General features: G+C 60.8%; 40 protein-coding genes, 1 pseudogene and 2 riboswitches (1 of these 43 running past the window's edge). Of the genes and pseudogenes, 18 read left to right on the forward strand and 23 right to left on the reverse strand.

The genetic code is table 11. The features are described 5' to 3' along the window. Positions 1–185: 185 nt before the first annotated feature. From KGB29_RS14890 to KGB29_RS14900, 3 genes are all read left to right on the forward strand, one after another. Positions 186–2,297 (forward strand): PAS domain-containing sensor histidine kinase, encoded by a 2,112-nt coding sequence (locus KGB29_RS14890; protein WP_150814448.1) that lies wholly within the window; start codon positions 186–188, stop codon positions 2,295–2,297. A gap of 224 nt (positions 2,298–2,521) precedes the next feature. After that, on the forward strand, positions 2,522–2,755 hold the full coding sequence (locus KGB29_RS14895) for a DUF465 domain-containing protein (protein ID WP_057714363.1): 234 nt from the start codon (positions 2,522–2,524) through the stop codon (positions 2,753–2,755). A gap of 107 nt (positions 2,756–2,862) precedes the next feature. Next, the gene (locus KGB29_RS14900; protein WP_191626126.1) at positions 2,863–3,024 is read left to right on the forward strand and encodes a hypothetical protein; all 162 of its coding nucleotides are present in this window, start codon (positions 2,863–2,865) and stop codon (positions 3,022–3,024) included. Positions 3,025–3,168: 144 nt separating this feature from the next. On the opposite strand, the gene KGB29_RS14905 is transcribed toward KGB29_RS14900, so the two are convergent. The 5 genes from KGB29_RS14905 to KGB29_RS14925 form a co-directional block, all read right to left on the reverse strand. Then, on the reverse strand, positions 3,169–4,248 hold the full coding sequence (locus KGB29_RS14905; protein WP_150814449.1) for an SMP-30/gluconolactonase/LRE family protein: 1,080 nt from the start codon (positions 4,246–4,248) through the stop codon (positions 3,169–3,171). Further along, entirely contained in the window at positions 4,245–5,390 is a 1,146-nt protein-coding gene (locus tag KGB29_RS14910) for a sterol desaturase/SRPBCC family protein (protein ID WP_150814450.1), read from the reverse strand. Before KGB29_RS14910 ends, KGB29_RS14905 begins: the two co-directional genes overlap by 4 nt. A 106-nt stretch (positions 5,391–5,496) precedes the next feature. Beyond that, complete coding sequence (locus tag KGB29_RS14915) at positions 5,497–6,360, reverse strand: LysR family transcriptional regulator (protein WP_057714369.1); 864 nt, start codon at positions 6,358–6,360, stop codon at positions 5,497–5,499. Between the two features lie 254 nt (positions 6,361–6,614). Next, a complete protein-coding gene (locus KGB29_RS14920) occupies positions 6,615–6,929 on the reverse strand; it encodes an SCP2 sterol-binding domain-containing protein (protein ID WP_007946492.1) in 315 nt (104 codons plus the stop codon). 64 nt (positions 6,930–6,993) lie between these two features. Further along, on the reverse strand, positions 6,994–7,704 hold the full coding sequence (locus tag KGB29_RS14925) for a histidine phosphatase family protein (protein ID WP_150814451.1): 711 nt from the start codon (positions 7,702–7,704) through the stop codon (positions 6,994–6,996). Positions 7,705–7,905: 201 nt separating this feature from the next. Between KGB29_RS14925 and sohB the strand changes: the two genes are divergently transcribed. After that, positions 7,906–8,928 (forward strand): protease SohB, encoded by a 1,023-nt coding sequence (gene sohB / locus KGB29_RS14930; protein WP_090455662.1) that lies wholly within the window; start codon positions 7,906–7,908, stop codon positions 8,926–8,928. A 186-nt stretch (positions 8,929–9,114) separates the two neighbouring features. Further along, positions 9,115–13,002: a dermonecrotic toxin domain-containing protein gene (locus KGB29_RS14935; RefSeq protein WP_150814452.1), complete on the forward strand. Its 3,888-nt coding sequence runs from the start codon at positions 9,115–9,117 to the stop codon at positions 13,000–13,002. A 51-nt stretch (positions 13,003–13,053) separates the two neighbouring features. Here the strand turns inward: KGB29_RS14935 and KGB29_RS14940 are convergent, their stop codons facing one another. Together KGB29_RS14940 and KGB29_RS14945 are read right to left on the reverse strand one after the other, a co-directional pair. Continuing rightward, a complete protein-coding gene (locus KGB29_RS14940) occupies positions 13,054–13,548 on the reverse strand; it encodes a DUF934 domain-containing protein (protein WP_150814453.1) in 495 nt (164 codons plus the stop codon). Beyond that, positions 13,532–15,190 (reverse strand): nitrite/sulfite reductase, encoded by a 1,659-nt coding sequence (locus tag KGB29_RS14945; RefSeq protein ID WP_057714379.1) that lies wholly within the window; start codon positions 15,188–15,190, stop codon positions 13,532–13,534. The genes KGB29_RS14940 and KGB29_RS14945 overlap by 17 nt, the downstream gene beginning before the upstream one ends. A 523-nt stretch (positions 15,191–15,713) precedes the next feature. Between KGB29_RS14945 and KGB29_RS14950 the strand changes: the two genes are divergently transcribed. Continuing rightward, entirely contained in the window at positions 15,714–16,799 is a 1,086-nt protein-coding gene (locus KGB29_RS14950; protein ID WP_150814454.1) for an ABC transporter substrate-binding protein, read from the forward strand. A 6-nt stretch (positions 16,800–16,805) separates the two neighbouring features. On the opposite strand, the gene KGB29_RS14955 is transcribed toward KGB29_RS14950, so the two are convergent. Next, entirely contained in the window at positions 16,806–17,024 is a 219-nt protein-coding gene (locus tag KGB29_RS14955) for a DUF2970 domain-containing protein (RefSeq protein WP_057714552.1), read from the reverse strand. A gap of 175 nt (positions 17,025–17,199) precedes the next feature. On the opposite strand from KGB29_RS14955, the gene KGB29_RS14960 reads away from it, so the two are divergent. Beyond that, on the forward strand, positions 17,200–23,778 hold the full coding sequence (locus KGB29_RS14960) for an NEL-type E3 ubiquitin ligase domain-containing protein (RefSeq protein WP_150814455.1): 6,579 nt from the start codon (positions 17,200–17,202) through the stop codon (positions 23,776–23,778). A gap of 117 nt (positions 23,779–23,895) precedes the next feature. Here KGB29_RS14960 and metH read toward each other — a convergent pair whose 3' ends face one another. After that, complete coding sequence (gene metH / locus KGB29_RS14965; RefSeq protein ID WP_150814456.1) at positions 23,896–27,606, reverse strand: methionine synthase; 3,711 nt, start codon at positions 27,604–27,606, stop codon at positions 23,896–23,898. Positions 27,607–27,762: 156 nt separating this feature from the next. Here metH and KGB29_RS14970 point away from each other — a divergent pair, with 156 nt between their 5' ends. Both KGB29_RS14970 and nfuA read left to right on the forward strand, forming a co-directional pair. Further along, the gene (locus KGB29_RS14970) at positions 27,763–30,072 is read left to right on the forward strand and encodes a fatty acid cis/trans isomerase (protein WP_150814457.1); all 2,310 of its coding nucleotides are present in this window, start codon (positions 27,763–27,765) and stop codon (positions 30,070–30,072) included. 237 nt (positions 30,073–30,309) lie between these two features. Then, a complete protein-coding gene (gene nfuA / locus KGB29_RS14975) occupies positions 30,310–30,894 on the forward strand; it encodes a Fe-S biogenesis protein NfuA (protein WP_008059275.1) in 585 nt (194 codons plus the stop codon). Positions 30,895–31,053: 159 nt separating this feature from the next. On the opposite strand, the gene cobM is transcribed toward nfuA, so the two are convergent. The 4 genes from cobM to KGB29_RS14995 form a co-directional block, all read right to left on the reverse strand. Then, complete coding sequence (cobM, locus tag KGB29_RS14980) at positions 31,054–31,800, reverse strand: precorrin-4 C(11)-methyltransferase (protein WP_150814460.1); 747 nt, start codon at positions 31,798–31,800, stop codon at positions 31,054–31,056. Positions 31,801–31,881: 81 nt separating this feature from the next. After that, positions 31,882–32,295, reverse strand: a complete 414-nt coding sequence (locus tag KGB29_RS14985; RefSeq protein WP_102671349.1) for a cobalamin biosynthesis protein — start codon at positions 32,293–32,295, stop codon at positions 31,882–31,884. Further along, positions 32,292–32,999: a CbtA family protein gene (locus tag KGB29_RS14990; RefSeq protein ID WP_150814461.1), complete on the reverse strand. Its 708-nt coding sequence runs from the start codon at positions 32,997–32,999 to the stop codon at positions 32,292–32,294. The genes KGB29_RS14985 and KGB29_RS14990 overlap by 4 nt, the downstream gene beginning before the upstream one ends. Before the next feature lie 11 nt (positions 33,000–33,010). After that, positions 33,011–33,202 carry a CbtB domain-containing protein gene (locus tag KGB29_RS14995; protein ID WP_057714565.1) on the reverse strand — a complete coding sequence of 64 codons (192 nt, stop codon included), beginning with the start codon at positions 33,200–33,202 and terminating at the stop codon, positions 33,011–33,013. A 121-nt stretch (positions 33,203–33,323) separates the two neighbouring features. Then, positions 33,324–33,550: riboswitch (cobalamin riboswitch) on the reverse strand. A gap of 205 nt (positions 33,551–33,755) precedes the next feature. Continuing rightward, positions 33,756–33,969, forward strand: a riboswitch (cobalamin riboswitch). A 102-nt stretch (positions 33,970–34,071) separates the two neighbouring features. Here KGB29_RS14995 and cobW point away from each other — a divergent pair. From cobW to KGB29_RS15015, 4 genes are all read left to right on the forward strand, one after another. Continuing rightward, on the forward strand, positions 34,072–35,142 hold the full coding sequence (gene cobW, locus KGB29_RS15000; protein ID WP_057714567.1) for a cobalamin biosynthesis protein CobW: 1,071 nt from the start codon (positions 34,072–34,074) through the stop codon (positions 35,140–35,142). A gap of 3 nt (positions 35,143–35,145) precedes the next feature. Further along, positions 35,146–38,988: a cobaltochelatase subunit CobN gene (cobN, locus tag KGB29_RS15005; protein WP_150814462.1), complete on the forward strand. Its 3,843-nt coding sequence runs from the start codon at positions 35,146–35,148 to the stop codon at positions 38,986–38,988. Positions 38,989–39,139: 151 nt separating this feature from the next. Beyond that, complete coding sequence (locus KGB29_RS15010) at positions 39,140–40,147, forward strand: ATP-binding protein (protein WP_150814463.1); 1,008 nt, start codon at positions 39,140–39,142, stop codon at positions 40,145–40,147. Between the two features lie 119 nt (positions 40,148–40,266). Continuing rightward, positions 40,267–40,812: a vWA domain-containing protein gene (locus KGB29_RS15015; RefSeq protein WP_174245520.1), complete on the forward strand. Its 546-nt coding sequence runs from the start codon at positions 40,267–40,269 to the stop codon at positions 40,810–40,812. Between the two features lie 362 nt (positions 40,813–41,174). Here the strand turns inward: KGB29_RS15015 and KGB29_RS15020 are convergent, their stop codons facing one another. Then, entirely contained in the window at positions 41,175–42,398 is a 1,224-nt protein-coding gene (locus KGB29_RS15020; RefSeq protein WP_150814465.1) for an NADH:flavin oxidoreductase/NADH oxidase family protein, read from the reverse strand. Positions 42,399–42,474: 76 nt separating this feature from the next. On the opposite strand from KGB29_RS15020, the gene KGB29_RS15025 reads away from it, so the two are divergent. Continuing rightward, positions 42,475–42,879 (forward strand): MerR family transcriptional regulator, encoded by a 405-nt coding sequence (locus KGB29_RS15025; protein ID WP_102671480.1) that lies wholly within the window; start codon positions 42,475–42,477, stop codon positions 42,877–42,879. A gap of 86 nt (positions 42,880–42,965) precedes the next feature. On the opposite strand, the gene KGB29_RS15030 is transcribed toward KGB29_RS15025, so the two are convergent. Further along, positions 42,966–43,694 carry a hypothetical protein gene (locus KGB29_RS15030; protein WP_150814466.1) on the reverse strand — a complete coding sequence of 243 codons (729 nt, stop codon included), beginning with the start codon at positions 43,692–43,694 and terminating at the stop codon, positions 42,966–42,968. 185 nt (positions 43,695–43,879) lie between these two features. Further along, a pseudogene (locus tag KGB29_RS28900) lies at positions 43,880–43,993 on the reverse strand (GGDEF domain-containing protein); the annotation flags it as partial. 291 nt (positions 43,994–44,284) lie between these two features. Between KGB29_RS28900 and KGB29_RS15035 the strand changes: the two are divergent. From KGB29_RS15035 to KGB29_RS15050, 4 genes are all read left to right on the forward strand, one after another. Further along, positions 44,285–44,674 carry a RidA family protein gene (locus tag KGB29_RS15035; RefSeq protein ID WP_057714589.1) on the forward strand — a complete coding sequence of 130 codons (390 nt, stop codon included), beginning with the start codon at positions 44,285–44,287 and terminating at the stop codon, positions 44,672–44,674. A gap of 171 nt (positions 44,675–44,845) precedes the next feature. Then, positions 44,846–45,610: an IclR family transcriptional regulator gene (locus tag KGB29_RS15040; protein ID WP_150814471.1), complete on the forward strand. Its 765-nt coding sequence runs from the start codon at positions 44,846–44,848 to the stop codon at positions 45,608–45,610. Positions 45,611–45,649: 39 nt separating this feature from the next. Continuing rightward, entirely contained in the window at positions 45,650–46,867 is a 1,218-nt protein-coding gene (locus tag KGB29_RS15045) for an amino acid deaminase (RefSeq protein WP_150814467.1), read from the forward strand. Positions 46,868–46,995: 128 nt separating this feature from the next. Continuing rightward, positions 46,996–47,931: a sugar kinase gene (locus KGB29_RS15050; protein WP_150814468.1), complete on the forward strand. Its 936-nt coding sequence runs from the start codon at positions 46,996–46,998 to the stop codon at positions 47,929–47,931. Between the two features lie 178 nt (positions 47,932–48,109). On the opposite strand, the gene KGB29_RS15055 is transcribed toward KGB29_RS15050, so the two are convergent. The 7 genes from KGB29_RS15055 to KGB29_RS15090 form a co-directional block, all read right to left on the reverse strand. Next, positions 48,110–48,385, reverse strand: a complete 276-nt coding sequence (locus KGB29_RS15055; RefSeq protein WP_007898282.1) for a peptidylprolyl isomerase — start codon at positions 48,383–48,385, stop codon at positions 48,110–48,112. 68 nt (positions 48,386–48,453) lie between these two features. Then, the gene (locus KGB29_RS15060; protein WP_150814469.1) at positions 48,454–50,991 is read right to left on the reverse strand and encodes a PAS domain-containing sensor histidine kinase; all 2,538 of its coding nucleotides are present in this window, start codon (positions 50,989–50,991) and stop codon (positions 48,454–48,456) included. Between the two features lie 193 nt (positions 50,992–51,184). Continuing rightward, positions 51,185–53,140 (reverse strand): acetoacetate--CoA ligase, encoded by a 1,956-nt coding sequence (locus KGB29_RS15070; RefSeq protein WP_150814470.1) that lies wholly within the window; start codon positions 53,138–53,140, stop codon positions 51,185–51,187. A 188-nt stretch (positions 53,141–53,328) separates the two neighbouring features. Further along, positions 53,329–54,102, reverse strand: coding sequence for a 3-hydroxybutyrate dehydrogenase (locus KGB29_RS15075; RefSeq protein WP_154859795.1), 774 nt, complete (start codon positions 54,100–54,102; stop codon positions 53,329–53,331). Between the two features lie 7 nt (positions 54,103–54,109). After that, positions 54,110–55,501 (reverse strand): GntP family permease, encoded by a 1,392-nt coding sequence (locus KGB29_RS15080; protein WP_150814068.1) that lies wholly within the window; start codon positions 55,499–55,501, stop codon positions 54,110–54,112. 286 nt (positions 55,502–55,787) lie between these two features. Beyond that, positions 55,788–57,203: a sigma-54 interaction domain-containing protein gene (locus tag KGB29_RS15085; RefSeq protein WP_150814069.1), complete on the reverse strand. Its 1,416-nt coding sequence runs from the start codon at positions 57,201–57,203 to the stop codon at positions 55,788–55,790. A gap of 138 nt (positions 57,204–57,341) precedes the next feature. Continuing rightward, on the reverse strand, positions 57,342–57,671 hold the end of the coding sequence (locus tag KGB29_RS15090) for an ABC transporter ATP-binding protein (RefSeq protein ID WP_150814070.1). Its footprint extends 1,248 nt past the window's final position; only the last 330 of its 1,578 coding nucleotides appear in the window; its start codon lies off the right edge, out of view; it ends in the stop codon at positions 57,342–57,344.

Genomic DNA, 57,671 nt, shown 5'->3' on the forward strand with positions numbered 1-57,671 from the left:
GGCTTGCTCGCGAAAGCGGTGTATCAGCAGACGAATATGTTGAATGACACACCGCCTTCGCGAGCAAGCCCGCTCCCACAAGGGATCTCCAGTGGCCCGCGAGAATCAGCTATACCTCTATGAAACGAATAGCGTGCAGGATGCTCGAAACAAACGGGTGCAACTTACCGGGATAGAGCCAGCCGATGCAGTTTCTAGAGGAAAGCCACGGGTGCTCCGGGTGGAACGGCGAAATGGCCGGGCGCATTCGTGCGTTCGACTGGAGCCGGACCGAACTTGGCCCGCTCGATTCATGGTCCAGGAGCCTGAGCAGCGCGGTGCAGTTGATGCTCGCGTCCCCACTGCCGATGGTGATGCTCTGGGGCCAGTCCGGGTACATGATCTATAACGACGCTTATTCCAAGTTTGCCGGTGGGCGTCATCCGTATCTGCTCGGCTCTGCCGTAGAACTGGGTTGGCCGGAAGTTGCCGAGTTCAATCGCCACGTGGTCGACACCTGCCTGGCGGGCGGCACCTTGTCCTATCGCAACAAAGAACTGGTGCTGCTGCGTGACGGGGTTCCGGAAGATGTCTGGATGGACCTCTACTACAGCCCGGTGGCCGACGATGACGGGTGCCCGGCCGGGGTCATGGCCATGGTGGTGGAAACCACCGATCGGGTGATCTCCGAACACCGGCGACAGGCGGCTGAAGACGCCTACCGCGCCGACAACGAACGGGTACGCCTGGCGCTGAACGCCGGCGCCTTGCTCGGTTCCTTTGTCTGGGACATCAAGGCCAACGTGATGTCGGGTGACGAGCGCTTCGCTCGCGCGTTCTCTTATCCACCCGGGCAAGACCTGCAAAACCTGTCTCAGGAAATCGCTGAAAGCCGGATCCATCCGGATGACCGCAGTTGGGTTCAGGAACGAGTCAGACTGTCGGTGGAGACGGGCGAGCCCTACAACGTCGAATACCGGATCCGGCGCCCGGATGGCAGCTACCTCTGGGTACTCGCCAGTGGTTGTTGCGAGTTCAATGAGCAGGGCGAGGCGTTTCGTTTCCCCGGCGTGCTGATCGACATCCACGAACGCAAGACCGCCGAAGAGTCCCTGCTCAAGTTCACCCGCAACCTGGAACAGCGGGTGGCCGATGAGGTCGAGGCGCGGCTGGCGGCGGAAGAACAACTGCGCCAGTCACAGAAGCTCGAAGCCATCGGCGGTCTCACCGGTGGTGTGGCCCATGACTTCAACAACCTGTTGCAAGTGATCGCCGGCAACCTGCACCTGCTCGCGCGTCATGAGCCGGGTAACGCCAATGTGCAGCGCCGGGTCTCGGCGTCGATTGCCGCTGTCGAGCGCGGTGCCAAGCTGTCTTCGCAATTGCTGGCATTCGCCCGCCGCCAACCGTTGTCACCCGCGGTCTTCACCTTGCGGCAGATTTTCGATGGCCTGGCGGAGCTGTTGCTGCGTGCCCTGGGTGAAACCCTTCAGGTTCACATGACGGCACCCGAAGACTCCTGGAATGTGTTTGTCGATCGCAACCAACTGGAAAACGCCATTCTCAATCTGGCGATCAATGCCCGTGACGCCCTTCAAGGCGAGGGCAGGATTGACCTGTGCGCGGAAAACATCGTCCTCGATCGCAAATTTTGCGCCGCAAAGGGCATTGCCCCCGGGGACTATGTACGGGTGTCCGTGACGGATACCGGCGTCGGCATGCCGCCGCAGGTGCTGGCCCAGGCGTTCGAACCGTTCTTCACCACCAAGGCCGACGGTCAGGGCACCGGCTTGGGCTTGAGTATGGTGTTTGGCTTCGTCAAGCAGAGTGGCGGTCATATCGAAATCGCCAGCGACGTGGGGCGGGGGACCCGGGTGCAGCTGTACTTCCCCCGCACCTTGCGCGCGGCACCCAGCGAAACGCCGGGCCCTGATGTGCCGCAACGGGGCGGGCACGAACGCATCCTGGTGGTCGAGGACAATGAGGCCGTGAGGGTATCGGCGGTGGAGTTGTTGCGCGAGGAGGGCTATCAGGTCCTCACGGCCACCAACGGTGACGTCGCCATGCAAATGTTGCTGGAAGGGCTGGCGGTGGACCTGATTTTTACCGACGTGGTCATGCCCGGCCTGATCAAGAGTTCGGACCTGGCGGCCTGGGCGAAAGTGCAGGAGCCACCGGTGGCTGTGTTGTTCACCTCGGGGCATACCCGCGACATTATCTCGCGCAATCACCAGCTCAGCCCCGACACCCACCTGCTGAGCAAACCCTACAACCCCGAGGCACTGACGCAGATGGTGCGCACGGTGCTTAACGGCTGACAAAAACAGGTGATTCTCCACGCAGGTTTTCAAAGGTGACCGAGTGATCGTCAACCGGTGGAGGCGCCAGCGCAGGCAAGGTTTTATCCCATTGGCGACCGGACGACGAACGGACACCGCTGGTCTGACAGGTGGTCGACAGAACAGGCTAACCGAGGCCATTCTGATAGTTGGTGAACGCAATTGATCGCGTTTCGCTGCCGATCAACAAACGGAGGTGTTCCATGCCGGTGCCCCATGACCTTTATCAGGATCTGAAACGCTCAAAGGAAGAAGTCCAGCAGAAACGCACCAAGGATCCGTTACTGGATTCACTGCTTAACAAGTATTCCCAGGCGGATGCCGAAGTGGTGAAAGCAGAGGAGGCCAAGTCCAACGATGACACCGTAAGGAAGCTCAAGGAGGCACGTCTGCTGGTCAAGGACAAGATCGTCAAGCAACTTGGCTCGTCGTCCTGACCCAGCGAGCTGCCACCGACGACCGGTGGCGGGAAAGTTGGAACGGCATCACAACCGGCACCTCGAATGTTCAGAGACCGCTGTTATGGCTCTCAACGAGGTGCCTCATGACCCAGCCCAAATACCCCAGTGAACAACAGGCTGGCTACGACCCGATCCCCACTCATCCCGAACCCCTGAGCCCCGAACACACCACGGTCAATCCCGAGGAAGAGCCGGGCATCGATGAGTGGCCGGATGATGAGGGTGTCGACATCGATCCAGAGTGAACACCGCCCTCTGTAGGAGCGAGCTTGCTCGCGATGGTCGTTAACGATGCCGCGTGTTTACTGACTAAACGCAGTGCTTTTGAGTCCATCGCGAGCAGGCTCGCTCCTACAGGGGGGCTTCGGTGAATTCAGGAAGGGGACTGTTCATTGCAATGCCTTGCTTAGCGGCAATCGCACCATGTTCCGGGCTTTCAGCGAACCGAAATACAACCAGTCCCCATACTCGCGCACGGTGGTGATGGGGGAGTAATTGTCGCTGCTGCCGTCCTGCAGGTTGGCGATCACTTTGCCATCAAGGTCCAGGCCCAGGGCAAATCCGTGTTTTTCCACGGGCTTGGGCAACACGGTCATGGCCCGCACGATCATCTTGCGCACGAACGGATGCGCCGCCGTGGCGTCGAGAAAGGGGTTTCGGGGGGCATACAGCGCCACCCAGAACCGGTCGTGGCCATTGAACGACAGGTTGTCCGGCAGCCCTGGCAGGTTGTCGATAAACAGGTCGTGGGTGCCGGCCTTCGGACCGCTGAGCCAATAACGAGTGATGCGGTAGGCGCCGGTTTCATTGACCAGTACATAGGCATCGTCCGGTCCCAGGGTCACGCCGTTGGCAAACTCCAGCTTATCCAGCACAACCGAGGTTTTGCCGGTCTGGAAATCGTACCGCAGCAGTCGACCGTCGCCGCCGTGTTCGATCACGGCCTCACCGTCGTGGCCATAGCCGAAGCGGCTCGAAGCATCGCTGAAATAAGCGTAGTGGCCGGGTTTGTCGATGACCACGTCGTCGGTAAAACCGAAGGGAACGCCGTCGGCCTCTGTGGTCAAGGCCACCAGGCGTCCCTGGGCGTCGAGGGACAACAAGCCTTTGACGGCATCGGCGATCACCAGCAGGCCATTGGGATGCCGGGCCAGGCCCAGTGGCCGGCCACCGGTATCGGTCAGGATTCTGGTGGTCTTGCCGTCCAGGCTCGTACGGATCAGGCGCCCGTCGTGCAGACCGGTGATGAGCGTGTCGTTTTCCAGTAACAAGGCTTCCGGCCCGTCGATATTGGCGGCGCCGACGCGTTCCACCTCCTTGAGCCGCTGATTGTCGGCGTAGATTCCGCTGGTGAGGGACGGCGCGGCTTGTGGTGTCCAGGCCACCGGCCGCACCTTGGTCGGCATCAGCAGCAGGAAGGCGCCGATGACGACGATGACCAGCAACAGACATTTGAAGGTTCTGCTCACACGCCGACTCCTGTCGCGGCCAGATACTTCTGTGCCATGTCGCGCAATGCCAGCATCGACGCCGCCGATTCCCGGTCGATGCGCCGCTTGAGCAACAAGCGGTTGGCAATGCGCATTGCCAGGCCGCTGAATTGATATTCCAGGGTGCGGACGAAACGTGTGTCTTCGCCTGTGGCATCGCATTCATAGGTCACCACCAGCGACAGGCCGTGGTCACCCCGGGCCTCGGCGCTCCAGCGCCGCCCGGGCAGGTACTCCGCCACCTCCCAGCGCAAGTGCCCGTCGCGCCCGCCGGCATGGATGTCTTCCTCGAAACGTGCGCCGGCATGCAGCGGGCCTTTTGGCCCGTCGATGCGCAGCGACGACGGATGCCATTGCGGCCAAAGGGTCACGGTGCTGGCGTAGGCAAGTACCTGGATCGGGTTTCCGGCAATGACAACCTGATGCTGCATGCGGGTCATGGGGGTTCTCGTCGGGTTGAGCGGCTCAGGTTCCGGCTCCCAATAGAGGGTGCCGAACAGGTAGTCCATCAGCGGGAAAACGATGTTGAAATTACGCGCCTGCATCAGTTCACGGCGGTGGTGCAGTTCGTGCAGCCGGCGCATCTGGCGGATCCACGGCAACCGTGTGAGCGGGTTGCGCGACGGCAGATGCTCGCAGGCATGAAACACTTCATAAGTCAGGTAGCCGAGGACAAGAAGGCCGCCGACCAATCCGGCGACGTTGGTATTGATGTGCTTGAGCAGCCACCAGAGGGGCAGGGCGACGGCGAGGGTGTGCAGCACGATCAGCCACGCCGGAAACAGAATCACCCGCCAGTCGCGGGCGTTGTCGTAGGTCATGTGGCCGGGGGTGAAAAAGCTGTGGTGGTCGCCTGCGTGACGGGCGAAAAACAGCCGGGCGAAGCTCTTTTTATGATGCCCCAGGTGGCGATGCACCATGTACACGCCGAGGTTGAACAACAGCAGCGTGACGGGCACCGCCAGCCATTCCGCTGGCCGCACCTGATGTACGTTGCTCCAGAAGACGCTGATCGCCAGTGCCCCGAACACCAGGACAAACGCGCCATGCAGCCAGGGGTTGTAGAGCGGATGAATGTCGGCGCGGTAACGGCCGCGGAATCCTTCGGTGGTCTGCCTCACTGCAATCACCTGTCGTTTTTGTTATCTCTTTCAGATTAGCCGATCCCGGTGATTTGACGGACCGAACCTTAAGGACACAACGGCCATGATCCGGTGCAAACCGGTCTCAGGTCAGCGGATCCCATCGCTGCGACCAGTCTTCGTCGGAGTCGATGACTTTGCGCAGCAGGTCGAAGGCGCGTTGCAGCGTCGGCGAGTCACGATCGCGCGAGTAGACCAGATAGGTCGGGTAGTTGAATTCCGGCGCCTTGGGCACCCGTTCCAGGGCGCCGCTTTGCAGATAACTCTGCACCACGCGGGTGCGGAAGTAGCCACTGCCGCCGTTTTCGAGAAGATACTGCAAGCCCAGCGGGCCCAGATTGAAACTCAGTGCAGCCTTGGCCTTCTCCGGCAGCGCGGCGTCGTGCTGGCGTCGGAAATCAGCGCCCCAATCGATGTACACATAAGGATCGGGCTTGTCGGCCAGGCGCACGAGAATCAGTTTTTCTTCGAGAATCTGTTCGACCTGCAGACGCGGCCAATATTCGGGCTGATACACCAGCGCGGCATCCAGAACGCCCAACTCCAGTTGGCGCAGCAGGTTTTCCCCGTCGCGGATTTCCATGCGCAGGGCATGGCTGGGGATGTTCTTGCGAATTTCGCCGGCCCAGCCGAGCATCAACGGGTTGCACAGACTCACCTCGCCACCGATGTGCAGCACATCGCGATAACCTTCGGGCAACGGCAAATCACGCCGCGCGGCTTCCCAGGTTTGCACCAGCTGATTGGCATACACCACGAACGCTTCGCCATTGGGCGTCAGGCGGGCGCCGGCACGATTGCGCACGAACAGGGTGCTGCCCAGTTGGCTCTCGAGTTTTTGTACCCGTGCGGTGATCGCGGTCTGGGTGACATGGAGCTTCTCGGCAGCCGCGGCCAGGCTGCCATGGCGAACGATTTCGAGGAAGGTGCGGGCGAGGTCGATGTCCATGGGGTGGCCGGTGGTGTAAGTGCTCGCATTGTAAGAGCACCACCTGACCTGTGGCGAGGGGGCTTGCCCCCGTTGGGGCGCGAAGAGGCCCTTGACGTCCTTCCGATAAGTCGAAATCTCTGGTTGTGCGACTGCTTCGCAGTCGAACGGGGGCGAGCCCACTCGCCACAGGACCAGCAAAAACGACAAATCCCGCCACTAAGGGCGGGATTCGTTTGCAGCAGGCACGCTCCCGAAGTTCGGGAACCAGGTGCTTACGACGGGAACAGCTCGGACAGTTTCATCGCCAGCATCATGTCGCCTTCAGCGCGCAGTTTGCCGCCCATGAACGCTTGCATGCCGTCAGTCGAACCGTCGACGATGCCTTGCAGGGTTTCGCCGTCCATCACCAGGGTCACCTGGGCGTCCGGGTTCTCGCCTTCCTGCAGCTCGCAGGTGCTGTCCTTGACGATCAGCGAGAAGTTTTTGGTGTCGTCGATGCGGAAACCGAAGACCAGGTCCAGACCGGCGGCAGCGGCTGGGTTGAACTTGGCTTTCATTGCTTGTACGGCATCAGCTACGGAGGTCATGGTTCGATCCTTTCTTGGGTAATAAGAGCTGGGTGATTACAGCCAGGGTCACAATAATCCGGACTCAGCGAAACGTGATGAGTTCCGGGGCCTTCAACAGTTGCAGGTGCGCATGACTGTTGAAGGAAGCCAGGGACACCTCGCGACCACGAAACTTAAGCTGGTTGAGCGAGGTGTTGACGATTTGCCAGTTCAATTCAAAGGCCTGCCGGGCAGGCATTTGCGTAATCAGGTGGAGCAGGGCGGTGATGGTGCCGCCGGACGTGAACACGGCGATTTTCTGGGTGTTGTCGGCCTGGTCGAGAATGCGGTGCAGACCTGCCCGCACCCGCTCGACAAACCCCAGCCAGCTCTCCAGGCCCGGTGTGTCGTAGGTGCCGGCCAGCCAGCGCTCGATGATCAGGGCGAAGATACGCTGGAACTCAGCACGGTTTTGCGCGGCGTTGCGCAGGATGTCCAGGGCCTCGGGTTCGTCCGGCAGCATGGCCGGCAGCAGCGCGCGGATCACTGCATCGGCGTCGAACTCGTTGAAGGCGGAGTCGGTTTCCAGCAGCGGCACCGGCAGGCCCGCCGCGGCGAATTGTTCCAGCGCGCTGTTGGCCGTGTGCTGCTGGCGGCGCAGATCCCCCGCCAGGCAGCGGTCGAAGCTGATCCCGAGTTCGGCCAGGTGCCGACCCAGGATTTCCGCCTGACGAATACCGGTCGGCGACAGCACGTCGTAGTCGTCTGCACCGAAGGAGGCCTGGCCATGTCGAATCAAATAGATGCTGCCCACGTCCGCGTCTTCCCGGTACGTTGAAGGTTTGGCGAGGTTATGAGGATGGCGGTGTGCTGTCAATGAAAAAACATACGCTTGTTTGAAATGCCCGTTACAGGCCTGTTACCAGAGCTTTCACGGCTGGTAGCAAGGTCGACGCATGGGTATGCTGGAGGTATCCCGCGCGCGTTCAAGCCGCGCATCGTTTGAGGAGTCCCTGTGGAGTTTTTTTCCGAGTACGCCATTTTTCTGGCCAAGACCGTGACCCTGGTGATCGCCATTCTGGTGGTCCTGGCCAGTTTTGCGGCCTTGCGCAGCAAGGGGCGGCGCAAGTCGTCGGGCCAGTTGCAGGTCAGCAAACTCAATGATTTCTACAAAGGGCTGCGCGAACGCCTGGAGCAGACGTTGCTCGACAAGGATCAGCTCAAGGCCTTGCGCAAGACCCAGGCTAAAACCGACAAGAAACAGAAGAAAAAACCGGAGGCCAAGCCCCGGGTGTTCGTGCTCGATTTCAATGGCGATATCAAGGCTTCGGCCACCGAAAGCCTGCGCCACGAAATCACTGCCTTGCTGACCCTGGCCACACCGAAGGACGAAGTGGTGCTGCGCCTGGAAAGCGGCGGTGGCATGGTTCACAGCTACGGCCTGGCCTCCTCGCAACTGGCGCGTATCCGTGAGGCCGGCGTGCCCTTGACCGTGTGCATCGACAAGGTCGCGGCCAGCGGTGGCTACATGATGGCGTGCATCGGCCAGAAGATCATCAGCGCACCCTTCGCGATCCTCGGCTCGATTGGCGTGGTGGCGCAGTTACCCAACATCAACCGCTTGCTGAAAAAGCACGACATCGACTTCGAAGTGCTGACCGCCGGTGAGTACAAACGCACACTGACCGTGTTTGGCGAAAACACCGAGAAGGGCCGGGAGAAGTTCCAGCAAGACCTGGACATCACCCATCAACTGTTCAAGAACTTCGTGTCGCGCTATCGCCCGCAACTGGCGATCGATGAAGTGGCCACCGGCGAAATCTGGCTCGGCGTGGCGGCGCTGGAAAAACACCTGGTCGACGAACTCAAGACCAGCGACGAGTACCTCGCCGAACGCGCCAGGCAGTCCGAGCTTTATCACCTGCACTATGCCGAGCGCAAAAGCCTGCAAGAGCGCATTGGCATGGCCGCCAGCGGCTCGGTCGATCGTGTGCTGCTGAGCTGGTGGAGCCGTTTGACCCAGCAACGCTTCTGGTAACGGGGCAGGAGATATTGCAAAACATCCAGCCGGGGCATTAGCCCCGGTTTTTTTTGCCTGCGAATACTTGCCTGATGTCCTCCACGGCCCGGCGAAATCTCTGTAGGCAGCAGGCGACCGTTCCTGCTTTCGGTAATGCGGCGGTTGGTTATGTTGGTGTTCCGGAATAATTGCCATGGAACGCATATGAATGACCATCAGACACCGCTTCATCCCGATCTTGTGCCGCTGCGAGAAACACTGACGTCTGTGGTGGGTGCGGCTTTGCCGCAGTCTCCCGAGCAGTTCGGTGCCCAGTTGATCAAGGCAAAATGGGGGCCAGACATCGACCCGCAAAAGGCCCTGTTGGTCACCCTGGATTACCGCTATCGCGGGCATCCACCGCAGGACGGTATCGAGCAAGGCCAGGTGGCAAACACGCAAACCCTGGTGCAGGCGTTGCTGGCGAACTACCAGACCGTCGGTGACGGGCGTTTTGCCGAAAGCGCATTTGGCTTGTACACACCGCCCGATGTCGGTCCGTCCGTTCGAATCGTGGAGCATGTCGATGAATTCGCCGATCACGGCAATGGCAATCACCACACCTACGAAGGCATTTATCGCCAGACCACGCCACAGGTGTATGGGCCGGCAACGCAAATTGCCCTGAGGCCTGCGGCGTTCAAACAGTGGGTGTGGGAGCTGGATCTGCAAACCCGCTATCAGGCTTACCTTGATCGCGCGTGGCCCTCCGATAAGCGTATCGTCCAGGCGGCGCCTTACGACCTGAGAACCTCGGCCAAGGCCGCCTTTATCATGAGCGCCTGCCTGCAACATCAGGAGGGCAGTTTGAGTCAGGAAGGCCTGGTCTTGGCCATGCAGGCCGCCGGGTTGCCAGCGCAGCAGACCTGGAATGCGTTGACCATCGGCCAGGTGCAGGCGCCCACCCGCATCAGTGCGCCGATCGAGGTCGGGCGGCTGACGATCTATCGCTATACATCGGACGATATCTGGTGTTATCGCCACCGTCACAGCGGCCGGGTCTTGCTGAACATTCCCGGCAACTCCTCACCCTTGCATGAATTCGCCGACTTCCGGCACCTGCGCCAATGGATCGTGGACCAAGGCAGGGTTGCCGCCAAACGGCAAGCGCTGGTCGCGCATTTTGCCGAGGACGATCGTGAAGACGGTACCTTCCATGCGGGGGTGTCGACGGCGTTGGAGGGCATGGCGGTTTACCCGAAGGAACACTGGCTGAAAAAGAACGCAGGGTTGTTCAACAACGACGGTTTCTGGGACCCGCAGGACTACATCGACCTTGAGCGTGTGTCGACTGACACCGACCCGTTCGCGCAATTGGTGCTGACCATGAAGCAGGCCTCCATGGCCAGCGTCAAAACCATCCGCGACGATGCCCAGGTCAATCGCGACAACCTGAGCGCGGTGGTGGAACCGCTCGTGCAGTGGATCAACCGGCTGGGGCCATTGGCATTGTTCATTCCGGGAGGTGAGGGCGTCCTGGTACTGGCCGGGCTGATCGACGCCGGTTATGGCCTCGATCAGGCCGTCAACGGTAAAACACCGGAGCAGCGCTCCGAGGGCGTGACGCGCACGGTGTTTGGCTTGCTCAATGCACTCCCGCTGGCCGGGGCGGTGGCGGCACTCAAGGGCGAAGAAGAAATCGCCGGAACGTTGCACGAACCCCGGGAACCCGGGAGCGAGCCGCATCCCGAAACGCCGGCCGAGCCCGCACCCGGATCGGCTCCGGTGCCCGTGTCGACACGTGTGGAGCTGATGCGTGGCGTCTGCACCCCCCTTGCTGCCTTCAGTGATGAGGTATTGGCGCAGATCGCCCGGGTCAGTACGGTCGACGACGATATGCTGCGCCTGATGCATGCTGGCCGTCCGCCGACGCCGTTGCTCGCCGACACCATCACACGCTTCAAGCTCGATCAGGAGCTCGAAATCGTCGCCGACCCGCAAGCACGGGCTGGATTGTTCAACGCCCGATATCAGGCGCTCCAGCACTCGGACCAGGAGTGGGTTCGCCTGTTTCAGCGTGAATACCAAGGTTTGCCGAAAAGCGCCGTGGAGCAGATCCTCGACCGTTCGGGAGTTGACATCAATCGGCCCGTCGATGCTGACGAGGCGCTGCTACTGTTCAAGCGCCTGGACAGCAAGTCGCGGGAGTATCAACAACATGCACGACTCAACCGGGCTTATGAAGGTCTGTACTTGCGTTCGATCGTCCATCCGGAAACCGATGTCCTGGCGTTGCATTCCCTGCCACGCCTGCCCGGTTGGCCGAAAGACTTACGCATCGAAGTGCACGACGGGTCAATCAGTGGCCGGGTCCTGGACCGTTGCGGCCCGCCCGATTCGGCGGATTGCCGGCGCTTGATCAAGGTCGGTGATCGCTATCGGTATTCCACGATGGCGGCCACCGACGGCGAGGGTTCGGATCTGTTTACCGCACTGGTCGATCTATTGTCAGGGGAGGAACGCGCGGCGATGTCGCTGCGCTCCCCAGACGCGGCCAGCCAGTTGCGCCTGCGTATTGGCACACATGCCTTGCCCCGCTCCGAGCTGATACTCGGCTTGAATCGAATGGATTCGCGGTTGCCCTTCGAAGCCAGTGGGTTGCGCGGCGGCGGCTTTCCGAATACGCCACAGGCCGCTGCGCTGACCCATGAAATCATGCGACTGCAGGTCAAGAATCTGTATCCGGATTTCACCGATGCCCAGGCGGATGAGCTGCTCCTGATGGCGGGTAACGGCGCTCAAGCGCTGGTGGATCGCCTGATTCTCGAGATGCAGCAGTTGCATGCCGATCTGCGCCAGTGGATCGACCAGGCCGTGCTGGATGTCGATGACATGGATGTGGATTTTCTTGCGGTGGACGATGATGACGCCGCAGGCATGAGCCCTGAGCAGGTGGCGGCACACAATGTCGAACTGCTGCAAACCGTGATTGGCTATGAGCGTGAAACGCGAATTGAATTGGGCGACGAACTGATGGGTATCTGGCAAAAATGCCCGCCCCAGATCAATAGAGTCATGTCCGGCGAGACGTTCTCTGGTTACAGGCTGGATATGGGGTTCGAGGACTACCATAGGTTGCCAACGATGAACGTACGCTTCAATGAGGTCGTCGAGTTATCGATGCGGGGCTTGCACCTGGTCGAGCGCGAGAGCCTGAGCGACTTTCTCGAAAGTTTTCCGAACCTGCGTTCCCTGAACCTGGAACGTGTCGACCTGCGGCAACTCAACGCAGACGGCGTGCTGGAAGGTGTGTTGCCTCCACCGATTCGGCAAATGACCCGCCTCACTACGCTCAACCTGAGTTCCACCTTTTTGCAGCTTCAAGAGAGCACGGCTTCGCAGTTTCGTGAGCTGGCGAGCTTGCAAATGCTCGATCTGAGTGACAACCCGTTGACTGTGCCGCCCGTGGTATTGGGGATGAATGAGCTGCGTGTGTTGAACCTGAGAAACACCGGAATCAGCCATTGTCCGATAGGCATCGCCGATCAGCCGTACTTCACCTCGCTCGACTTGCGAGGCAACCGGATCGGTCGGGTTCCCTACTCGATACTGATTCAGGCGGTGTCCCGGGACCGGGTGAAACTGTGGGGCAATCCGCTGACGGATGAAGACACGTTGTTGCGCCTGGTGAGTCATCGTGAGCGCACCGGTATCAATTTGTGGTTGAGTGAGCCGGGTGCCGATTACGGCAGTGCGACGCCCTGGCTGGAGGAGGGTGATGAAAGCGTGCGCGAGACGCGGCAACAGATCTGGCAACGATTGGCCCTCAAACCATCGGGCAGTGCGTTGCTCCGGGTCGTGGATGGATTGAGCCTGACGGCGGATTTCCGGGTCGGTTATTGGTCGCTGCAGGCGCGTGTGTGGCGCTTGCTCCACGAAGCGGATGCGTCAGAAGAGTTGTGGGGCTGGTTGCTGCACTGTGTCGAAACGCGGATGGTCGATGCGGACAATCCGTTCAGGCTGTTCGTGGTGCTGGAGGATCGAGTCCGGCTGTACTGCGACTGGGTCGCCATGGGGCGTCCGATTCCGCTGGTGGATAATCCGGTGTTTTAGCGCGAAGGGTAAAACCCCTTGAACCCCGGTTCGGGGTTCAAGGGGTGACGGTCAGCGACGACGGAACAGCGGCAGCGGTTCGTCGGCAGCGGCCTGGTAGGTCACCGAGAAGTCCTTGAGGCCTTCAAGGGCTTCGTGCGGGTCTTTGTCGGCGCGAATGGCGAACGCGTCGAAACCACAGCGATGCATGTAGAACAACTGGTCACGCAGCACGTCGCCAATGGCCCGCAATTCGCCCTTGAAACCGTAACGGTCACGCAGCAGGCGGGCGTTGGAGTAGTTGCGGCCATCGGTGAATGCCGGGAAGTTCAGGGCGATGACCTGGAATTGCGCCACGTCTTTTCCGATTTCCTCGGCTTCTTCATCGGCGTCCAGCCAGATGCCCAGGCCACCGTCGCGGGCCAGGAGCATGCGGCTGTGTTCGCGCCACAGCTGCAACGGCACGATGAGGTCGTCGCAGTTGCTGATCTCGTCGATGTTGAAGTCCTTGGGCAGCAGGTGCCAGGTTTCGTCGACGACCTCGTTGTTCTTAATGATTCGCTGCATAGACACGCTCCTTGAAGAGGTCGATACCAATACGCTGATAGGTGTCGATGAAGCGTTCGTCTTCGGTACGTTGTTCGATGTACACGTCGATCAGCTTTTCGATCACGTCAGGCATGGCTTCCTGGGCAAAGGACGGGCCGAGGATCTTGCCCAGGCTGGCGTCACGGCTGGCGCTGCCGCCGAGGGAAACCTGATAGAACTCTTCGCCTTTCTTGTCTACCCCCAGGATGCCGATGTGGCCGACGTGGTGGTGACCACAGGCGTTCATGCAACCGGAGATGTTCAGGTCCAGTTCGCCGATGTCGAACAGGTAGTCCAGGTCGTCGAAGCGGCGCTGGATCGATTCGGCGATCGGGATCGACTTGGCGTTGGCCAGGGAGCAGAAATCACCGCCCGGGCAGCAGATGATGTCGGTCAGCAGGCCGATGTTCGGCGTGGCGAAACCTTGCTCGCGCAACTCGCCCCACAGGGCGAACAGCTTGTCCTGCTCGACGTCGGCCAGGATGATGTTCTGCTCGTGGGAGGTGCGCAGTTGACCGAAGCTGTAGCGGTCGGCCAGGTCGGCCACGGCGTCGAGCTGTTTGTCGGTGATGTCGCCCGGTGCAACGCCGGTTGGCTTCAGGGACAAGGTCACGGCCACGTAGCCCGGCTTCTTGTGGGCCAGGGTGTTGCGCACGCGCCAGCGGGCGAAGCCCGGGTGCTGCTGGTCGAGCTCGGCCAGGGCGGCGGTCTGGTTGTCCAGCGCCTTGTAGTCCGGATCGACGAAGTGTGTGGCGACGCGCTGCACTTCGGCTTCGGTCAGCGTGGTCTGGCCACCGCGCAGGTGCTCCATTTCCGCATCGACTTTCTGTGCAAAGACTTCAGGCGTCAGCGCTTTGACCAGGATCTTGATCCGCGCCTTGTATTTGTTGTCGCGACGGCCATAGCGGTTGTAGACCCGCAGGATGGCGTCGAGGTAGCTCAACAGGTCTTGCCACGGCAGGAATTCATTGATGAATGCACCCACCACCGGCGTACGACCCAGGCCACCGCCGACAAGCACGCGGAAGCCCAGTTCGCCGGCTGCGTTGTGCACCGGCTCAAGGCCGATGTCGTGGACTTCGATGGCGGCACGGTCGGAAGTCGAACCGTTGACGGCAATCTTGAATTTGCGCGGCAGGTAGGCGAATTCCGGGTGGAACGTGGTCCACTGGCGGACGATCTCGCACCATGGGCGCGGGTCGATCAGTTCGTCGGCGGCGACACCGGCAAACTGGTCGGTGGTGACGTTGCGCAGGCAGTTGCCGCTGGTCTGGATCGCGTGCATCTGCACGGTGGCCAGTTCAGCGAGAATGTCCGGAATGTCTTCCACGGCCGGCCAGTTGAACTGCACGTTCTGCCGGGTACTGATGTGGGCATAGCCCTTGTCGTAGTCGCGGGCAATCCTGGCCATCATTCGCATCTGGCGCGAAGTCAGTTGGCCGTAAGGCACGGCGACTCGCAGCATAGGCGCGAAACGCTGGATATAAAGGCCATTTTGCAGGCGCAGGGGGCGGAATTCTTCTTCGCTCAGCTCGCCTGCCAGATAGCGTCGGGTCTGATCACGGAACTGCTTGACGCGGTCCTCGATGATCCGCTGATCGTATTCGTCGTATACGTACATATAAGTCCTGTTCTCAGGCTTGGGCCGGTCGGAAACAGCGGCGTTTTTTGGCTTGCTGGCGTCCGATAATACCTCGGCAATTCTGCGCGCACGGCCGCGCACTCCCTACGGAGCCGGGGCACGATACCAGTTTGCAGTTATGCGTAAAAGTGATGTTTGAGCATATGTAAAGAACCAAATCGACTAATGAGAGTCGTTGTTACGAAGACCCTGTTTGTGATGCGGGCAATCGTCGTCTTTACTCTGCTCGAGTCTTTATGCAATCACCGATAAAACCGACAAGAGGCGATGCAATGAGCAACCCAACCAAAGCACGGAAAAGCGATAGCACCGTTGATGCATGGGCCATTTTGTTCCTGATCATTCTGGTCGTGGGGACCGCGGTATTCTGGGTCAGTCATCAGTAAGCGACCCCGTCCGGGCCCGGTTCCGACGATTGTCTGACAAAAACCGGAAAAGTCGCCGTTTTACGGACGTTCGCTGGCTATAATGCGCGGCGAATTTCCGGGGGCTCGGACGACACATGTTGAAGTTTCTAAGGGGTGTATTACTGGCGCTGGGCATGGTCGCGGGACCGTGCGCTCAAGCGGCGTCAGTGCTGTTCCTCAACCCGGGAACCACCAAGGAAGCTTTTTGGGTCAGTTACTCGCAGTTCATGCAGGCCGCCGCCAGGGATCTGGGCATGGACCTGCGGATCCAGTACTCCGACCGGGTGCCTGAAAACATCATCAAGCAGGCGCGCGAAGCCCTCCAGGGACACAATCGTCCCGACTACCTTGTGTTCGTCAACGAACAATCCGTTGCCCCCGAAGTGCTGCGCCTGGCACAAGGCAGCGGGGTGAAGTTGTTTCTGGTCAACAATGCCTTGACTGTGGATCAGGTAAAACTGCTCGGCGCCCGACCCGACAAGTATCCCGACTGGATCGGCAGCCTGGTGCCCAACGATGAGGAGGGCGGCTACCTGATGCTCAAGGAGTTGATTCGGTTGCATCCCCCGGTGGCCCCGGGCCAGATGATTGACCTGCTGGCTTTTTCCGGTTTGAAGGTCACGCCGTCGGCGCAGTTGCGTGAGAAGGGCATGCGTCGGGCGCTGGCCGAACACCCGCAAGTGCGTTTGCGTCAGTTGGTGTACGGCGGCTGGACACGTCAGCGCGCGTACGAGCAAGCCAAACTGCTGTTCACGCGTTATCCGCAGACTTCACTGGTGTGGGCGGCCAACGACGAAATGGCGTTTGGCGTCATGCAGGCGTATGTCGAATCGGGCGGTGTTCCGGGCAAGGATGCATTGTTCGGCGCCATCAACAATTCACCCGCAGCATTGCAAGCACTGCTCGACAACCGCCTGAGCGTGTTGCTGGGCGGGCATTTCAGCCTGGGCGGCTGGGCACTGGTTGAACTGCATGACTATGACCAAGGGGTCGACATCAGCCAGTACGGCGGTCGGGACCGACAACTTCCGCTGTTGCAACTGATTAACCGGGCGCAAGCCAAACAACTGCTGGCGTTGGGCAGCGCACAGAATTTCGGGGTGGATTTCCACAAGCTGTCGGCGAAGGGGCGACCAGCGTCCTACCGCTATCCGTTCAGCCTGCAAATCCTGATGCACTGAGCCGTTTCAGATCCCTGCCAGCAGCAACACCAGTTTGACGATGCCAAACAGCGTCAGGGCAAACACCGTGGTGAACAAAATCCCCAGGATCACGAAATGACTGGGCTTGCCGTGGGTAAAATCCCGCGCCCGGTTCTTGTTGCTCTGCACTCCGAACGCTGCCGCCATGACACTGTGCAACATCTGCCAGAAGGTTGGCGGCTTGTTGTCGACCGGATCGTCCATAAATCCCTCGCCTGTCAGTAAGTCCTCAGAGCATAGACAATCTGCCGGCCAGTGGTGCGGCCGGCCTGCGAATCGACGCATTTTGAAATCAGTCTGGGCCGATGCGATAACTATCTACCGCAGATACGGTTCACTGAAATGATGTTCTGTCGTTCCATTTTTCAGGAGCGACACAATGTCTACCCATCCCCCCTCTGTGCCCCGTCAACCTCTGGTTGCGGGCCAAACCAGCATTCACCGCGAGCTTCTTGAACAGCTGACGCCTGATTGGTTGATCGATGCCACGCCGCAGCGGCGGGCAGCCATAAAAGCCAGCGGCTCGCTCGCGCCGCGCTGGTACTCGCGAGCCTCCAGCGAGCAACAGCAGGCACTGAAAGACCGTTTCAACGACAGCCTGGTTTGCCAGACCGTGCTCGACAAAACCATGTCGTCGCTGCCAGATGCCGAAAGCTTTGCCGAGCCGATACTGCAAAAGGTGCTGAAGGATCAGTTCGGGGTCGAGGCCGATGTCAACAAAACCCTGGTGTGCCTGAGGCGAGCGCTGGAAGTCAGCGATCTTGAAATCGAGATCAGCACATTCGAGGTCATGAAGCTTTCGTTGTTGCAGGCGGCACTGCATAACTTCGAAGCGTCCGAATGCGAGGCGGGCGCCTTTCATCGCGGGTCGGGCTTTGTCGTCGAGACTTCCACGCCTGGTACGTTCGAGGTCGCTACCCTCAACATGTCGGTCACGCAATTCCTGTCACTCTGCCGCAAGCTGGATATCGGCGCGCAGTATCAAACCCGTGTCGAGGCGTTTTTCCAGGCAACGGCTGCGCAGAAGAAATCGACAGTGTCCGAGCAATTCATTGCCAGTCAGAAAGCGGCAATGAGAGCAGCCGCTGAATTGGCGCTGCTGAAAAAAGATATCGAACCCGACGATTACGCAATGATCCTTTCGGTGGTTAATGGCGAGGTCCATCCCCGTGTAGGCAACAGGCCAGTCTGGTTTCGTGACCTGAACCTGATGAAGCGCAGGATGACGGGCTGTGTCGTGTTCAGCATCAGTGAACAATATCGCTATACCAACGACTACATCGTCTACATTCCCCACGATCCCGAGCACCCGCTCAAACGCTATACCTCTGAGCAGCTGCGTGAAGAATTCAAGCGCCAGTTGACCGCCCAGGACGCATTGCCCGCCAGTGGCAGCGAGCCGACCGTCCACCAGCGTTTTTTCAGCCAGTTCGTCGCCTACGCCGACCGCCCTTATTACTTCAGCCAGTTCACCCGCAAGGCTGCCGACTCTCCGACTGATCCTTTGCATTCATTCTGGTTGAAGGTCCTCCAGTACGTGCCCCCGTTGTCGTCCGTCGCCCGCATCAAAGAGCTGCCGCCAGAGCCTGCGGGTAAGCGTGAGCCGGTCGAAGATCCTTATCTCAATCCATTCGGGATGATTCGCGAGGGCGTGGCGGGCATCTGGTCCGCCAACAGCGATCTGTGGACTTATCTCTACGAGCAAAACCGCAAGAAAGTCATCGCCGACGCACGCAGCCATGCGGTGCCCACGGCGGACGTCGATGCGCGAGTACGGGCGCAAAAGCTCAACCACCTGCTGGAAATCGGCATGCTCGGATTGAACATGGTGTCGATGTTCGTGCCGGTGCTGGGGGAGATCATGCTGACGGTCATGGCGGGGCAGTTGCTGTACGAGTCGTTTGAGGGGGCGATCGAGTGGAGTGAAGGGGATCGAACGGCGGCCAAGGCGCACCTGGTCGATGTGGCTGAGAATCTGGCGCTGGCCGCGGTGATGGCCGGTGCGGGCAAAGGCTTGGCCAAGCTGACGGCGGTGAAACCCGAACCGCTGGTTGAAAGCCTTCAGCCCATCCAGCACGCCGACGGCAAAACCCGCTTATGGAAACCTGACCTGAGCGGTTACGAACGTAACCTCATCCTGCCTCGCCATTCAGTCCCTGATGCGTCGGGGCTGCACCGGATAAATGGCAAAACCTTCATTCGGCAGGGAGGCAAGGTCTACGAAACAACCTTTGACCCATCGCTGAAAAAATGGCGCATTCGGCATCCGACGGATACCGACGCCTGGCAACCCATACTCGAACACAACGGGCATGGCGCCTGGCGCCATGCGCTGGAGCGTCCCCGGACCTGGGATCGGCTGACACTGCTGCGGCGCATCGGCCATACCACCGAGGCATTTTCCGATGAGCAACTGCTCGACATCGCCGAGGCCTGTGGTGTCGAGGACAATGCCTTGCGCAAGATGCACATGGATCACCTGGCGCCGCCGCCGGAGCTGGCCCACGCCTTAGGGCTGTTCGAAGCCGACCCCGGCACCGGCGGACCACTGCTCGAAAAATTGCAACGCGCCAGCCCGGGGCTGAGCAATGCCGCTGCCCGCAGGATTCTGCTCGATGCCAATGCCGAAGAGCTCACCCGCCTGAAATCAACGAGTCGAATTCCCCTGAAAATGCTGGAGGAGGCCCGTTGGTATACGCAACGAGGGCGCCAGGCCCAGGCTTTTACGGGCCTGCGCGCGGAATCTGCGCTGTCCGCTGACAGCCGCTGGCTCGCACTGCATGCCCTGGAAAAAATGCCGGGCTGGTCCGACGAAGTGCGGCTGGAGATCCGCGATGGCCACATCGGGGGTTCGCTTATCGATGGGATTGGCAGCGAGGCCGCGACGATCCGCAAGTACCTGGTTAAAAATGGCCCGTCCTATCAGGCATTCGACGAGCTTGGCGAAACACTGAACGGCGTGCCCGCCACCGGCGATAACTTTTACGCCTCGATCATGCACGCATTGCCCGATGAATCCCGTCGCGCATTGGGCGTTCCACACGTAGGTCAAAGCGCAGGTCTGAAGCAGGGAGTGATCAAATCGGCGTTCGAGCATCGCGCGCAATTGTCGCGCATGCTGGAGCAGCGCAGCGGTCACCGCAAGGCGTTCAAACCACCCGTACGCGTAACCGAGCGCCGGGTCGGCTACTACGCCAGCGGGCGCGGGCAAGGTTTGAATCCTTCGCTGGTGTCGCGGGTTCAGGATGTCTACCCGGCGCTGACGGATCAACAGGCCAATGGATTTATCCTGGCGCAACTGCGCGCGGGAAAAACCGACGCACAGATTTATAGCCTTCTGCAGGAGCGTATGCGCGAGTGGGAGACCCTCGAGGCAACGCTCGATCAATGGGTTGGCGAGCCGACAGCGGGTACTGTCCTGGAGTCGATGCTCGGAGGCAAGGCCTCGGTCGCCGAGAGTCTCAAGGAATCCTGGCGCAATTCGCCACTGGCCGCAGAGCGTTCGCGCTACAGACTGCTTGACCTGGTTTGTGATGACCCAATCCCCGCGCTGTCGGCGGACTTCTCCCATGTGCGAGATCTGTATGTCCGGGGTCGAAGCATCACCGACGCCAATGTCGATGCGATGCTGGCGAATTTTCCAAAGCTCAATCGACTGCGGATCAATGGCACAGGCAACAATTTCAGCACCGTGCCCCAGGTACTGAGCAGCATGCCGGATCTCAGAGCGCTTAGCCTGTATTCTGCTGCGCCCTTCGCCGCAGACATGCCGTCGAGGCTGGGGGCGTTGACGGCGCTCGAGGAACTCAGCGTGTATTCAACCTGGGGCGTTCCCGTGGCGCTGGACGTCAGTCGGCTACGCAATCTGCGTCAGCTTGAAGTGATTGCACCGTCCATGGATCAATGGCCAACCGGGGTTCTGGAGCTGCCCCGTCTTGAACGTCTGAACCTCACCGGGACTGCCATTAGCACATTCCCCGATGGCATTTTCGAAGGGCATGAAAAACTCTGGTCCGGGTTGTCGCTGGATTGGTCGAACATGCCGCGTCCAAACTTCAAACAGGCCTATGAGTATCTCCGGCGTCAGCCCCGGCACCTTGTTGTTCTGGAAGAAATGGTCAGGGATTACTGCAAGGGCGAGTTGAAACGTCTTGCTGAAGGCATCAATGCCCCGTCCGCGGGATTGTTCAATCAATTTGTCGAACAGTGGCAAGACGCAGGGGCGAGATTCGACGCCGTCGAAGCATTGAGCGAGCAGCATCATCAGCTCAACCGGCAGCTTGATGACTGGTCCCAACGCGCGCTGCAATTGCCCGGAGCGGCGAACGAGATCATGGGGCGTACATTGACGGCAAATGCCCTGAGAGCCTGCTGGCGCAACGGCGCATTCAAACGCTACGGCTCGACGGCTGAAGCTTCGGTACTCGACTGGCCGAGCCTGGCGTTGAGTGAGTTTCCCGAATTGCCGGACGGCGCCTTCCCTGAAGTACGAACCTTGTATCTGAAGGGTAATGGAGCCCCCGTCGAGCAGATCCGCAATTTCGTACGCAAGTTTCCCGGGCTTGAAAAACTCGACGTGAGTGGCGGCGGTCTGGCCGAAGTGCCCTTTGCGCCCGGTGATCTTGAAAAGCTGACTGATCTGGATCTTTCCAATAACGCAATTGTTGGCGACGCCGGGGTTCAGCAAGCTTTTGATGGATTGCAGGCACTGCAATACCTGGACTTGAGCAACAACCCGTTGAATGCCTTGGATGTCAGTGCAATGACCCGCCTCAAGTCCTTGAACCTAAGTGGCACAGCGCTGCAAGAATGGCCGACCGGGGTACAGGAGCTGCCAGAGCTGTATTGGCTGGACTTGCGAGACAGCAGGGTCAACGCGCTGCCGGAGCCGCTTGCGGATGAGACGCTGCTCAAGACCAACCTCGCGGGCACACCTTTAACCCCTCAAGCCGTCGCCATGCGCAACGCAGCCAGGCATCGAATGGAAATGGCCAAATGTCTTCCGGCCGGCGCGCTGGAACGGTTCGACCTGGAACAGGTGCCACAGGATTTCCCGCCGTTCGAAAGCGGCAGTTCGATCGCGCTTCAATTGTTGCCGCTGCCGGAAGTCCCGGCGGGAGAAGGGGTTGCGGTTTTGACAAAGCGCCTGCAACGGCTGAAACCGACACTCGCCGATGATGACGCTTTGCAAATGATCGAACAGATGCAGGGGAGCGAAGCTGCGAGCGTGAAAATTGCCGAATGGGAGAAAACCTATGAAACGCTCACGCGCCAATTGAATGGCTGGCTGTTTACCCGGGGATCCCGCGGTAATGGCTGGATGACGTCTTCCAGCATTCGCAGGCAGGCTGCCTTGCGGATCCTCGAATGCTGGCAAACAGGTCTGAGCGGCACGGGCGCGGTGGCTGATGCGGTGCTGGATCTGAACGGTCTGCAACTGGGTGACCTGCCTGAGGTGCCGGCATCGTTCGAGCATGTCGGCACGTTGAAACTGACGAGCGTAAAACTTACCCGGCAAGGTTCCGATGGGTTCCTCAAGGCCTTTACTCGCCTGAAAACCCTGGACCTCAATGGCAATGGGCTGGATGCCGTTCCAGAGCCGGTCCGTTACATGGACAGGCTCGAGCGTCTGGAAATGTCCTCGAACCAGATGGCCGATACCGAGCAGCTGTATGCCTCATTGAACAGTCTGGAGCGTTTGCGCTGGCTGGACTTGAGCTACAACGCATTGGATGCCTTTGATATCAGTATTTTCGAGCAATTGGAGACGCTGGATCTGCGCAACAATAATTTGACCGAATGGCCGGACGGGGTGTTCGACAGCCAACACCTGGGCACGCTCAATCTCAGTGGCAACGACATCACGTCGATCCCCGAGCAGGCCCTGAGTGGTGACCATGACGTTTTGACGGCCGGTACGGATCTGAGCGACAACGACAACCTGTCGCTTGAGAGCCTTGAACGACTCAGGGATTACCGTGAAGCGGGTTTTCACGACACGGTGCTGGGGATCTCGCGGGCCGATCTTGACGAGTTGATCGATGACGCCAACGGCGATGGCGGCGATAGCAGTGAAGGCATCGATACGGATGAGGACCTGTCAGAGACCGAGCCGGATCCCGAGCAGAAAACACCGTGGTTGGCCAATCTTCCTCCTGAGGAGGTGGCGAGCAAAACCGCGTTATGGAATCAACTCGCGGCGGAACCGGGCAATGAGGCGTTTTTTCATCTGCTTTCACGACTGCGGGATACTCAGGAGTTCAGGGTGGCAAACGCCGATCTGACGCGGCGGGTATGGACGGTCATTGAAGGCGCCGCCAGCGATTCCGAACTGCGGGAGATCCTGTTTGCCAGTTCCAGCACCCACGGCACGTGTGTCGACGGTCGAATCCTGACGTTCAGCGGACTGGAAAGCAGAGTCTTCACCCACAACGCCTTGCTTGATATTCCCGTCGGGCGCCCGAGTGTGAAGGGGCATGCACTGCTGAATTTATCCCGGCAGCTGTTTCGACTGGACAAGGTCGACGATCTGGCGAGGAAAGTTGCCGTGCACACCGGTCATGATGAGGCCGAGGTGCGTTTAGGCTATCGAATCGGCCTGACACAAGGATGGGCGGACGGCCTGGAGCTGCCAGGGCAACCGAAACACATGACCTATGCCTCGGGAGTGACCGCTCAACAACTGGCGGACGCGCGAATCGAGATCGTCAACGCAGAGCAGTCCGATGGTTTCTTTGAAGACTTGATCCAGCGCGACTATTGGGAAAGTTATCTCAAGGAAAAACATCCTGACGTGTTCAAGGCTCTGGATGAGATGGATGTGCAGGAGGAAGTTGAAAACGCTGACGATGCGGCATTACTGACTCAGCTTTTCGAGCAGAGGGCGGCGCGTAACGCGAAGATGATCGAATTGTCCCGACAGGAGGTCGCGGAGCTGACGGCTGCCTCAAACAGGTAAATCACCTGTGGGTGCGAGCTTGCTCGCGATGGGGGCTTGATGTTCAACATCAATGTTGACTGATACGCCGCTATCGCGAGCAAGCTCGCTCCCACAAGGTTTTTTTCAGTTGATCACTCAGTTGTCGTAACCGAGATTCGGCGCCAGCCAGCGCTCGGTAACGCTCAGTTCCTGGCCTTTGCGCGACGTGTAGCTCTGCACCTGGTCCTTGTCGATCTTGCCCACGGCGAAGTACTGCGCCTGCGGGTGAGCAAAGTACCAGCCGCTGACTGCCGCAGCCGGGAACATCGCGTAGTGCTCGGTGAGGAACACGCCACTGCGGCCTGCGCGCATTTCCTGGGCCTCTGGGTCTAGCAGGGCGAACAGCTGGGCTTTCTCGGTGTGATCCGGGCAGGCCGGGTAGCCCGGAGCCGGACGAATGCCGCTGTACTGCTCCTTGATCAGTGCCTCGTTATCCAGCGCTTCATCTTTGGCATAACCCCAATAGTCTTTACGCACCTGCTGGTGCAGCCACTCGGCGCAGGCCTCGGCCAGGCGGTCGGCCAGTGCCTTGACCATGATCGAGTTGTAATCGTCGCCGGCGTCCTGGTAGGCCTTGGCCACTTCTTCGGCGCCGATGCCGGCGGTGGTGATGAAACCACCCACGTAGTCGGTCACTTCACTGTCCTTGGGCGCGACGAAGTCGGCCAGGGAGAAGTTCGGCTTGCCGTCGGTCTTGATGATCTGCTGGCGCAAGTGATGCAGCTTGGCCATTGGCTTGCCGTCATCGCCATAGAGCTCGATGTCGTCGTCATGCACCTGGTTGGCCGGCCAGAAGCCGAACACCGCGCGAGCGCTGATCAGCTTTTCGTCGATCAATTTGCGCAGAATTTCCCTCGCGTCGTTGTACAGCGAGGTGGCGGCTTCACCGACCACTTCGTCCTGGAGAATGCGCGGGAACTTGCCGGCCAGGTCCCAGGATATGAAAAACGGCGTCCAGTCGATGTATTCGGCCAGCACGTCGAGGTCGATGTTGTCCAGCACCCGCGCGCCGGTGAAAGTCGGTTTGACCGGCGTGTAGGACGCCCAGTCGAATTGCGGCTTCTTGGCAATGGCTGCGCCGTAGCTCAGACGCTCGGTACGGGCACTGCGGTTGGACGTGCGCTCGCGAACTTCGATGTAATCCTGGCGGGTTTTCTCGACAAAACCGGCCTTGAGTTCCTTGGACAGCAACTGGGTCGCCACGCCCACGGCGCGGGAGGCGTCGGTGACGTAGATCACCGCGTCGTTGCTGTACTTCGGCTCGATCTTGACTGCCGTGTGCGCTTTGGAAGTGGTGGCGCCACCGATCATCAACGGCAGGTGGAAGTCCTGGCGCTGCATTTCGCGGGCGACGTGGACCATCTCGTCCAGCGACGGAGTGATCAGGCCGGACAGGCCGATGATGTCGCACTTCTGTTCCCTGGCCACCTGCAGGATTTTCTCCGCCGGCACCATCACGCCCAGGTCGACGATGTCGTAGCCGTTGCAGCCCAGCACCACGCCGACGATGTTCTTGCCGATGTCATGCACGTCGCCTTTTACGGTCGCCATCAGGATCTTGCCCTTGGCCTCCGGCTTGTCGCCTTTTTCCAGTTCGATGAACGGGATCAGGTGGGCCACGGCCTGTTTCATCACGCGGGCGGATTTCACTACCTGAGGCAGGAACATTTTGCCGGCGCCGAACAGGTCGCCGACGATGTTCATGCCGGCCATCAACGGGCCTTCGATCACTTCGATCGGGCGAGCGAAGGACTGGCGCGATTCTTCGGTGTCTTCGACGATGTGGGTGGTGATGCCTTTGACCAGTGCGTGCTCCAGACGCTTGTTGACGTCCCAGTTGCGCCACTCTTCGGTCTCGGCTTCCTTGACGCTGCCGTCGCCCTTGTACTTGTCGGCGATGGCGAGGAGGGCGTCGGTGCCTTCCGGGGTGCGGTTGAGGATCACGTCTTCCACGGCATCGCGCAGTTCCACCGGGATCTGGTCGTAGATCTCCAGTTGCCCGGCGTTGACGATACCCATGGTCAGCCCGGAGCGGATCGCGTACAGCAGGAACACCGAGTGGATCGCCTCGCGCACCGGGTTGTTGCCACGGAACGAGAACGACACGTTGGACACGCCACCGGAGGTCAGCGCATACGGCAGCTCGTCACGGATGTAGGCACAGGCATTGATGAAGTCGACGGCGTAGTTGTTGTGTTCTTCGATACCGGTGGCCACGGCGAAGATGTTCGGGTCGAAGATGATGTCTTCCGGCGGGAAGTCCACTTCGTTGACCAGAATGTCGTAGGAACGTTTGCAGATTTCCTTCTTGCGCGCTTCGGTGTCGGCCTGGCCGGCTTCGTCGAAGGCCATCACCACCACGGCGGCGCCGTAGCGCTTGCACAGTTTGGCGTGGTGAATGAACTGCTCGACGCCTTCTTTCATGCTGATCGAGTTGACGATGCCCTTGCCCTGGATGCACTTGAGGCCGGCTTCGATCACTTCCCACTTGGAGGAGTCGATCATGATCGGTACGCGGGAGATGTCCGGTTCACCGGCAATCAGATTGAGGAAGGTCACCATGGCCTTCTTCGAATCGAGCATCCCTTCGTCCATGTTGATGTCGATCACCTGGGCGCCGGCTTCGACCTGCTGCAGGGCGACTTCCAGGGCTTCGGTGTAGTTGTCTTCACGGATCAGGCGGGCGAACTTGGCGGAACCGGTGATGTTGGTCCGCTCGCCGACGTTGACGAACAGCGAGTTGCGATCGATGGTGAACGGCTCCAGACCCGAGAGGCGGCAAGCCTTCGGGATGTCCGGAATCTCGCGCGGCGCATAACCGGCCACGGCCTTGGCGATGGCCTCGATGTGGCCCGGCGTGGTGCCGCAGCAGCCGCCGACGATGTTGAGGAAGCCGCTCTGGGCGAACTCTTCGATGACCTTGGCGGTTTCCGACGGCAGCTCGTCGTACTCGCCGAATTCGTTCGGCAGGCCGGCGTTCGGGTGCGCGGAAACGTGGGTGTTGGCCTTGTTCGACAACTCTTCGAGGTACGGGCGCAATTCACGGGCGCCAAGGGCGCAGTTCAGGCCGACGGAAATCGGCTTGGCGTGGGCCACGGAGTTCCAGAAGGCTTCGGTGGTCTGGCCCGACAGGGTGCGGCCGGAGGCGTCGGTGATGGTGCCGGAAATCATGATCGGCAGTTCGACGCCCAGTTCCTCGAACACGCCTTGTACGGCGAAGATCGCGGCCTTGGCGTTGAGGGTGTCGAAAATGGTTTCGATCAGGATCAGGTCGGCGCCGCCTTCGATCAGGCCTTTGGTGGATTCGGTGTAGTTTTCCACCAGTTCATCGAAGGTCACGTTGCGGTAGCCGGGGTTGTTCACGTCCGGCGACAACGAGCAGGTGCGACTGGTCGGGCCGAGCACGCCGGCAACGAAGCGCGGCTTGTCCGGGGTTTCCAGGGTCTTGGCGTCGGCGACCTTGCGCGCCAGGCGTGCGCCTTCTACGTTTAACTCATACGCCAGGCCTTGCATGCCGTAATCGGCGAGGGATATCCGGGTGGCGTTGAAGGTGTTGGTTTCCAGAATGTCGGCGCCGGCATCCAGGTAGGCTTTTTCAATGCCGCCAATCACGTCCGGGCGAGTCAGGACCAACAGGTCGTTGTTGCCTTTGACATCGCTTGGCCAGTCAGCGAAGCGTTTGCCACGGTAATCCTGCTCTTCGAGCTTGTAGCTCTGGATCATCGTGCCCATACCGCCATCGAGAATCAGGATGCGCTCTTTGAGGGCGTGCTTGAGAGCTTGAAGGCGAACGCTGCGATCGGACATTTGGACTACTCGGTAAGGCCATGACGAAGGGCCGGGATGATAGCAAACCTGTGCGCTTTTGGAGCGTGACTCGAATTTGCATGAATATCGTTCATGTTGGTAAGGGTGACAGACCGGTAGAATCGCGACGTTTTTTCAGGATTCGGGACCAGGGACATGTCGTATCGCTTCGTCATCGGCACATTGCTGCTGTTTTTAAGCTGGGGCGCCGTGGCGCAAGGCCCGGCGATTTCCTCTGCCATGTCACCTGTTATCTCCTACAGCCGCGACATTCAACCGATCTTTACTGAAAAGTGCGTGGCCTGCCACGCCTGCAATGACGCCGCCTGTCAGCTCAACCTGGGCAGCGGTGAGGGCGCGGTGCGGGGCGCGACGAAAGTCCCTGTCTATGACGGTGACCGCCGCCAGGCGGTTGCACCGACCCGACTGTTCTATGACGCCTCCGGCAAACAAGCCTGGCAGCAAAAGGGCTTCTATTCGGTGCTCGATGCCCAGGGCAACCAGGCCGCACTGATGGCGCGGATGCTGGAGCTTGGCCACAAGACTCCGTTGCAACCCAACGCGAAGCTGCCGGAAGACATCGTCCTGGGCCTGAACCGGGAAAACATGTGTGCCATGCCCGCGGAGTTCGACGGCTACGCCGCCAAGCATCCGAAGGAGGGCATGCCGCTGGCAGTGACCGGCCTGACCGACCAGCAGTACCAGACGCTGCAACGCTGGCTGGCGGCAGGCGCGCCGATCGATCAGCAGGCGCTGGCGCCCAGCGCCAGGGAAGCCTTGCAGGTGGTGCAATGGGAAAACCTGCTCAATTCGCCGGGAGCCCGGGAAAGCCTGGTGGGGCGCTGGCTGTACGAGCACTGGTTCCTGGCCCATCTCTACTTCAAGGACGGTGAGCCTGGGCATTTCTTCCAGTGGGTGCGTTCGCGCACCCCGACCGGCCAGCCGATCGACCTGATCAACACCCGTCGCCCGAACGATGATCCGGGCACGCAGTTTTACTATCGCTTGTGGCCGGTGCAGGGCGTGATCGTGCACAAGACCCACATCACCTATCCGCTGGGGCCGGCGAAGCTGGCGCGGGTCAAGAGCCTGTTCTACAGCGGCAACTGGCAGGTCGACGCATTGCCGGGCTATGGACCGCAGAGCCGGGCCAACCCCTTTGCCACTTTCGAAGCGATTCCGGCCCAGGCGCGCTATCAGTTCATGCTCGATAACGCCGAATACTTTGTGCGCACGTTCATTCGTGGGCCAGTGTGTCGCGGCCAGATCGCCACGGACGTGATCCGCGATAATTTCTGGGCGCTGTTCCAGGCGCCCGAGCACGACCTGTATGTCACGGATCCGAACTATCGCGGGCAGGCCACGCCATTGCTGGCGATGCCGGGGCAGAACGATGATGTCGGCAGCGTCCTCAGCCTGTGGCACGACTACCGTGACAAGCGTAACGAATATGAAGCCTTGCGCCGGGACAGCTACGCCGATGAACCAGCACCGAGCTGGTCGACCCTGTGGGCCGGCAACGACAATGCGTTGCTGAGTATCTTCCGCCATTTCGACAGTGCTTCGGTGACCAAAGGCCTGATCGGCGAGGTGCCGCAAACGATATGGCTGTTCGACTATCCGCTGCTGGAGCGCACCTACTATCAACTGGCAGTAAACTTCGATGTGTTCGGGAACCTGTCCCATCAGGCTCAGACGCGCTTGTATTTCGACTTGATCCGCAACGGTGCCGAACAGAATTTCCTGCGCCTGATGCCCGCCGACTCCCGGGATGACTACCTTGATGACTGGTATCAGAACAGTGGCAAATTCAAGATGTGGCTCGACTACGAGACCATCGACGACGACAAGCCGACCGCGCTGAAGCTTGACGCGCTGGACCCCAAGCGCGACTTTGCCATGCAGTTGCTGGCCCGTTATGGCGATCTCAATGCAAGGCCCGACCCGATCAATCGCTGCGACGGCGCTTACTGTTCGCGGCCAAACATCGATCCGGACCTGCAAAGTGCCGAGCAGGCATTGAGCCGCCTGACTTCGCGTCCGGCCGCCGGACTGAAGGTCATCGATCAGTTGCCGGAGGCCACGCTGCTGCGTATTGAAACCGGCAGCGGCAAGCGTGAGGTCTACAGCCTGTTGCGTAACCGTGCCCACAGCAACGTGGCGTTTTTGCTCGGTGAATCACTGCGCTATCAACCGGGGCTCGACACCCTGACGATTTACCCGGGTGTGCTCAGCAGCTACCCGAACTTCATGTTCAACATCCCGGCCGGGCAAGTGCCGGCGTTTGTGGATGCGATGGAGAGCGCCAAGGACACCGACAGCTTCGAGAAAATCGTCGAACGCTGGGGAATACGCCGCAGTCATCCGCAATTCTGGGCTTATTTCCATGACCTGAGCCGCTACATCCACGAAAACGATCCGGTGGAAGAGGGCGTGCTGGACATGAATCGCTACGAGAACCTCTGAACCACCGCAGATCCCCTTATGGGAGTGGGCTTATGTGGCGAGGGGGCTTGCCCCCGTTGGACTGCGCAGCGGTCCCATTTTTTAGGGCCGCTTCGCGACCCAACGGGGGCAAGCCCCCTCGCCACACAAGCTCGCTCCTACAAGGGGAATTGTCGGAATCTTTCCCGACAAAAATACTAGGACTTTGTCCGGCGCGTTGATTGGCGTAAACTGCGCCCAAGCCTGCGAGGAGTTTCCATGACCGCTATTACCATCACTGACGCCGCCCACGATTACCTGGCTGATCTGCTCTCCAAGCAGAACACCCCGGGCATCGGCATCCGCGTCTTCATCACCCAGCCTGGCACCCAGTACGCCGAAACCTGCATTGCCTACTGCAAGCCGGGCGAAGAAAAACCCGAAGACACCGCGCTGGGGCTCAAAAGCTTCACCGCGTACATCGACCACTTCAGCGAAGCCTTCCTGGACGATGCCGTTGTCGACTACGCCACCGACCGCATGGGCGGCCAGCTGACCATCAAGGCGCCAAACGCCAAGGTACCGATGGTCAACGCCGACAGCCCTATCAACGAGCGCATCAACTACTACCTGCAAACCGAGATCAACCCGGGGCTGGCCAGCCACGGCGGTCAGGTCAGCCTGATCGACGTGGTCGAAGACGGCATCGCCGTCCTGCAGTTCGGTGGTGGTTGCCAGGGCTGCGGCCAGGCCGACGTGACGCTGAAGGAAGGCATCGAGCGCACCTTGCTCGAGCGCATCCCGGAGCTCAAAGGTGTTCGCGACGTGACCGACCACACGCAGAAAGAAAACGCCTACTACTAAGGTGTTCGCTGCGAATTGAAAAAACGGCGCCCCGTGAGCGCCGTTTTTTTATGGGTCGAATTCACTGAAGCCTTCGCGAGCAAGCCCGCTCCCACAGGGGAATGCATTCCAAATGTGGGAGCGGCGGTGCGGCGATCCGACTTGCTCGCGAAGAGGGCGCTATGGGCGATAGAGATGCGCATGCCCCGCACGATACAGCGATGACTCGCTGAAGTGGTCACTGCCCAGCACCCGACCCACCAGAATCAACGCCGTACGACGAAACCCCTTCGATTCAACCTTCCCGGCTATATCTGCCAGCGTGCCCACCACCCAATCCTGATCCGGCCAGCTCGCGCGGTGCACCACTGCAATCGGGCAATCGGCGCCGTAATGGGGCAGCAGTTCCTCGACGATCTTCGCCAGGTGACTGACCCCCAAATGAATCGCCATGGTCGCGCCGTGCTGCGCCAGGCTGGAGAATTCCTCTCCGGGTGGCATGGCGGTTTTGTCGGCGTAGCGAGTCAGGATCACGCTCTGCGAAATGTCCGGCAGGGTCAGTTCCGCGCCCAAGAGCGCTGCGCAAGCGGCTGTGGCAGTCACGCCGGGTACGATTTCGAACGCAATGCCCAGTTCACGCAGATAGCGAATCTGCTCGCCAATGGCGCCATACAGGCTCGGATCGCCAGAGTGCACCCGGGCCACATCCTGGCCTTTGGCGTGGGCGGCCTTGATCAGGTCGATGATCTGTTCCAGGTGCAGTTCGGCGCTGTTGACCACCTGTTCGGCACAGTGACCTTCCAGTACGGCGGCCGGCACCAGTGAGCCGGCATATATGATCACCGGGCAACTGCGAATCAGCCGCTGGCCCTTGACGGTGATCAGTTCGGGGTCGCCGGGACCTGCGCCAATGAAGTAGACGGTCATCGTCGGTTCCTGTGGGAAAAAGGGGCTGAACAGGTCTTCAGATGAAGAATGTTCATGATCAAAGGCGGGGATTATCGGTTTTTACGCAGCACCAGCCAATGCCAGGGTTGCCTGGGCATATTTTTGTCGTGGAATCAGCAGTTTTGCCGGGGCCTGGGCCAGTTGTTCGGCCAGGGCCAGTGCGGCGCTTTCCGCAACGCCGTAGCAACCGGTGCGTTCAAACGCTATTTGCGATTGATGGCTGAGTTGCGGTTCATAAGCGGCCAGTTGCTCACTGCTGAAATACATCAGTTCCAGGCCGAGTTGCTGAGCCAGTTCGATCAGTGCAGGTTCGTCGCGCTTCGAATCGATGCTGGCCAGCGCCTTGATTTCATGACGGGCAATCTGGTGCGCCTCCAGCGCCTGATCGAGCAGCGCCAACAACGTGCTGACGGGGCAGCCCCGTTGGCAGCCCAGACCGACCACCAGGGTCGGCGCTGTGCTGACGTCAGTCATGCGTTGTATTGACCATCGCTTTTGCGACGGAACAACCAGGCGCTGATCAGGCCCAGGGCCAGCCAGAATGCCACGTTGGTCAGTTGCGAAGCGATTTTGAACCGGGTTTCCAGTGCCTCTGGAGCAAGCATCGAATGCACCTCCGGTTGCGGCGCGCCAATCACATGGGGAACGGCGAGGATCGCCGCGCCGAGGACTTTCATCAGCCAGTGACGGCTGAACACGATCAGCGCAATACCGACGGCGGTGGAGGCGGCGGTACCGACCCACCACAGTTGCCGTTGTGCTAGGTCGGCGGCGGCAGTGCCTGGCAATTCAGGTGGCAGGCCGAGGGTCGGGGCGAGCACGAAGGTCGCGTAACCGGCCAGGCCCCAGAGCAGGCCCTGAGAGGTTTTGGTCGGCGCACGCAAGGTGTACAGGCCGGCCAGCATCAGGGCGAAACCGACCGCCACCACCAGGTTGCCACCGGTGGTCGACAGCACGCGCTGCCAGCCGTCTTGCGGCTCCCAGGCTTGAGCATCATGAGTGTGGGCAGCCACCGCACCGTCGGCGTGTTCATGCATTTCAACAGCGGCCGGTTCGGCTTTTTCGTAGGTCTCGGCCTGCAAAATCAGCGGGGCGACCCAGAAACTTTGCAGCAGGGTCAGCAACAGGGCGGCCAGCAGCCCGGTGAAACCTGCGGTTTGCGCAATACGCTTGATCATGTCGACAGCTCTCAATGGCACGGGAACGCGGAGCTGTGGCGGGTATCGTGGGCGGCGTTGTGCACCGCTTCGATGTGCGAGAAACCGGCGAAATACACAAGGCACGCGCCCAGGATCGACGCGCAGACGGCGGCGGCCAGACGTTGAGTCAGGGTTGAGGTGGTGCTCGCGGCTGTGTGTTCGGCGCTGCTGATGATCGACATGGCGTTTCCCTCTGGTCTGTCAGCGGGGAATTAAGAGCGCATGTAAAAACCCGCACGACCAGGCGCGCAAGGTTTCAAACAGCGCCCGCCCACCGCGGGTTTGTTGGTTCAGTGATCGTACTGGTCACTTTGTGTTGCGGGCCGGTCTCCGGGCTCACGAGGGGCAAAGGCTTGCGCCTGGACCTGAAAGCATCACCTTCCCATGCCGCAGTGGCACAGTGGATCTGACGCTTCGCTCGCTTACCGTTGCGGGGGCAGCACCGGACTGACATGGCTTAAGAGTAAAGCACATGATTCACCGGTTTCCCGTTTCACCCTGTGAAGGGCACCCGTAACAAGGTGTGTAGGAGAGCATGGGCGGGGGTTGGGCGTCAATTGGCAGGGGTTCTCAATTCGGAACCGGGTCGACCCAATCGCGAGCAAGCTCGCTCCCATATTTGACCGCATTTTTCTCAAAGAACCCCATCCCCTGTGGGAGCGAGCTTGCTCGCGATGGCGTCGTTACAGGCGCTACAGAACTCAGCATGAACATTGACCCGCCCCAAGACCATGCGTAGCCTTGCGCTTTCGAGGTTCTTCGGCGTTTGTCGAAGCTAAGAAGGGAACGCGGTCAATGCCGCGGCTGCCCCCGCAACTGTGAACGGTGATGTTCGTTGCCACGCCACTGCTGACTCAATCCATGAGGCCGGCGGGAAGGCGCAGCGAATGCCAGGCTCAAGCCCGGCACACCGTCAGCCAGGAGACCTGCCTCGTCACAGATTCTCACTTTCAACCGGGCGGGGTGATCCGGTGGCGAACTCTTCAGGCAATCGCGTGCGCGTTGCCGGTCGTCGTCCCGTATGCCCGCCAGCTTAGCCATAGGGCATCCGATGAAAACACTGGCCAAACTCCCCGTCACCATCGTCACCGGCTTTCTCGGCTCGGGTAAAACCACGCTGCTGCGCCACATGCTCGACAACGCCCAGGGTCGCCGCATCGCGGTGATCGTCAACGAATTCGGTGAATTGGGCATTGATGGCGAAATCCTCAAGCAGTGCTCGATCGGTTGCACCGAAGAAGAAGCCAACGGCCGTGTCTATGAGCTGGCCAATGGCTGCCTGTGCTGCACCGTCCAGGAAGAATTCTTCCCGGTGATGCGCGAACTGGTGGCCCGTCGCGGCGATCTCGACCACATCCTCATCGAAACGTCCGGTCTGGCACTGCCAAAGCCGCTGGTGCAAGCCTTCCAGTGGCCGGAAATCCGCAGCGCCTGCACGGTAGATGCGGTAATCACCGTGGTCGACAGCCCGGCCGTGGCCGCCGGCACCTTCGCCGCGTTCCCGGATCAGGTCGACGCCCAGCGCAAACTCGACCCGAACCTGGACCACGAATCGCCGCTGCACGAACTGTTCGCCGACCAATTGGCCAGCGCTGACCTGGTGATCCTCAACAAAACCGACCTGATCAACCCGACGGACCTGGCCCGTGTGCGCCTGGAAGTCGCCGAGGAATTGCCGCCAGCGGTGAAAATCATCGAAGCCAGCAGCGGTCGCCTGCCGCTGGACGTGCTGATCGGCCTGGGTGTCGGCTCCGAAGAACACATCGACAGCCGCCACAGCCACCACGACCATCATCACGATGGCGACGACGATCATGATGACCACGATCACGACGCCTTCGATTCGATCTCCATCGAACTGCCGCAAGCCGACGAAAGCCTGCTGCTGGACGCGCTGACCCAGTTGGTGGTCCAGCACGGCATCCTGCGCGTCAAGGGGTTTGCGGCGATTCCGAACAAGCCGATGCGCCTGCTGATCCAGGGCGTGGGTACGCGTTTTGACAAGCATTTCGACCGCCAGTGGGGCGCCGAAGAGGCGCGAGTCTCTCGCCTGGTGCTGATCGGCCAGAAACTGGACGCCACTGTTCTCGAAGCGCAATTGCGCGCCGCGCTCAGCGTGTAAGCCATGCACCTGCTCAGGACCCAGCCCGGCGGTTTCGTGTCGGATGACAACATTGCCGACCTTGGACAAACCCCCGCCGAGCTGGTGGTCCTGTGCAGCGGCGATTCCAGCCTGGCGCTGCTCGCCGAAGCGGCGCAGCAGTTGCCCGACGATTACCCGAGCGTGCGCCTGGCCAACCCGATGCAGGTGCAGAACCATGCCTCGGTTGACCTGTACGTCGATGAAGTCTTGCGCCACGCCAAGGTCATCCTGATCTCGCTGCACGGCGGCATCGCCTATTGGCGTTATGGCATCGAGCGTCTGGTCGAGCTGTCACAGCGTGGCGTGCAGCTGATTCTGGTGCCGGGTGATGATCGCCCGGACCCGGAACTCAGCGACTTGAGCACCGTCGGTGCCGAGGATCGCGACCGGCTCTGGCAGTTTCTGCGCCAGGGCGGCATGGGCAACGCCCTCGACTTCTTCCGCTGCCTGGCCAACCGCTGGCTGGCGCGTGATTACACCTGGGGCGAACCGCAAACCCTGCCACGCACGGCGATTTATCATCCGCACAAACACTCTGCCGCACTGAGCGACTGGCAAGCCGACTGGCATGCCGATCAACCCGTGGCGGCAGTGCTGTTTTACCGCTCGCATTTGCAGGCGGCGAACACCGCTTTCATTGATGTTTTTTGCCAGCGTTTGCAGGCGGCGGGGTTGAATCCATTGCCGATTGCGCTGGCCAGCTTGAAAGAGCCCGGCTGCCTTTCGGTGGTCGAGGACTGGCTGGATGAAGTCGAAGCTTCAGTGATTCTGAACACCACTGGCTTCGCTCAATCCAGTCCGGAAGCACCTCATCTGCGCCCGTTTCGCCGCAATATCCCGGTGATCCAGGCGATTTGCGCCCAGGACAACGAACCCGGCTGGCGCGCCAGTGAACAGGGGCTTGGCCCTCGCGACCTGGCGATGCACATTGCCTTGCCGGAACTGGACGGGCGCATCATCAGCCGCCCGATCAGCTTCAAGGACCTGGCGTGGCGCAGTGAGCGCAGTCAGTCGGATGTAGTCTGCTACCGGCCACAACCGGAGCGCATGGACTTCGTTGCCGAACTGGCGCGGCGCTGGATCGATCTGGCGCGGGTGCCCAATGCTGAAAAACGCATTGCCTTGATTCTCGCCAACTACCCGACCCGCGACGGTCGCATCGGCAATGGCGTCGGCCTCGATACCCCGGCAGCGGCGCTGAATATCCTGCGGGCGTTGCATGCCGAAGGTTATCCATTACCGGCTGAGTTACCAGACAGCGGCACCGCGCTGATCCAGCAGTTACTGGGCGGCGTCAGCAACGATCTCGAGACCCTCGACCTGCGTCCGTGCCAGCAAAGCCTGGGCATGGATGATTATCTAGTGATGTTCAACGCCCTGCCTGAAGCCAATCGCGCGGCGGTGCTCGAACGTTGGGGGGCGCCGGAAAACGACCCGATGTGTCGCAGCGGGCGGATGATGATCGCCGGCCTGCGTTTCGGCCTGACCTTCGTCGGTATTCAACCGGCCCGGGGTTATCAGGTCGACCCGAGCGCGGTGTATCACGACCCGGACCTGGTGCCGCCCCACGGCTACCTGGCCTTCTACTTCTGGCTGCGCAACACCTATGGCGCCCACGGCGTGATCCACGTCGGCAAACACGGCAACCTCGAATGGCTGCCGGGCAAGGGCGTGGGGCTGTCGGAACATTGCTGGCCAGATGCTTTGCTCGGGCCGCTGCCGAACATCTATCCGTTCATCGTCAACGACCCGGGCGAGGGCGCCCAGGCCAAGCGGCGTACCCAGGCGGTGATCATCGATCACCTGATGCCACCGCTGACTCGCGCCGAAACCTACGGCCCGCTACGTAACCTCGAGCTGTTGGCCGACGAGTATTACGAAGCGCAGCTGCTCGATCCGCGCCGCGCCCGAGAGTTGCAGCGCGACATCCTGCAACTGGTGCGTGACACCCACATCGACCGTGAACTGCAACTGGACGAACAACTCGACAGCGATGCCGACGCGGCGATCTGGTTACCGCAGCTCGACACTTACCTGTGCGACTTGAAGGAGTCGCAGATCCGCGACGGCCTGCATGTGTTCGGCGAATCGCCCACCGGGCGATTGCGCATCGATACCTTGCTGGCGCTGTTGCGCATTCCACGGGGCGATGGCCGGGGTGCGCAGTCGAGTCTGCTGCGGGCGCTAGCCAAGGCCTTCGGGCTGGGGTTCGATCCGCTTGATTGCGCCTTGGCCGAGCCGTGGGCCGGGCTCCGACCGAATGCCTTGTCGTTGATCAGCACTGAACTGTGGCGCACCACCGGCGATACCCGCGAACGCCTCGAACTGTTCGCCACACAACTGATTTCGCAGGCATTAGCTGACCCCTGTGGGAGCGAGCTTGCTCGCGATGGTGTGTCAGTCGACACCCATGTGGCTGACACACCATCGCGAGCAGGCTCGCTCCTACAGGAGGCGGGTTGGTCTGAGGTGCAAGCCATCCTCGACAGCCTGCGCGAAGTGGTCGCGCCAAGGCTGGACGCCTGCGGTCCGGCGGAAATGCGCGGATTGCTCGACGCGCTTGGCGGTCGCTTCGTCCCGGCCGGTCCCAGCGGCGCGCCCAGTCGTGGTCGTCTTGACGTGCTGCCCACCGGGCGCAACTTCTATTCGGTGGACGTGCGCAACCTGCCGACCACCACGGCGTGGCGCATCGGGTTCCAGTCGGCCAACCTGATTCTCGAACGGCACCTGCAAGACCACGGCGATCATTTGCGCCAGCTCGGCTTGTCGGTGTGGGGTACCGCAACCATGCGCACCGGTGGCGATGACATCGCCCAGGCGATGGCGCTGATGGGCGTGCGCCCGGTCTGGGCCACCGGTAGCCAGCGGGTCGATGATTTCGAGATTCTGCCGTTGAGTTTGCTCGACCGCCCGCGGGTGGACGTGACCTTGCGTGTGTCCGGTTTCTTCCGTGATGCCTTTGCCAATCTGATTCGTTTGTTCGACGCGGCGGTGCAAGCGGTGGCCGATCTCGATGAGCCGGACGACCTGAACCCGTTGGCGGCCAAGGTACGCGCCGAGCGTTCAGCCTTGCTGCAGGCGGGGCTCGATGAAGACGCAGCGCGACGTCAGGCCGGCTGGCGGATATTCGGGGCCAAACCCGGTGCCTACGGCGCGGGTGTGCAGGGCGCCATCGACGGTCGCCTTTGGCAGAGCCGCGAGGACCTGGCCGAGGTCTACCTCAACTGGGGTGGCTACGCTTACGGCGGTTCCGACGAAGGCACCGCCGCCCGCGAACAGTTCAGCCAGCGCCTGAGCCAGGTACAGGCGGTGCTGCAAAACCAGGATAACCGCGAGCACGATCTGCTCGACTCCAACGATTACTACCAGTTCCAGGGCGGCATGCTCGCGGCGGTGGAGAGCCTGAAAGGCGAGGCGGCGGCCAGCTATCATGGCGACCACAGCCAACCGGACCTGCCGAGGATTCGCACCTTGAAGGAAGAGCTGAACCGGGTGATCCGCTCCCGGGCGGCCAACCCGAAGTGGCTCGAAGGTGTTAAACGTCACGGCTACAAAGGGGCGTTCGAAATGGCTGCGACGGTCGACAACCTTTTCGCCTTCGACGCCACCACGCAGTTGATCGACGATCACCAGTACGCGTTGCTGGCCGATGCCTATTTGCTCGATCCGGGCACCCGGGATTTTGTCCGCGAACACAATCCTCATGCCTTGCGCGATATGACCGAGCGCATGCTCGAGGCGCAACAACGGGGAATGTGGAAGGAGCCCGGCGAGTACCGCGAGGCGCTGGAGAATCTGTTGCTGGATATAGAGGAAGACAGCTAATCACCGCAAATCCTGTGGGAGCGGGCTTGCCCGCGAAGACGTCAACACAGTCGACATCGATTTCGACTGTCAGGCCGCCATCGCGAGCAAGCTCGCTCCCACAGGGTTTGAGGTGGCTGTGACGATCACCGACCATGACCGAGATAGAACAATGACCGACACCCCGCATTTCCCGCTCTGCGCCGTGGTCGGCGCCGACGATTTGAAGCTTGCCCTGTGCCTGACCGCCATCGACCCGAAAATCGGCGGTGTCCTGATCGAAGGCCCGCGGGGCATGGCCAAGTCGACCCTGGCCCGCGGTCTGGCGGATCTGCTGGCCAGCGGTCAGTTCGTCACCTTGCCGCTGGGCGCCACTGAGGAGCGGCTGGTCGGCACCCTCGATCTCGATGCGGCACTGGGCGAAGGTCGCGCACAGTTTTCCCCCGGCGTACTGGCCAAGGCTGACGGTGGCGTGCTCTATGTCGACGAGGTCAATTTGTTGTCCGATCATCTCGTTGACCTGCTGCTCGATGTGGCTGCCAGCGGCACCAATCTGGTGGAGCGTGACGGCATTTCCCATAGGCATTCGGCAAAATTCGTGCTGATTGGCACCATGAACCCGGAAGAGGGAGAACTGCGTCCGCAATTGCTTGACCGTTTCGGTTTGAACGTCGCCCTCGGTGGTCACACCGCGCCGGCCGAGCGCGGTCAGATCATCCGTCGTCGCCTGGATTTCGACGCCGACCCGCAAGGTTTCTGCGCCGAATGGGAATCCGCACAGGCGACTCTGCGTGACCGTTGCCAGAACGCACGCAATGCACTGGCAAGCATTCCCCTCGACGACCAGGCGCTGGCACACATCACCGAACGCTGCTTCGCCGCTGGCGTCGATGGTTTGCGCGCCGATCTGGTCTGGCTGCGCGCCGCCCGGGCTCACGCTGCCTGGCGCGGGGCGAACGCCATCGCCGAGGAAGATATCGACGCAGTCGCCGAGTTCGCCTTGCGCCATCGCCGTCGCGAACATTGCGCACCGACGCCTCAGTCATCCCAGTCGACGCAACAATCGGCGCCTCAGCACGCCAACCCGAGCGAAGGGCAGGGCCAGTGGGGCGAGTTGCCTGCCCAGGCGCTGGCGGTCGGTGCACGACGTGAAGTGCCGAGCTGGCCAAAAAAGCCCTAGGCATTCGCCCACGCTCCCATGCGGGGGCGAATGCCAGACCCCGAGCCGGGCGGCTGGACCACGGCAAACAGGGTAAGCGTCATGCAGCACGGAGCGGCTCGGTCAACTGGCCTGGCACATTGCTCAATGGCCGACCGCGTCAGCGCGACGACCTGTTGTTTCAGCTGCGCACTCGCTCGCCCCACGAACTGTGGCTGGTGATCGTTGACGCCTCCGCATCGACCCGTCGTCATCAGGCATTGAGCGATGCCAAGGGCTTGCTGGCGCAGTTGTTCGACGATGCCTATCGCCAGCGTGCGCGCCTGGCCCTGCTCACGGCCAGCGGTGCTGCACCGAAGTGGCAGGTGCAGGGGTTGAAGGCCTCGACCGGGTTGCGCCATTGGCTCGATGGCCTTGGCGCCGGGGGCGGTACGCCGTTACTGGCCGCGTTGGGCGAAGCGGGGCGATGGCTTGGTGCACGGCAAAAGCGTTTTCCGGCAGAGCAGCAGCGGTTGTTGCTGGTGACCGATGGACGGCTGAAGGACTGGCCGTTGTTGCCCGTCCTGGAGTGCCCGGGGTTATTGATCGATATCGAGCGCGGGCCGATCCGGCTTGGGCGCAGCAGGGTGTTGGCGACGCAGTTGCAGGCCGAGTATCGGCACATTGACGAGCTGCTTCCTGGCTGAAGTTTACTTTGTCTGCACGGGCCTCATCGCGAGCAAGCTCGCTCCCACATTGGTCCGGGTGAACACAAAGTCTGTGAACACCGAATGATCCCTGTGGGAGCGAGCTTGCTCGCGAAGGCGGAGGGTCAGTCAACATCAATTTCGGATTACTCCCACATTGGTCCGGGTGAACACAAAGTCTGTGAACACCGAATGATCCCTGTGGGAGCGAGCTTGCTCGCGAAGGCGGAGGGTCAGTCAACATCAATTTCGGATTACTCCCAAATTGGTCCGGGTGAACACAAAGTCTGTGAACACCGAATGATCCCTGTGGGAGCGGGCTTGCTCGCGAAAGCGGTGGGTCAGCCACCACCAACTTCGGATTACTTGCCCATCGCCTGCCGATACTGCCGGGTGCGCTTGCCAATGTATAACCGGTCGAGAATCAACGCCCACAACGCCGAGACTTCAGGTCGGGTTGTGCGCCCACGGCTCAAGCGATGCAGCTGGAACTTGACCACCGCCATGCTCGCCAGCGCCGCCAGGGGCTTGCGCTTCCAGCGGATCGGCGGCAGTTGCGGATGGCTGTCCTGCCCTTCGCGCCAGTGCTTGACCAGGTGTGGTTCCACAGCGAGCGCGGTGCCGATGCCGGCCATGGCAAGGCCGCTGTCGAGGACCTGTTCGACGATTGCCAGACGCCGGATCCCACCGGTCACCATCACCGGCATCCGTGCCACGCTGGCCAGTTCGCCGGCCATTTCCAGAAAGTACGCCTCCCGCGCCAGGGTTCGGCCGTCGCGCGCCTCGCCTTGCATGGCAGGTGCTTCGTAACTGCCACCGGAGAGTTCCAGCAGGTCGATCGGTTGTTCGTTGAGCCACTGGATCACTTGCCGCGCATCATCGGCATCGAAACCACCGCGCTGGAAATCTGCTGAGTTGAGTTTTACCGACACACAAAATTGCGGCGACACCGCTTGGCGAACCGCCTCGACGACGGACAACAGCAGACGCGCACGATTTTCCAGGGATCCGCCCCATTGATCGGTGCGCCGATTGGTCAGCGGCGAAAGGAACTGGCTGATCAGGTAGCCGTGGGCGGCGTGGATCTGCACGCCGGTAAAACCGGCTTTCTCGGCCAGTGCGGCGCTGGTGGCGAAACGTCGGATCACCTCCTGGATGTCGTCCGCGCTCATGGGTTTGGGTTCGGCGAACATCTTCGAGAACGGGCCCAGATCCAGCGCAACCGCCGACGGCGCCAGAGCTTGCTGACCAAGGTTGGCCATGGTCTGGCGGCCAGGATGGTTGAGCTGCACCCAGAAATGCGCACCGCCGGCCCGACCGACGCTGGCCCACTGGCGGAAGCGCTCCAGGTGGCGCTCGTCTTCCAGCGCTACTCCGCCGGGACCGGTCATGGCGCGACGGTCGATCATTACATTGCCGGTCAGCAACAAGCCGGCCCCGCCCTCGGCCCAGGCCTGATACAGGCGAAGCAGTGCCTTGTCGGGTACTTGATCGGTATTGGCGAGGTTCTCTTCCATCGCGGCTTTGGCAATGCGATTGCCGATGGTCTGGCCGTTGGGCAAATTCAACGCTTGAAAGGGCGACATACTTGACTCCTCGTAGTGATGAGCAGAGGCTAAGCTTAAAGTTAACTTTAATGTCAAGCAGGTAAATGAGGCCGCAATGAAGATCGGTGAATTGGCGCAGTTGAGCGGGTTGACCGCATCGCGGATCCGCTTTTACGAGTCTCAGGGGTTGATCCGCCAGGTCGAGCGTTCTGCCAACGGTTATCGGCGTTACTCGCAACAGGCGCTGCAGACCCTGCAAATCATCCAGTGCGCACAACAGGCCGGTTTCAGCCTGGAAGAACTCAGGCAATTACTGCCGGATAATGTGACGGGCGCGTTCAAGCACGATGAGTTGATGGCCGGCCTGTATCGCAAGATCGAGCAGATCGAAGAGATGCAACGGCACCTGGCCCATAGCAAGGCGCAGTTGCTGGGCTGGATCGACACCCTCCAGGCCCGGCCCGAAGGCATGAGCTGCGATGAAAATGCCGAGCGGGTGATGACGTCATTCAAGCACTAGGTCAGCCAGGGACACGGGAACGGGATCGCGCATCAGTGTACCGGCCCTGCGCGCGCCCGACTGTGAGCACGTTTCTCGCGGGATTTTTACTGTTGAGCGGGCAAAACAGTTTGAGTGACAGGGTAGGCAAAAGACTCAGTGTTATCGATAGTCGCAAAAACGATTTGCTCCTCTCCCGGTTTTATGGGAGCAGAAACGTTTCGTGAAAAGCTGATGTATCGGTCTGGCTTCCAGCGGGTTGTACTCAAGCCTATGAGATACGGGATTAAAGTAGCCCCCGTATAAAACTCGCCAGGTGGAACAGAGAAAATGGTGGTAATGGAGGTTTTAATTGGAAAAAAGATCGCGCCAGGGTAAGTGCCACATAACGGATAGTTCGGAGCTCCTTGTGAACATTTTGACGGTGGCTCCTGGCCGACTACCAGTTTGGTGGGCGGTGAACTTACACCCGTTACTACAACCGAAAATGAAATGCCCTTGCCTGGCAGGTTTTGCAGATTCAATTGTGACATCGTGAAGTTACCGTTAGACAGCGTGGATACCTGCTTCAAAATGACGTCATCGCTGGTTTTCGCCGTTACCATGAACGGGCCTGTAGCCGTGGTCCCAACGATCGTGCCCGAGATGGATGTGGCACTTTTTGAAAGCGGTGTCGTAATGCAAACTTCAGGGCCATTCTGGCCGATGTACTTTCCATTGACCAGGCTGCTGCACTCTTCGCTGACCGTGGAAACAGTCGCGTCCGAATCAATATTGCAACCCGTTAAACCCATCCCCAGCGTCGCGCAAAAAAATAAAGTTCTCGCCGTATTCATGTTCGATCCCCTTTGGTTTCGATAGTCGATGCGGCGCCAGTATTTCCTTGCCTACTCAGAAGCGTCTACTGTCATAGTTGACAGTAGCAAGCAGATTGGTCGGGTTTAAACAGATCTTTTTTCGGTGGCACACATTGCTCGGTTAGCGATGAGGACACGCTGTGCGGTAGGTGGGATAGATAGCTTTATTGATGAAATGTGTAGCGATCCTTCCCGGTATGCCTTGACTCATACAAGGCCGCATCGGCCTTGATCAGCGCCTGGTTCAGTGTGTCACCGTCGAGCACCCGGGCCAGGCCGTGCGTTTGGTAACGTTTTTTCTGTTTTACGCATCCTTTGATTCAAAACAAATTTCAATCTGCCTCACATTCCCTCCGCATCCTGTGGCACACTTTCTGCCGACTATTCCGTTGTTACATACCAAGTTCCGCTATAGCGGAATTAATGAGACAGCGGACAGTAAGCTCGATAGCGCTATGGTCCGCGACAAACTGATTGTGGTTGCCGGCAGCACGAATGCGCCTTGGCACCTCCAGGACTTTTCAAAAGCACGCGCTTTCAACCTTCACTTTCAATCAGGAGAAACACGCATGAGCATTACTCGTTACGGCACCGGCAGCACCGCCGGCGGCGGTCAGCCTCGTCCATTCGCCCGCGCTGTCGAAGCCGATGGCTGGCTGCACGTGTCCGGCCAGGTGCCGGCGCTGGATGGCGAGATCATTGTCGGTGGTATCGTCGAGCAGACTCACCAGACCATGAAGAACCTGATCGCTATCCTTGAAGAGGCCGGTTATGGCCTCGAAGACGTGGTGCGTACCGGCGTGTGGCTGGAAGACCCGCGGGATTTCTGGAGCTTCAACAAGGTGTTCTCCGAGTACTTCAAGCCAGAACATGCCCCGGCGCGGGCCTGTGTGCAGGCGAACATGATGGTCGACTGCAAGGTCGAGATCGACTGCATTGCGTACAAGAAAAAGGCTTGAACCGAGTCGCGCCCATCGCGGGCAAGCCACGCTCCCACAGGTTTGTGTGCTGCCACAGATTGCAGACACACCACCATTCCCTGTGGGAGCGGGCTTGCCCGCGAAGGCGGCCTGACGATCAGCGCGGCACACTGGGTAAACTCCAGGCGACCATGAATGGGAACCACTGAAATGACCGAAGACACCATCAAGCGCCGGGCACGCGGGCTGGACCGGGCGTTCGATATCCTCGATTTCCTCAAGGAGATCGGCCAGCCCTTGCGCCCGAACGACATCGCCAACGGGATCGGCAGCCCCAAATCCACGGTCTACGAACTGGTGGCCTCGCTGCTGGAACGACGCATTCTGGAGCCGGTGGGCAAGGACGGTCATGTCTACCTCGGTCGCCAGTTGTACTTTCTCGGGCAGGCACACCTGCGACATTTCGACCTGACTCGCGAGGCCGATCACGCCTTGCAGGAAATCGTCAGCCAGACCCGTGAAACGGCGCAGATGTGCCTGCTCAACGGGCGCAAGTACACCGTTGCGCTGATGAAGGAGGGGGAGCGGCATTTCCGCATTTCCTCGGACATCGGTGAAAACGCGCCCATCCCCTGGACCGCATCCGGGCGCTTGCTGCTGGCGCACCTGAGCGACCAGGCAATCGTCGACCTGATCGACCACGACGACTTCATCCTGCCCAACGGCGAACGCTTGGAACTTGCGCAATTTCTCAAGGAAATCCGTCAGGCCGGTATCGATGGTTTCTTTTCCTTCGATAGCGTCGCCGACACCTTTACCCATTGCTTCGCCGCACCGGTCAAAGACCCCAACGGCGTGGCCATCGCGACCCTGTGCATCGTCGCCCCCCGGGCCGATGCCAAGAACAACTACAACGACTACCGCCGGGTGCTGATCGAAAGCGCCAATAGCCTGGCCCGTCGCATCAACGAATAACAGCGGCTGCCTGCGGCCGCGTGAACGAGGAGTTCGACCATGTCTTCTGCCCCCAATACCGCCGCCGTGGAAAAAGGCACCGCACCCAAGGGCGCGAACCTGGTGCGTGACGTCAGCCTGCCTGCGCTGGTACTGCACCGCGAGGCACTGGAACACAACATTCGCTGGATGCAGGCGTTCGTCAGCGACAGCGGAGCGGAACTCGCGCCCCATGGCAAAACCAGCATGACCCCGGCGCTGTTCCGGCGCCAACTGGACGCCGGTGCCTGGGGCATCACCCTGGCCAGCGCCACCCAAACCCGTGCGGCCTACGCTCATGGTGTGCGCCGGGTGCTGATGGCCAACCAGTTGGTCGGTACGCCGAACATGGCGCTGATTGCCGACCTGCTGGCCGACCCGACGTTCGACTTCTATTGCATGGTCGATCACCCGGACAACGTCGCCGACCTCGGTGCCTATTTCGCCTCCCGTGGCGTGCGTTTGAACGTCATGATCGAATACGGCGTGGTCGGTGGTCGCTGCGGTTGCCGCAGCGAGCAGCAAGTGCTCGACCTGGCCAAGGCCATCGCCGCGCAACCGGCGCTGGCCCTGACCGGGATCGAAGGCTACGAAGGGGTGATCCACGGCGATCACGCGGTGACCGGTATCCGCGATTTCGCCGCATCACTGGTGCGCCTGGCGGTGCAGTTGCAGGACAGCGGTGCCTTCGCCATCCCCAAGCCGATCATCACCGCGTCGGGTTCGGCCTGGTATGACCTGATTGCCGAGTCGTTTGAAGCACAGAACGCCGCCGGGCGTTTCCTCAGCGTGCTGCGTCCCGGCAGTTACGTGGCCCATGACCATGGCATCTACAAGGAAGCGCAGTGCTGCGTGCTCGACCGTCGCAGCGACCTGCACGAAGGCCTGCGTCCGGCGCTGGAGGTGTGGGCGCACGTGCAGTCGCTGCCGGAGCCGGGGTTTGCGGTGATTGCCCTGGGCAAGCGCGACGTGGCCTACGACGCCGGTTTGCCGGTGCCATTGCTGCGCTACAAGGCGGGCGTCGTGCCGGCCAAAGGCGATGATGTGAGCGTCTGCAAGGTGACTGCGGTGATGGACCAGCATGCGTTCATGACCGTGGCACCGGGGGTTGATCTGCGGGTGGGCGACATCATTTCGTTCGGCACTTCGCACCCGTGCCTGACGTTCGACAAGTGGCGTGTCGGGTGCCTGGTGGATGAGCAACTGAACGTCATCGAGACCATGGAAACCTGTTTCTAAGACTGAAATCGCGGCGCGGCTTTCGCGAGCAAGCCCGCTCCCACAGGGTTGTGTGTACACCGAAGATCCAATGTGGGAGCGGGCTTGCTCGCGAAGAGGCCCTACCAGACAAAAAGAGAAACCCGCGTATGAACACCATCAACACCTTGGGCCCCGACACTCCACGCATCGCCCTGATCGGCGAGTGCATGATCGAGTTGCAGCATCGCGCCGATGGCAACCTGCAACAGAGCTTTGGCGGCGACACATTGAACACGGCCGTGTACCTGTCCCGGGAACTGGGAGAGGACGGTTCCGTGGACTACGTCACCGCCCTGGGCGATGACAGTTTCAGCGACGCGATGTGCCAGAGTTGGGCGGCGGAAAATATCGGGCTCGCCATGGTCCAGCGTCTGCCCGGACGCCTGCCGGGTTTGTATTGCATCCAGACTGACGCCACCGGTGAGCGACGCTTCCTGTACTGGCGCAACGAAGCGGCCGTCCGCGATTGCTTCACCACCCCGGCCGCCGCGCCGATTCTCGCCGCGCTGCCGGATTATGATGTGCTGTACTTCAGCGGCATCACCCTGGCGGTACTCGGTGCGCAAGGTCGGGAAAAACTGCTGGAAACCCTGATCGAAGCCCGCCAGCGCGATGCGCGGATCGTGTTCGACAACAACTACCGGCCACGGCTTTGGGCATCGGTCGAGGACGCCCGGGCGGCATATCGCAGTGTGCTGGCGTATGTCGACCTGGCGTTGCTGACGGTGGATGACGAACAGGCGTTGTTTGGTTATGCCGATGCTGACGCGGTGTTTGCCGCGTATGAGCAGATCGGTACGCCGGAAGTGGTGCTCAAGCGCGGCGCACAAGCGTGCCTGATTCGTTGTGATGGAGAGTCGTTCGAAGTGCCGGCGCAGAAGGTCGAGCGGGTGGTGGACACCACGGCGGCGGGGGATTCGTTCAGCGCGGCGTATCTGGCTTCGCGGCTCAAGGGCGGCAGCCCTTCGCAAGCCGCCGAGGCCGGGCATCGATTGGCGAGCCGGGTGATTCAGGTGCCGGGGGCGCTGATTCCCAGAGATTGAAATGCATTAACTGGGGCGAGGGGGGCTTTGTGGCGAGGGGGCTTGCCCCCGTTGGGCTGCGAAGCAGCCCCAAACCCTGTCTACCGGATTTATCTGACATGCCGAGTGCAGCGAACTCACGAGTGCTGCGCACTCGAACGGGGGCAAGCCCCCTCGCCACAGGGGCCTGACCAGCCACTCAATCCCGGTAAAACACCTGCACCAGGTGATACCCGAACTTGCTCTTGATCGGCCCATGCACCACCCGCAGCGGTTTCTTGAAGATCACCGCATCAATTACGCCGACCATCTGTCCCGGCCGCACTTCACCGAGATCGCCGCCGCGCTTGCCCGATGGGCAGGTCGAATACTTCTTGGCCAGTACGTCGAACGCTTCGCCCTTGGCGATGCGTTGTTTGAGCTGCTCGGCTTCTTCCGAGGTTTTCACCAGAATATGGCGGGCTTGAGCTTTCATGTGGCGGTTACCTTGCAACGGTGGTGGCTATGTGGGCGGCAGTGGGGGGCGCGCGATTATGCCTCAACTCAGTCCGATTGACTGATCATCGTGCGAATCTTGTTGGCCAGCAGATCGATGGAAAACGGCTTGGCTACCATGTCCATGCCCTCTTCGAGAAAACCCTGGCGCTCGGCGGCGATCTCGGCGTAACCGGTCATGAACAGCACTTTCAGTTCGGGACGATGCTGGCGGGCGATTTCCGCCAGTTGGCGGCCGTTCATGCCCGGCAACCCGACGTCGGTCACCAGCAGGTCCACCCGCAGGTCCGACTCCAGCAGCGGCAGGGCGCCCTTGGCATCTTCGGCTTCATGGGCTCGGTAACCGAGCTCATTGAGCAGGTCCAATACCAGCATGCGCACCGCCGCATCGTCCTCGACCAGCATCACGGTTTCGCCAGCAATGGCCGCCGGTGCCTCGCCGATGACGGGCGACAAAACTTTTTCCGACTCGGTCGAATGCAGGCGCGGCAGGTACAAACGCACGCTGGTGCCCCGTCCCGGCAGGCTGAACAGACTGACATGGCCCCCCGATTGCTGGGCGAAACCGTAAATCATCGACAAGCCCAAACCGGTGCCCTGGCCGATGGGCTTGGTGGTGAAGAAGGGGTCGAATGCCTTGGCCAGCACCGAGGGCGTCATGCCGGTGCCGTTGTCGCTGACGGCAATCATCACGTAGTCACCGGCCTTGACCGGTTCCAGGGTCGTCATGTCACTCCCGTCGAGGTACACGTTGGCCGTTTCGATCTGCAGCTCGCCGCCATCGGGCATGGCGTCCCGGGCGTTGATCACCAGGTTGAGCAGGGCGTTTTCCAGTTGGCTGACATCGGTGTTGACCCGCCAGATGTCCTCGGCCAGTTGGAGGTCGAGCTCGATATGGTCGCCCTTGGTACGCCTGAACAAGTCTTCCAGAGAGTGGATCAGCTCGTTAGGGTTGAGCGGCTTGCGATTGAGTGATTGGCGCCGGGAGAACGCCAGCAAGCGATGGGTGAGGGCGGCGGCGCGGTTGGCCGAGGACACGGCCGCTTCGGTGAATCGACCGATCTCGCTGGCGCGGCCGTCGGCAATGTAGCGTTGCATCAGGTCGAGGCTGCCGATGATGCCGGTGAGCATATTGTTGAAGTCATGGGCGATGCCGCCGGTAAGCTGGCCGACCGCTTCCATTTTCTGCGCATGGCGCAAGGCGTCTTCGGCACGTTCGCGCTCGAACATCTCGTTCTGCAGACGCTCGTTGGCTTCGGCCAGTTGGCGGGTGCGGGCGGCAACCCGTTCTTCAAGGGTTTCGTTGAGGTTACGCAGGGCTTCTTCGGTCTTTTTACGCTCGGTTTCATCGATCACGAAGATGTAGAAACCGTTCACGGCGCCGTCCGCGCCGTGGCGTGGCAGGTAATTCATCAAGGCCTGGCGGATGCTGCCGTCGCGGTGTGGCGTGCTGATGCTGAAACAGCAGGGCCGGCCAGACAGCGCTTCCTTGATGTGCGGAGCGCGCAGCGCATAGGCTTCTTCGCCGAGCACTTCAAGAATGGTTCGCCCGTAAAGCTCTTGCGGCGTCAGCCCGTACCAGTCGAGGTACGCCGCATTGTTCAGGCGAAAGCGTTCTTCGCGGTCGACGTAGCTGATCAGGACCGGCATGGCGTTGATGATCAGTTGCAGCTCGGTCTGGCTCTGGCGCAGGGCCTGTTCGGTGTGTTTGCGCTCGGTCAGGTCCAGGGCGGCGCCGAGGAAGCGCACTGGCCGGCCATGGTGATCCTTGTAGCAGCGACCGCGGGCAAATACCCAGCGCATCTGGCCGTCGGTTTGCAGCAGGCGATACTCCTCGGCGTATTCGGTGCCATGGGTGATGCAATGCTTGATGCTGCGGGCGATCAGGGCGCGGTCTTCGGGGTGTACGCCGTGCAGGTATTCACTGATCGGCAATTGACTGGCCATGGCCGGGTCGATGCCATGCAGTTGGGCAAAATGCGCATCGGCGATGAAGCGGTCCTCGCTGATGTCCCAGTCCCAGGTACCGACCGCATCGGTGGCGGCGAGGGCCAGTTGCAGGCGTTCCTCGGTTTCACGCTGGGCCTTGAGGCTGGCCGCCGAGCGCTGTTCGAGTTCGAGGGCGATGCGCCGGCGTTCGTTGGTTTCGATGGCGGTGACCAGGATCCCGGACACCTGGGCACCTTCGTCGCGGATCGGGCTGTAGGTCAGGTCGAGCCAGAAGTCAGACTCCCGGCCCCCGCGTTGCAGGGTAAAGCGCTGCTCGCTGTAGGTGCGCACCTGACCTTGCAGGACGGCGCTGTAGATCGGGTCGGTGAAGTCTTGCAACTCTGGCCAGATCAGGTGTGTCGGTTGTCCGAAAGCGTGCGGATGCTTGTTCCCGGCGAGCAGGGCGAAGCCGTCGTTGTAGATTTGCGTCAGTTGCGGGCCCCATAACAGCAGCATCGGCATCGGTGAGTGAATGACGATGTCCACGGCGGTTCGCAGGCTTTGTGGCCAAGTGCTGGCAGCGCCCAGCGGGCTGCTCGCCCAGTCGATTCGGGCGATCAAGGCCTGGGCATCGCTGGCGGTTGGTATTGCGTTCATCTGGGAGTCCTGCGCCAATTCGCTATAGCTGGCGACTATTCTTGCACAGGTGACAGGCGCAGGTTGATTCGAAGGCTTGAGCGGTTACTGTGGGAGCGGGCTTGCTCGCGAAGAGGGCGTGTCAGTCGACATCTTTGTTGGCTGACCTGCCGCCTTCGCGAGCAAGCCCGCTCCCACAGGTTTTTGTGGCGCTTCAAGACTGGAGTTCGGGCCTGTTTCGGTACTGCTCCAGCGCCTCGGGATTGGCCAGGGCATCAGTGTTCTTCACTTTCTGCCCATGCACCACATTGCGCACCGCCAGCTCAACGACCTTGCCGCTGATGGTCCGGGGAATGTCCGTCACTGCCACAATCTTCGCCGGCACATGACGCGGCGTGGTATTGGCGCGAATCACCTGGCGGATCTGCCGTTGCAGGGCCTCGTCCAGTTCGAGCCCGTCGCGCAAGCGTACGAACAGCACCACCCGCACGTCATCCTGCCATTGCTGACCGATGGCCACGCTGTCGAGCACCTGCGGGATTTTTTCCACCTGGCGATAGATTTCCGCTGTGCCGATGCGCACGCCGCCGGGGTTGAGAACGGCATCGGAGCGTCCGTGGATCATCATCCCGCCATGGGGCAATTGTTCGGCGTAATCACCTTGGGCCCAGACGCCGGGGAACAGGCTGAAATAGGATTTGCGCAGTTTCTCGCCATCAGGATCGTTCCACAGGCCAATGGGCATCGCCGGGAAATGCCGGGTGCAGACCAGTTCGCCTTTTTCACCGATCACCGGGTGGCCTTCGTCGTTCCACACTTCAACGGCCATGCCCAGGCTCTTGCCCATGATTTCGCCGCGCCGCACGGGCGACATCGGGTTGCCGTTGACGAAGCACGAGACGATGTCGGTGCCGCCGGACATCGAAGCCAGGCACACGTCAGCCTTGAAGTCGCGATAGACGAAGTCGTAACTGTGCGGCGACAGCGCCGAGCCGGTGCAAAGCAATGTCTTGAGGCTGCTCAGGTCATGACTTTCACGGGGCTTGATACCGCTGCTTTCCAGGGTTGCGAGGTATTTGGGACTGGTGCCGAAGACGCTGATGCGTTCGTCGTCGATCAGGTCGATCAAGCGTTGTGGATCGGGCTGGAACGGTGAGCCATCGTACAGCACCACGGAGCTGCCTGTGGCCAGTGCCGACACCAACCAGTTCCACATCATCCAGCCGCAGGTGGTGTAGTAGAACAGCCGTTCACCGGGGCCTAGATCGCCATGCAGGCCGTGTTCCTTGACGTGTTGCAGCAACACGCCGCCGGTGCTGTGGATGATGCATTTGGGCACGCCGGTGGTGCCGCTGGAGTAGAGGATGTACAGCGGATGGGCGAAGGGCACGGGGACGAAATCCGGCTCGCCGCCGGGTTCGTAGAAATCGTCCCACAGCGTCACGTTGGCCTGGGTGTGGAATTCTTCGATGTGCGCCTGTGGCCGAGCGTAAGGCACGACGATCAGCTGCTGCAGCGAAGGCAGGCGCTGGAGGATCTCGTTGACCTTGGCGGTCTGGTCTATCTCCTTGCCGGCATAGCGGTAGCCGGCGCAGGTCACCAGTACTTTCGGTTCGATCTGACCGAAACGGTCAACCACCCCCTGGGTGCCGAAGTCCGGTGAGGAGCAGGACCAGATAGCGCCAAGGCTGGTGGTGGCGAGCATGGCCACCAGTGTCTGCCAGGTGTTGGGCATGCACGCGGCGACCCGGTCACCCACACCGACACCGGCGGCGATCAAGCCATTCTGAAAACCGGCGACCTGTTCGGCGAGTTCAGCCCAGGTCAAATGTTCACGCTGACCGTTTTCGCCGACGGCTATCACGGCGATCGCATCGTCGCGACGCTGTAGCAGGTGTTCGGCAAAGTTCAGCGTTGCACCGGGGAACCATTGGGCGCTGGGCATCCGGGGGCCTTCGAGCAGCACGGCGTTGGGCTGATCGTGGAAGCGGATGTCGAAGAAATCGACGATGGCCTGCCAGAAGTCCGGGCGTTGATCGATGGACCACTGGTGCAGGGCAGGGTAGTCGTCGATCTTGAGGTGGTGTCGCTGATTGATGAAGCGGCGAAAGGCTTCCATGCGGGTCTTGCCAATGCGTTTGGCGTCGGGTTGCCAGAGGATGTCGGACATGGTTTGCCTCTTCTTTTTTATGCCTTCACACAGGCTGATGTGGCGCCGGCTTTTGTGGCGAGGGGGCTTGCCCCCGTTCGGCTGCGAAGCAGTCGTGAATCAGACAACCTGAATCGTCTGTGAGTGTTTGGGGCGGCTTCGCCACCCAACGGGGGCAAGCCCCCTCGCCACAAGGGTCTATCAGCCAGTCACTGTGCCAACCACCCACCATCAACATTCCACGCCGCGCCCCGCACCTGGCTGCCGGCTTCGCTGCACAGGAACAGCACCAGTTCACCCAGTTGCGGCGGTGTCACGAATTCCAGCGATGGCTGCTTTTCAGCGAGCAAATCGTGCTGCGCCTGCTGCGGGTCAACTCCACTGGCGGCACGATCATCAATCTGCTTTTGCACCAGCGGCGTCAATACCCAGCCTGGGCAGATCGCGTTGCAGGTGACTTGGGTGGTTGCGGTTTCCAGCGCGACCACTTTGGTCAAGCCGATCACCCCATGCTTGGCGGCGACATAGGCAGCCTTGCCCACCGAACCGACCAGGCCATGCACCGAGGCAATGTTGATCACCCGGCCCCAGCCCTTGGCGCGCATGCCCGGCAGGCTCAAGCGGGTGCTGTGGAACACCGACGACAGGTTGATGGCGATGATCGAATCCCAACGCTCCACCGGAAACTCATCCACCGCTGCCACGTGTTGAATGCCAGCGTTGTTGACCAGAATGTCGACGCCGCCGAACTCGCGCTCGGCGTAGGCGATCATGTCGGCAATTTGCGCCGGATCGCTGACATCGGCCGGGTGATGGCCGACCTTGCCGCCAAACTGTTGCACCTGGGCGATCACTTGGGAGGCATCGCCAAAGCCGTTGAGGATCAGATTGGCCCCAGCCTTGGCCAGGCTGAGGGCGATCCCCAGGCCGATGCCGCTGGTGGAGCCGGTGACCAGTGCGGTCTTGCCCGAAAGAGTCGTCATGAATACCTCACACAATGCCAGTGGCGTAGAAAGTGCCGATCACCACGAAAACCGCCAGGGTCTTGATCAGCGTAATACAGAAAATATCTTTGTAAGCCTCGCGGTGGGTCAGCCCGGTGACCGCCAGCAGGGTAATCACCGCGCCGTTGTGCGGCAGGGTGTCCATGCCGCCGCTGGCCATCGCGGCGACCCGGTGCAGCACTTCCAGCGGAATGTTCGCCGCATGGGCTGCGCTGATGAACTGCTCGGACATCGCCGCCAGCGCGATGCTCATGCCGCCAGAGGCGGAACCGGTGATGCCGGCCAGCAGGGTCACGGTAATCGCTTCGTTGACCAGCGGGTTGGGAATGCTCTTGAGCCAGTCGGCCAGAACCAGGAAACCCGGCAGGGACGCGATCACCGCCCCGAAACCGTATTCCGAGGCCGTATTCATCGCCGCCAGCAAGGCACCGCTGACCGCACTTCTACTGCCTTCGGCCAGCTTTCGGCTGATCGCCTTGTAGCCGAACACCAGCACCATGAGGATGCCGACCAGCAGGGCTGCCTGTACCGCCCAGATCGCCGTGAGCTTGGCGATTTCCGTGGTCACCGGCGTGGCCATGCCCGGCAGCGCGAGGCTGTGGGTCTTGCCGTACACCTGCGGAATCCAGTGGGTGAACAGCAGGTTCATGATGCCCACCGCCAGCAGTGGCGACAGCGCCAGCCACGGGTTGGGCAGCTTCAGGTCGGGGGCGGTTTCCGGCTCGTTGCGCAGGTCCGAACCATAGCCTTCACCGGTACGCTGGGCCTTGTTGCGCTGGCGCTGGAGAAACAGCATGCCGGCGCAGAACACGAAGATCGTGCCGATCACGCCCAGCCACGGCGCTGCCCAGGCGGTGGTGTTGAAGAAGGTGCTGGGGATGATGTTCTGGATTTGTGGCGTGCCGGGCAGGGCGTCCATGGTGAACGAGAAGGCGCCCAGCGCAATGGTCGCCGGGATCAGTCGCTTGGGGATGTTGCTCTGGCGGAACATTTCAGCGGCAAACGGATAGACCGCGAACACCACCACAAACAACGATACGCCGCCGTAGGTCAGCAAGGCGCAGACCAGCACGATCACCAGCATCGCCTGGCGGGTGCCGAGCAGGCGAATGGCTGCCGCGACGATGGAGCGCGAGAAACCGGACAGTTCGATCAGCTTGCCGAACACCGCGCCGAGCAGGAACACCGGGAAATACAGCTTGATGAAGCCGACCATTTTTTCCATGAACACCCCGGTGAAAGCGGGGGCGACGGCAGACGGGTCAGTCAGCAGGACAGCGCCGAGGGCGGCAATCGGGGCAAAAAGGATAACGCTGTAGCCACGGTAGGCAGCCAGCATCAGCAGCGCGAGGGCTGCCAAGGCAATGATCACACTCATGGTGTGTCTCCTGGGTTGTTATTTTTGTTGGGTGAAGCCTGGTGGGAGAGGCGTATAGCGAGTTTTGTGCCATCTTGTTAAGTTATTGAAATATAAGGATATATTTGATTCTTGTGGGCTGGGTTCGAATGCTTTGTCTCTACTTCGAGACTTTTGGCGATGGTGCTGGCCTCATCGCGAGCAAGCTCGCTCCCACAGGGGGACGGAGTAGTTCAGTAGAACAAGGTCTAATGTGGGAGCGAGCTTGCTCGCGATGATCTATCTATCAATGGAGATTGCTGTCTCTCTATTGAGACTCGGCAATCCCCAGCGCCGCCATTTTCTTGTACAACGTCGACCGCCCCAGCCCCAGCCGCGCCGCCGCATCAACCACCTTGCCCCCGCATTGCGCGAGGGTGGTTTCGATCAATTGCCGGTCAAATCGCTCCCGCGCCACACTGAACGTCTCGTGGGCAAGCGGTTCGATGGTCAAGGGCGCCACGCGTTCCACCGGTATGAATGTACCGATCGCCCCGCGGATGTCCGCCACCGTCAGGCGCAAATCATCACTGAGCAGCGCGGCCCGCTCCAGCACATTGCGCAGCTCCCGGATGTTCCCCGGCCAGGCGTGTTGCCCCAGCAGTTCCAGGGCCTCGTGGTGCAATTCATGCTGGCTGCGCAGTTCTTCGAGAATGGCCTCACTGAGCGCCGGCACGTCATCGAGGCGGTCACGCAGGGGCGGAACCTGGATCGGCAGCACGTTGAGCCGGTAGTACAAGTCGGCGCGGAATTCGCCGCGCTTGATCGCGGCTTCCAGGTCCGTAGAGGTCGCGGCGATTACCCGCACATCGCTCTGGATCACTTCGTTGGAGCCCACCGGCTCGAATTCCTTTTCCTGCAGCACACGCAGCAGTTTGCTTTGCAGGGGCAGCGGCATGTCGCCGATTTCGTCGAGGAACAGCGTGCCGCCCTGGGCGATCTGCAATTTGCCGGCGCGGCCCTTGCGGTCGGCACCGGTAAACGCGCCTGGGGCGGTGCCGAAGAATTCGGCCTCCAGCAGCGATTCAGGAATCGCTGCGCTGTTGATGCTCACGAACGCCTTGTGCGCGCGGGGCGAGGCGTTGTGAATCGCCTGGGCCAGCAACTCTTTGCCGGTACCGGTTTCTCCGAGCAGTAATACCGGCGATTCGGTGCTCGCACTGCGCCGGGCGCGGCGTTTGACTTCCAGGCTGGCGGCGCTGGTGCCGATGAAGTGGGCGAAGTTGTATCTGGTCTGCCGCGCCCGCAGCAGCGAGCGGGTGGAGGCCAGTTCTTCCTGCATGCTCATGTAGCGCTTGAGCATCGGCGACAGGCTGCGCAATTCGTCGAACAGGGCGAAACCGATGGCGCCGATGACTACGCCGGCATCGTCGTGAATCGGCAGGCGCATGACCACCAGCGGTTCTTTGGAGGTGTCTTGCATATCCAGCAGAATCGGCCGGCCGGTGCGCACCACCTCACGCAGCAGGCTGCCGGGGATCACGCTTTCGCAGGGCTTGCCGATCGCGACTTCGGCCGATGGCAGGCCGAAGCGTCGGGCATAGCGCTCGTTCATCCAGACGATGTTGGCATCGCGGTCGACAATCACCGTGCCCTCGCTTGATTGTTCGATGATTTCGAACAGCGAACGGATCGCCAGCAAGCGAACGCGCTGGTAGTCCTTGAGGCTTTCGGTGGTGTTCATGGGTTTGATCCTGATGATTTATTGCCTGTGGCGGCCCCTTCGCGAGCAAGCCCGCTCCCACATGGGACTGTGAACGACACCGATCAACTGTGGGAGCGGGCTTGCTCGCGAAGGCCGCAACGCGGTTTAACGGCCAGATTATGCCTGCCCCAACATCGCCGCCGCCAATAGCTCCTTGGTGTACGGATGCTGCGGTGAGTCAAACACCTCATGGCTGGCGCCGCGCTCCACCACTTTCCCGTCCTTGATCACGATCATGTCGTGGGCCAGGGCGCGCACCACTGCCAGATCATGACTGATGAACAGATAGGTCAATCCGTACTTTTCCTGAAGCTGACGGAGCAGGGCGACCACTTGTTTTTGCACCGTGCGGTCCAGCGCCGAGGTTGGTTCGTCGAGCAGGATCAGTGCCGGTTTCAGCACCAGCGCCCGGGCGATGGCGATACGTTGACGCTGCCCGCCAGAGAA

Source organism: Pseudomonas sp. BF-B-30 (genome assembly GCF_019956305.1).
Lineage (GTDB): Bacteria > Pseudomonadota > Gammaproteobacteria > Pseudomonadales > Pseudomonadaceae > Aquipseudomonas > Aquipseudomonas jessenii.

Coding starts and splice junctions, on each gene's coding strand:
- KGB29_RS14890 (WP_150814448.1), top strand. CDS start 186: ATGCAGTTTCTAGAGGAAAGCCACGGGTGCTCCGGGTGGAACGGCGAA.
- KGB29_RS14895 (WP_057714363.1), top strand. CDS start 2,522: ATGCCGGTGCCCCATGACCTTTATCAGGATCTGAAACGCTCAAAGGAA.
- KGB29_RS14900 (WP_191626126.1), top strand. CDS start 2,863: ATGACCCAGCCCAAATACCCCAGTGAACAACAGGCTGGCTACGACCCG.
- KGB29_RS14915 (WP_057714369.1), bottom strand. CDS start 6,360: ATGGACATCGACCTCGCCCGCACCTTCCTCGAAATCGTTCGCCATGGC.
- KGB29_RS14920 (WP_007946492.1), bottom strand. CDS start 6,929: ATGACCTCCGTAGCTGATGCCGTACAAGCAATGAAAGCCAAGTTCAAC.
- KGB29_RS14935 (WP_150814452.1), top strand. CDS start 9,115: ATGAATGACCATCAGACACCGCTTCATCCCGATCTTGTGCCGCTGCGA.
- KGB29_RS14940 (WP_150814453.1), bottom strand. CDS start 13,548: ATGCAGCGAATCATTAAGAACAACGAGGTCGTCGACGAAACCTGGCAC.
- KGB29_RS14945 (WP_057714379.1), bottom strand. CDS start 15,190: ATGTACGTATACGACGAATACGATCAGCGGATCATCGAGGACCGCGTC.
- KGB29_RS14950 (WP_150814454.1), top strand. CDS start 15,714: ATGTTGAAGTTTCTAAGGGGTGTATTACTGGCGCTGGGCATGGTCGCG.
- KGB29_RS14955 (WP_057714552.1), bottom strand. CDS start 17,024: ATGGACGATCCGGTCGACAACAAGCCGCCAACCTTCTGGCAGATGTTG.
- KGB29_RS14960 (WP_150814455.1), top strand. CDS start 17,200: ATGTCTACCCATCCCCCCTCTGTGCCCCGTCAACCTCTGGTTGCGGGC.
- metH (WP_150814456.1), bottom strand. CDS start 27,606: ATGTCCGATCGCAGCGTTCGCCTTCAAGCTCTCAAGCACGCCCTCAAA.
- KGB29_RS14970 (WP_150814457.1), top strand. CDS start 27,763: ATGTCGTATCGCTTCGTCATCGGCACATTGCTGCTGTTTTTAAGCTGG.
- nfuA (WP_008059275.1), top strand. CDS start 30,310: ATGACCGCTATTACCATCACTGACGCCGCCCACGATTACCTGGCTGAT.
- cobM (WP_150814460.1), bottom strand. CDS start 31,800: ATGACCGTCTACTTCATTGGCGCAGGTCCCGGCGACCCCGAACTGATC.
- KGB29_RS14985 (WP_102671349.1), bottom strand. CDS start 32,295: ATGACTGACGTCAGCACAGCGCCGACCCTGGTGGTCGGTCTGGGCTGC.
- KGB29_RS14990 (WP_150814461.1), bottom strand. CDS start 32,999: ATGATCAAGCGTATTGCGCAAACCGCAGGTTTCACCGGGCTGCTGGCC.
- KGB29_RS14995 (WP_057714565.1), bottom strand. CDS start 33,202: ATGTCGATCATCAGCAGCGCCGAACACACAGCCGCGAGCACCACCTCA.
- cobW (WP_057714567.1), top strand. CDS start 34,072: ATGAAAACACTGGCCAAACTCCCCGTCACCATCGTCACCGGCTTTCTC.
- cobN (WP_150814462.1), top strand. CDS start 35,146: ATGCACCTGCTCAGGACCCAGCCCGGCGGTTTCGTGTCGGATGACAAC.
- KGB29_RS15010 (WP_150814463.1), top strand. CDS start 39,140: ATGACCGACACCCCGCATTTCCCGCTCTGCGCCGTGGTCGGCGCCGAC.
- KGB29_RS15020 (WP_150814465.1), bottom strand. CDS start 42,398: ATGTCGCCCTTTCAAGCGTTGAATTTGCCCAACGGCCAGACCATCGGC.
- KGB29_RS15025 (WP_102671480.1), top strand. CDS start 42,475: ATGAAGATCGGTGAATTGGCGCAGTTGAGCGGGTTGACCGCATCGCGG.
- KGB29_RS15030 (WP_150814466.1), bottom strand. CDS start 43,694: ATGAATACGGCGAGAACTTTATTTTTTTGCGCGACGCTGGGGATGGGT.
- KGB29_RS15035 (WP_057714589.1), top strand. CDS start 44,285: ATGAGCATTACTCGTTACGGCACCGGCAGCACCGCCGGCGGCGGTCAG.
- KGB29_RS15040 (WP_150814471.1), top strand. CDS start 44,846: ATGACCGAAGACACCATCAAGCGCCGGGCACGCGGGCTGGACCGGGCG.
- KGB29_RS15045 (WP_150814467.1), top strand. CDS start 45,650: ATGTCTTCTGCCCCCAATACCGCCGCCGTGGAAAAAGGCACCGCACCC.
- KGB29_RS15050 (WP_150814468.1), top strand. CDS start 46,996: ATGAACACCATCAACACCTTGGGCCCCGACACTCCACGCATCGCCCTG.
- KGB29_RS15055 (WP_007898282.1), bottom strand. CDS start 48,385: ATGAAAGCTCAAGCCCGCCATATTCTGGTGAAAACCTCGGAAGAAGCC.
- KGB29_RS15060 (WP_150814469.1), bottom strand. CDS start 50,991: ATGAACGCAATACCAACCGCCAGCGATGCCCAGGCCTTGATCGCCCGA.
- KGB29_RS15070 (WP_150814470.1), bottom strand. CDS start 53,140: ATGTCCGACATCCTCTGGCAACCCGACGCCAAACGCATTGGCAAGACC.
- KGB29_RS15075 (WP_154859795.1), bottom strand. CDS start 54,102: ATGACGACTCTTTCGGGCAAGACCGCACTGGTCACCGGCTCCACCAGC.
- KGB29_RS15080 (WP_150814068.1), bottom strand. CDS start 55,501: ATGAGTGTGATCATTGCCTTGGCAGCCCTCGCGCTGCTGATGCTGGCT.
- KGB29_RS15085 (WP_150814069.1), bottom strand. CDS start 57,203: ATGAACACCACCGAAAGCCTCAAGGACTACCAGCGCGTTCGCTTGCTG.